The 56675-nt window shown below is 73.9% G+C and carries 56 protein-coding genes (1 of these 56 only partly in view); 38 read left to right on the forward strand and 18 right to left on the reverse strand.

The features are described from left to right. The 6 genes in view from O7618_RS27710 to O7618_RS27735 are tightly spaced (at most 49 nt apart) and all read right to left on the reverse strand, a layout consistent with a single transcriptional unit that may run on beyond the window. A protein-coding gene (locus O7618_RS27710) for a M23 family metallopeptidase (RefSeq protein ID WP_278109084.1) crosses the window boundary here: on the reverse strand, positions 1-227 show its 5' end (the start). 949 nt of this gene lie to the left of the window's left edge; only the first 227 of its 1176 coding nucleotides appear in the window; the start codon lies at positions 225-227; the stop codon falls past the left edge of the window. Next, positions 224-784 carry a hypothetical protein gene (locus O7618_RS27715; RefSeq protein ID WP_278109085.1) on the reverse strand — a complete coding sequence of 187 codons (561 nt, stop codon included), beginning with the start codon at positions 782-784 and terminating at the stop codon, positions 224-226. Before O7618_RS27715 ends, O7618_RS27710 begins: the two co-directional genes overlap by 4 nt. After that, on the reverse strand, positions 781-2721 hold the full coding sequence (locus tag O7618_RS27720) for an MFS transporter (RefSeq protein ID WP_278109086.1): 1941 nt from the start codon (positions 2719-2721) through the stop codon (positions 781-783). The genes O7618_RS27715 and O7618_RS27720 overlap by 4 nt, the downstream gene beginning before the upstream one ends. 1 nt (position 2722) lies before the next feature. Continuing rightward, positions 2723-6106 (reverse strand): ATP-binding protein, encoded by a 3384-nt coding sequence (locus tag O7618_RS27725; protein ID WP_278109087.1) that lies wholly within the window; start codon positions 6104-6106, stop codon positions 2723-2725. 49 nt (positions 6107-6155) lie between these two features. Beyond that, positions 6156-6518: a hypothetical protein gene (locus tag O7618_RS27730; RefSeq protein ID WP_089157613.1), complete on the reverse strand. Its 363-nt coding sequence runs from the start codon at positions 6516-6518 to the stop codon at positions 6156-6158. Positions 6519-6532: 14 nt separating this feature from the next. Next, positions 6533-6847: a hypothetical protein gene (locus O7618_RS27735; protein WP_091070155.1), complete on the reverse strand. Its 315-nt coding sequence runs from the start codon at positions 6845-6847 to the stop codon at positions 6533-6535. Between the two features lie 360 nt (positions 6848-7207). Here O7618_RS27735 and folP point away from each other — a divergent pair, with 360 nt between their 5' ends. From folP to O7618_RS27770, 7 genes are all read left to right on the forward strand, one after another. Then, on the forward strand, positions 7208-8083 hold the full coding sequence (gene folP / locus O7618_RS27740) for a dihydropteroate synthase (RefSeq protein WP_278109088.1): 876 nt from the start codon (positions 7208-7210) through the stop codon (positions 8081-8083). Beyond that, positions 8080-8439: a dihydroneopterin aldolase gene (gene folB, locus O7618_RS27745; protein WP_278109089.1), complete on the forward strand. Its 360-nt coding sequence runs from the start codon at positions 8080-8082 to the stop codon at positions 8437-8439. The genes folP and folB overlap by 4 nt, the downstream gene beginning before the upstream one ends. Then, the gene (gene folK, locus O7618_RS27750; RefSeq protein WP_278109090.1) at positions 8436-8963 is read left to right on the forward strand and encodes a 2-amino-4-hydroxy-6-hydroxymethyldihydropteridine diphosphokinase; all 528 of its coding nucleotides are present in this window, start codon (positions 8436-8438) and stop codon (positions 8961-8963) included. The genes folB and folK overlap by 4 nt, the downstream gene beginning before the upstream one ends. Before the next feature lie 38 nt (positions 8964-9001). Then, on the forward strand, positions 9002-9490 hold the full coding sequence (locus O7618_RS27755) for a DUF3180 domain-containing protein (protein ID WP_278110175.1): 489 nt from the start codon (positions 9002-9004) through the stop codon (positions 9488-9490). 118 nt (positions 9491-9608) lie between these two features. After that, on the forward strand, positions 9609-10844 hold the full coding sequence (locus O7618_RS27760; RefSeq protein WP_278109091.1) for an ABC transporter permease: 1236 nt from the start codon (positions 9609-9611) through the stop codon (positions 10842-10844). 61 nt (positions 10845-10905) lie between these two features. Further along, positions 10906-11208, forward strand: a complete 303-nt coding sequence (locus tag O7618_RS27765) for a hypothetical protein (RefSeq protein WP_091425717.1) — start codon at positions 10906-10908, stop codon at positions 11206-11208. Between the two features lie 82 nt (positions 11209-11290). Next, positions 11291-11782 carry a hypothetical protein gene (locus tag O7618_RS27770; RefSeq protein WP_278109092.1) on the forward strand — a complete coding sequence of 164 codons (492 nt, stop codon included), beginning with the start codon at positions 11291-11293 and terminating at the stop codon, positions 11780-11782. Positions 11783-11824: 42 nt separating this feature from the next. On the opposite strand, the gene O7618_RS27775 is transcribed toward O7618_RS27770, so the two are convergent. Further along, the gene (locus O7618_RS27775; RefSeq protein WP_278109093.1) at positions 11825-12817 is read right to left on the reverse strand and encodes an ABC transporter ATP-binding protein; all 993 of its coding nucleotides are present in this window, start codon (positions 12815-12817) and stop codon (positions 11825-11827) included. 2 nt (positions 12818-12819) lie between these two features. On the opposite strand from O7618_RS27775, the gene O7618_RS27780 reads away from it, so the two are divergent. From O7618_RS27780 to O7618_RS27795, 4 genes are all read left to right on the forward strand, one after another. Next, complete coding sequence (locus O7618_RS27780) at positions 12820-13509, forward strand: ABC transporter permease (protein ID WP_278109094.1); 690 nt, start codon at positions 12820-12822, stop codon at positions 13507-13509. 173 nt (positions 13510-13682) lie between these two features. Further along, entirely contained in the window at positions 13683-14405 is a 723-nt protein-coding gene (locus O7618_RS27785) for an ABC transporter permease subunit (protein ID WP_278109095.1), read from the forward strand. A gap of 198 nt (positions 14406-14603) precedes the next feature. Beyond that, positions 14604-15608 carry a glycine betaine ABC transporter substrate-binding protein gene (locus O7618_RS27790; protein ID WP_278109096.1) on the forward strand — a complete coding sequence of 335 codons (1005 nt, stop codon included), beginning with the start codon at positions 14604-14606 and terminating at the stop codon, positions 15606-15608. A 132-nt stretch (positions 15609-15740) separates the two neighbouring features. Further along, complete coding sequence (locus O7618_RS27795; RefSeq protein ID WP_278109097.1) at positions 15741-17732, forward strand: hypothetical protein; 1992 nt, start codon at positions 15741-15743, stop codon at positions 17730-17732. Positions 17733-17811: 79 nt separating this feature from the next. Here O7618_RS27795 and O7618_RS27800 read toward each other — a convergent pair whose 3' ends face one another. Next, positions 17812-18981, reverse strand: a complete 1170-nt coding sequence (locus O7618_RS27800; protein ID WP_278109098.1) for an NADH-quinone oxidoreductase subunit D — start codon at positions 18979-18981, stop codon at positions 17812-17814. Next, a complete protein-coding gene (locus O7618_RS27805) occupies positions 18978-20072 on the reverse strand; it encodes an SAM-dependent methyltransferase (protein WP_278109099.1) in 1095 nt (364 codons plus the stop codon). Before O7618_RS27805 ends, O7618_RS27800 begins: the two co-directional genes overlap by 4 nt. 179 nt (positions 20073-20251) lie before the next feature. Between O7618_RS27805 and O7618_RS27810 the strand changes: the two genes are divergently transcribed. From O7618_RS27810 to O7618_RS27845, 8 genes are all read left to right on the forward strand, one after another. Beyond that, positions 20252-21187 carry a Rossmann-like and DUF2520 domain-containing protein gene (locus O7618_RS27810; RefSeq protein WP_278109100.1) on the forward strand — a complete coding sequence of 312 codons (936 nt, stop codon included), beginning with the start codon at positions 20252-20254 and terminating at the stop codon, positions 21185-21187. Further along, positions 21181-22023 (forward strand): pantoate--beta-alanine ligase, encoded by an 843-nt coding sequence (panC, locus tag O7618_RS27815; protein WP_278109101.1) that lies wholly within the window; start codon positions 21181-21183, stop codon positions 22021-22023. Before O7618_RS27810 ends, panC begins: the two co-directional genes overlap by 7 nt. Positions 22024-22052: 29 nt before the next feature. After that, positions 22053-22481 (forward strand): aspartate 1-decarboxylase, encoded by a 429-nt coding sequence (gene panD, locus O7618_RS27820; RefSeq protein WP_278109102.1) that lies wholly within the window; start codon positions 22053-22055, stop codon positions 22479-22481. Between the two features lie 187 nt (positions 22482-22668). Next, on the forward strand, positions 22669-23562 hold the full coding sequence (locus tag O7618_RS27825) for a septum formation family protein (protein WP_278109103.1): 894 nt from the start codon (positions 22669-22671) through the stop codon (positions 23560-23562). A 61-nt stretch (positions 23563-23623) separates the two neighbouring features. After that, positions 23624-25372: an L-aspartate oxidase gene (locus O7618_RS27830; protein ID WP_278109104.1), complete on the forward strand. Its 1749-nt coding sequence runs from the start codon at positions 23624-23626 to the stop codon at positions 25370-25372. Then, on the forward strand, positions 25369-26265 hold the full coding sequence (gene nadC / locus O7618_RS27835) for a carboxylating nicotinate-nucleotide diphosphorylase (RefSeq protein ID WP_278109105.1): 897 nt from the start codon (positions 25369-25371) through the stop codon (positions 26263-26265). The genes O7618_RS27830 and nadC overlap by 4 nt, the downstream gene beginning before the upstream one ends. Positions 26266-26432: 167 nt before the next feature. Continuing rightward, positions 26433-27665, forward strand: coding sequence for an IS701 family transposase (locus tag O7618_RS27840; RefSeq protein ID WP_278104781.1), 1233 nt, complete (start codon positions 26433-26435; stop codon positions 27663-27665). A gap of 23 nt (positions 27666-27688) precedes the next feature. Then, complete coding sequence (locus tag O7618_RS27845; protein WP_269689605.1) at positions 27689-28447, forward strand: type III pantothenate kinase; 759 nt, start codon at positions 27689-27691, stop codon at positions 28445-28447. Position 28448: 1 nt separating this feature from the next. Here O7618_RS27845 and O7618_RS27850 read toward each other — a convergent pair whose 3' ends face one another. Next, on the reverse strand, positions 28449-29189 hold the full coding sequence (locus tag O7618_RS27850; protein WP_278109106.1) for a class I SAM-dependent methyltransferase: 741 nt from the start codon (positions 29187-29189) through the stop codon (positions 28449-28451). 93 nt (positions 29190-29282) lie between these two features. Here O7618_RS27850 and lysS point away from each other — a divergent pair, with 93 nt between their 5' ends. The 3 genes from lysS (at position 29283) to O7618_RS27865 (ending at position 34302) form a co-directional block, all read left to right on the forward strand. Next, on the forward strand, positions 29283-30791 hold the full coding sequence (lysS, locus tag O7618_RS27855; protein WP_278109107.1) for a lysine--tRNA ligase: 1509 nt from the start codon (positions 29283-29285) through the stop codon (positions 30789-30791). A 115-nt stretch (positions 30792-30906) separates the two neighbouring features. Further along, positions 30907-31257, forward strand: coding sequence for an Lsr2 family protein (locus O7618_RS27860; RefSeq protein ID WP_091070408.1), 351 nt, complete (start codon positions 30907-30909; stop codon positions 31255-31257). A gap of 507 nt (positions 31258-31764) precedes the next feature. Next, positions 31765-34302 (forward strand): ATP-dependent Clp protease ATP-binding subunit, encoded by a 2538-nt coding sequence (locus O7618_RS27865; protein ID WP_181570717.1) that lies wholly within the window; start codon positions 31765-31767, stop codon positions 34300-34302. A 161-nt stretch (positions 34303-34463) separates the two neighbouring features. On the opposite strand, the gene O7618_RS27870 is transcribed toward O7618_RS27865, so the two are convergent. Further along, positions 34464-35363, reverse strand: a complete 900-nt coding sequence (locus tag O7618_RS27870; protein ID WP_278109108.1) for an A/G-specific adenine glycosylase — start codon at positions 35361-35363, stop codon at positions 34464-34466. 96 nt (positions 35364-35459) lie between these two features. Here O7618_RS27870 and O7618_RS27875 point away from each other — a divergent pair, with 96 nt between their 5' ends. The 3 genes from O7618_RS27875 to O7618_RS27885 all read left to right on the forward strand — a co-directional run bounded on the left by O7618_RS27875 (position 35460) and on the right by O7618_RS27885 (position 37411). Next, positions 35460-35972 (forward strand): ACT domain-containing protein, encoded by a 513-nt coding sequence (locus O7618_RS27875; protein ID WP_278109109.1) that lies wholly within the window; start codon positions 35460-35462, stop codon positions 35970-35972. Then, positions 35969-36532: a peptide deformylase gene (locus O7618_RS27880; protein ID WP_278109110.1), complete on the forward strand. Its 564-nt coding sequence runs from the start codon at positions 35969-35971 to the stop codon at positions 36530-36532. The genes O7618_RS27875 and O7618_RS27880 overlap by 4 nt, the downstream gene beginning before the upstream one ends. 105 nt (positions 36533-36637) lie before the next feature. Further along, entirely contained in the window at positions 36638-37411 is a 774-nt protein-coding gene (locus tag O7618_RS27885) for a hypothetical protein (RefSeq protein WP_278109111.1), read from the forward strand. Positions 37412-37417: 6 nt separating this feature from the next. Here the strand turns inward: O7618_RS27885 and disA are convergent, their stop codons facing one another. The 4 genes from disA to O7618_RS27905 all read right to left on the reverse strand — a co-directional run bounded on the left by disA (position 37418) and on the right by O7618_RS27905 (position 42056). Continuing rightward, on the reverse strand, positions 37418-38605 hold the full coding sequence (disA, locus tag O7618_RS27890) for a DNA integrity scanning diadenylate cyclase DisA (protein WP_278109112.1): 1188 nt from the start codon (positions 38603-38605) through the stop codon (positions 37418-37420). Between the two features lie 141 nt (positions 38606-38746). Further along, entirely contained in the window at positions 38747-40195 is a 1449-nt protein-coding gene (gene radA / locus O7618_RS27895) for a DNA repair protein RadA (protein WP_278109113.1), read from the reverse strand. A 106-nt stretch (positions 40196-40301) separates the two neighbouring features. Then, complete coding sequence (locus O7618_RS27900) at positions 40302-41075, reverse strand: hypothetical protein (protein WP_278109114.1); 774 nt, start codon at positions 41073-41075, stop codon at positions 40302-40304. A 141-nt stretch (positions 41076-41216) separates the two neighbouring features. Next, complete coding sequence (locus O7618_RS27905; protein WP_278109115.1) at positions 41217-42056, reverse strand: UbiA family prenyltransferase; 840 nt, start codon at positions 42054-42056, stop codon at positions 41217-41219. A 45-nt stretch (positions 42057-42101) separates the two neighbouring features. Here O7618_RS27905 and O7618_RS27910 point away from each other — a divergent pair, with 45 nt between their 5' ends. From O7618_RS27910 to O7618_RS27925, 4 genes are all read left to right on the forward strand, one after another. Beyond that, complete coding sequence (locus tag O7618_RS27910; RefSeq protein WP_278109116.1) at positions 42102-42857, forward strand: methyltransferase domain-containing protein; 756 nt, start codon at positions 42102-42104, stop codon at positions 42855-42857. 41 nt (positions 42858-42898) lie between these two features. Then, entirely contained in the window at positions 42899-44065 is a 1167-nt protein-coding gene (locus O7618_RS27915) for an acyl-CoA dehydrogenase family protein (protein WP_278109117.1), read from the forward strand. A gap of 72 nt (positions 44066-44137) precedes the next feature. Then, positions 44138-45187, forward strand: coding sequence for a type III polyketide synthase (locus O7618_RS27920; RefSeq protein ID WP_278109118.1), 1050 nt, complete (start codon positions 44138-44140; stop codon positions 45185-45187). A gap of 33 nt (positions 45188-45220) precedes the next feature. Further along, positions 45221-45814, forward strand: a complete 594-nt coding sequence (locus O7618_RS27925) for a hypothetical protein (RefSeq protein WP_278109119.1) — start codon at positions 45221-45223, stop codon at positions 45812-45814. Positions 45815-45818: 4 nt separating this feature from the next. On the opposite strand, the gene O7618_RS27930 is transcribed toward O7618_RS27925, so the two are convergent. Further along, the gene (locus O7618_RS27930) at positions 45819-46517 is read right to left on the reverse strand and encodes a hypothetical protein (protein ID WP_278109120.1); all 699 of its coding nucleotides are present in this window, start codon (positions 46515-46517) and stop codon (positions 45819-45821) included. Positions 46518-46845: 328 nt separating this feature from the next. On the opposite strand from O7618_RS27930, the gene O7618_RS27935 reads away from it, so the two are divergent. From O7618_RS27935 to ispF, 3 genes are read left to right on the forward strand one after another with little or no spacing between them, the layout of a single operon-like run. After that, on the forward strand, positions 46846-47331 hold the full coding sequence (locus O7618_RS27935; RefSeq protein WP_013288937.1) for a CarD family transcriptional regulator: 486 nt from the start codon (positions 46846-46848) through the stop codon (positions 47329-47331). Between the two features lie 53 nt (positions 47332-47384). After that, on the forward strand, positions 47385-48080 hold the full coding sequence (ispD, locus tag O7618_RS27940) for a 2-C-methyl-D-erythritol 4-phosphate cytidylyltransferase (RefSeq protein ID WP_278109121.1): 696 nt from the start codon (positions 47385-47387) through the stop codon (positions 48078-48080). A gap of 26 nt (positions 48081-48106) precedes the next feature. Next, positions 48107-48589, forward strand: coding sequence for a 2-C-methyl-D-erythritol 2,4-cyclodiphosphate synthase (gene ispF, locus O7618_RS27945; protein WP_278109122.1), 483 nt, complete (start codon positions 48107-48109; stop codon positions 48587-48589). Between the two features lie 35 nt (positions 48590-48624). On the opposite strand, the gene O7618_RS27950 is transcribed toward ispF, so the two are convergent. Further along, positions 48625-49149 (reverse strand): hypothetical protein, encoded by a 525-nt coding sequence (locus tag O7618_RS27950; protein WP_278109123.1) that lies wholly within the window; start codon positions 49147-49149, stop codon positions 48625-48627. A gap of 188 nt (positions 49150-49337) precedes the next feature. On the opposite strand from O7618_RS27950, the gene O7618_RS27955 reads away from it, so the two are divergent. The 3 genes from O7618_RS27955 to O7618_RS27965 are packed head-to-tail and all read left to right on the forward strand — an operon-like array spanning position 49338 to position 52778. Beyond that, positions 49338-50690, forward strand: coding sequence for a BTAD domain-containing putative transcriptional regulator (locus O7618_RS27955; RefSeq protein ID WP_278109124.1), 1353 nt, complete (start codon positions 49338-49340; stop codon positions 50688-50690). Positions 50691-50730: 40 nt separating this feature from the next. After that, the gene (locus O7618_RS27960; RefSeq protein WP_278109125.1) at positions 50731-51729 is read left to right on the forward strand and encodes a tetratricopeptide repeat protein; all 999 of its coding nucleotides are present in this window, start codon (positions 50731-50733) and stop codon (positions 51727-51729) included. 8 nt (positions 51730-51737) lie between these two features. Continuing rightward, positions 51738-52778 carry an NAD(P)-dependent alcohol dehydrogenase gene (locus O7618_RS27965; RefSeq protein WP_278109126.1) on the forward strand — a complete coding sequence of 347 codons (1041 nt, stop codon included), beginning with the start codon at positions 51738-51740 and terminating at the stop codon, positions 52776-52778. Positions 52779-52826: 48 nt separating this feature from the next. Here the strand turns inward: O7618_RS27965 and O7618_RS27970 are convergent, their stop codons facing one another. Next, positions 52827-53993: a homogentisate 1,2-dioxygenase domain-containing protein gene (locus O7618_RS27970; RefSeq protein WP_278109127.1), complete on the reverse strand. Its 1167-nt coding sequence runs from the start codon at positions 53991-53993 to the stop codon at positions 52827-52829. 93 nt (positions 53994-54086) lie between these two features. Here O7618_RS27970 and O7618_RS27975 point away from each other — a divergent pair, with 93 nt between their 5' ends. The 3 genes from O7618_RS27975 to O7618_RS27985 all read left to right on the forward strand — a co-directional run bounded on the left by O7618_RS27975 (position 54087) and on the right by O7618_RS27985 (position 56655). Continuing rightward, positions 54087-54947: a hypothetical protein gene (locus tag O7618_RS27975; protein WP_278109128.1), complete on the forward strand. Its 861-nt coding sequence runs from the start codon at positions 54087-54089 to the stop codon at positions 54945-54947. A gap of 149 nt (positions 54948-55096) precedes the next feature. Continuing rightward, positions 55097-56296 carry a fumarylacetoacetase gene (fahA, locus tag O7618_RS27980; protein ID WP_278110177.1) on the forward strand — a complete coding sequence of 400 codons (1200 nt, stop codon included), beginning with the start codon at positions 55097-55099 and terminating at the stop codon, positions 56294-56296. A 149-nt stretch (positions 56297-56445) separates the two neighbouring features. Then, complete coding sequence (locus O7618_RS27985) at positions 56446-56655, forward strand: DUF397 domain-containing protein (RefSeq protein WP_278109129.1); 210 nt, start codon at positions 56446-56448, stop codon at positions 56653-56655. Positions 56656-56675: the final 20 nt, after the last annotated feature.

Raw genomic sequence — 56675 nt, forward strand, 5'->3', positions numbered from 1 at the left:
TCGGCGAAGCGCGGCATGTCCCCGGTCAGGTTCACCTGGTAGCTGGGGTCGCAGCTCAGGCCGGCGAGCTTCGGGTCCTCCGGGTCGCCACCCAGCTCGGTGAGGAGGAACGCGCCGGCCCCGCCGACGCAGCAGAGCAGCGTGAGCACGGCGGTGACCGCGGTGGCCAGCACGCCGACGCGCAGCTTACGGCGGACCCGGGCGGCGGCGGCCGGCCCGGAGCTCACGACCGCTCCCAGTCGACCGCGTCCACCAGCCACGGACCGTCCGGGGCGACCAGGTCGAGCCGCAGCGTGCCACTGTCCAGCGGGATCGACGCCTCGACGAAGGACTCGGTGCGGGGTCGCAGCGTCGGCGGGCCGGTGGTGCGCCGCGCGGGCACCGTCTCCGGGTCGGCGCCGGTCATCTTCTCCACCAGCGCGGGGGTGCTCAGCGGGCGCAGCTTGGCCTGCCAGGCATCGCCGGTGCTGCCCGGGCCGGTCAGCCACGCGGTGGTGAACCGGGCGGCGACCTGCTCCGGCGTGGGCTCGCCCGGGCGGATCCGCGGGGCGACCGCGGCCGGCGGGCTGGACAGCATCCCGTCCTCACCGGCTTCCGGATCCACCGTGCTGATCGGCTGGGTGGGGCGGACCGCCACGCCGGTGCCCGGATCGCCGGGCCCGGAGACGAGCCGGGCCGCGCCGATCACCCCGAAGACCAGGACGGCGATCACCAGCGCGACGCCGAGCCGGGACCGGAGGACCCGGGTGAAGAGGAATTCCAGCGCCCGTCGCACCGGTGTCACCTGGCCTCGGAGCGGATCCGCGGCGTCGGCCGGGCAGCCGGTGTGCCGCGGTCGGCCGAGTCCGGCCGGTAGACCGCATAGGAGGGCGACTCCTCGGGCACGTCCGGCTCGGTCCAGGTGGACGGTGCCCGGCGCGGCCGGGGCGCGGCGGTGGGACGGCCGCCCCGACGCTCGGGCGCGGGCGCCTCGTCCGGGCGTTCCCGCCCGTCCGGCCGCTCCCGCTCCACGGTGGTGGCGGCGTGTGCCGGGTCCTCGTGCCGGGCCTCCGGGCGGAGGCTGCGCTGGTCGGCCACGACACCACGCCGCCGGCCGAGCGCCGGCTCGTTGGTGCCGCCGGGCTCGGCCACGTCCAGCCGGGCGGCCACCCGCATGTCCCTGAAGAACCGGCGGTGCCAGGAGCCGGCCGAGCTGACCGCCTCGCTGCTGTCCTTGCCCCCGAGCTGGGTGATCCGGCGGTAGGGCCGCAGCAGCAGCCACCCGACCACGCCGCAGAGCCAGACCAGCACCACCTGGAGCCAGCCGGGCAGCGTCGCCGTGTTCATGATCAGATCGACCGCGAAGAGATAGATGGCCGCGCCGGTGCCGAAGATGGCGATGTTGAACACGGCCGCCACCACGGCGTTGGCGAGCCGGCGGAGCCCGGCGCTGGCCGGGCGCATGAGCCCCACCGTGCCGAGGATCGGCGCGGCGATCACCGCCCACCGGAAGATCAGGAAGCCGAGCAGCACCAGCACCGACGCGGTGAGGTCGAACATGGCGAAGAGCAGCGAGGCCAGGACCGCGATGAAACCGGCACCGATCCGGTCCATGTCCTTGGTGCCCTGGAGATACTCGTACGCCTCCGGGTCCTCCGACTTGATCTGCTCGGCGACCCGGGCCCACTGCTGCTGCTTGGCCTTGATGGTGGCTTCGCGGGTGGCCGGGTTCTGGCGAAGCTTTTCCGCCTCCTCCCAGGTCAGTGATTTGGCGTCGTAGAGGGCCGGACCGTACTTCTTCGCGGTCTCGCTGTCCGCCGAACCGAGCACGCCGCGCAGCCAGTTGCGGTAGAGCATCGTCTCGGTGGCGGTGTCACTTGCCCGCACGGCGGGTGGGCGCTTGTCGACGCAGGCGCTCGGGTTGGGCAGGACACACTTGTCCGGCGGGATGTCCTTGGTGGCGGGGCCGACCGCGTCGTGCACGACGCCGAGTGTGGTGATCAGCGTGTTGTCGGCGATGTTCGCGGACTTCACCGGCCAGGCAGCCAACGCGGTCACCGCCACCATCACCAGGATGGCCCAGCCGGCCGTGGTCATCGCGTTGCTCATGTCGGACTGGCGGGAGCGCCACAGCAGGTAGAGACCGACCACGCAGATGGTGATGATGCCGAAGACGCTGAACACCTTCTGGTAGACCGCCTTGGTGGCCTGCTCCACCAGCGGGTCCGCCCAGCGCCACATGGTCCGCGGGTCCCACGCGCGTTCGCGCAGCGCGTTCGAGGCGCCGATCACCGCGTTGGCGAACATGAACTCGCCGTTCGCCACCATCGTGGTGAAGCGGTAGTCCGGGTGGAGCACCGACGAGGCGCAGCCGCCGTCCACGTCGTACGTGGTGTAGCTGTATCCGGCGTACCCGTAGTCGCTGTAGAGGCCCTTGGGGCCGGGCTGTTTGGCCGAGTCGGGCCGGGACGCGAACCAGCCGGCCAGGCCGGAGTCCGGCGCGCCGGGGACCGGGGCGTTGCGGCACTCGACCTGGTCCTCGCTGACCGCCTTGAGGCGGTCGACGCAGGCCCGGAAGTTGGTCTGCCACTCCTTGGTGCTGCACAGCTCCGCCCGCGCCTGCGCGGTCGGCCCGGCGGCCTGCGCCGGTGTGGCGCCGATCAGCGGCCAGGAGATGGTGGCTCCGGCGAGTACGCCGAGAGCGATGAGGAGCGCCGCGATCCGTGCCCGGGCCCTCGCCATGTCACGCCTCCAGATCAGCCAGCACGGTCGGCAGTTGCCCGGCGGCCTGGGCGACCGCCGCGGGGGTGGTGTCCAGGTGCTTCAGCAGCCCGTCGACGTACGACACGTCGACCCGGACCTTCTGCACGCGACCGTCGACGTCGCGCATGACGAACTCCCGGAACCCGAGCCGGTTCGCCGAGCCGCTGTCGGCCTGGGAGAGCGAGGCGAGTGTCGCCTCGTAGCCGTCGTCGACCGGCACCCGCAGCAGCCGCAGCGCCTCGGAGGCGATCTCGCTGTCCTCCGCGATGCGGCCGACGAAGACGGTGGAGACGAGGTTCTGCACGTCGAGGCCGAGGATGTCCTTCGGGTTCTGCGACGCGACGAGCGCGGCCAGGTTCCACTTGCGGGAGTCGCGGGCGAGCCGGACCAGGAACGACCGGCCGGAGCGCCAGCCCTCCATGAAGTGCGCCTCGTCGAGACCGACGAGCTTGCGGGAGGACATGGAGCCGCCGTAGCAGCGGCGGACCGCGAGCCGGTGCGCGGTGTGCAACATCGGCAGGGCGAGCGCCTCCTCGGCCGACCAGTACTCCCGCTCGATCTTGAGATCGGGTAGCCGGAGGCCGGCCATGGTGATCACGGTGAGCGCGGCGTCGGCGCCGAGCAGCCCCTCCGGCGGTCGGCCGAAGAAGAGCATGGCCAGCGGCATCTCGGCGGTGTCGAGCAGCAGGTTGGCCAGCTCGCGCCCGGCGTCGTCGTCGAGTCCCTGGAGGCAGGTGACCACGTCGTCCAGGGTGGACGTCTCCTCGGCCGGCACCTGGCGGACCGCGTGCCGGAACAGCGTCGCGGTGGACGCCTCGCGGGCGACCTGCGGCGGCACCAGCATCATGCAGATGTCCTGCACCAGCATGCGGCGTTCGGCGCGGGCGTTGGAGACGGCGATCTCGAACTCCCGGTCGCCGGCCGGCCCGGTGGTGAACTCGCTGCGCAGCGGCGTGGGGATCAGCGCGTAGGGCGCCAGCGTGCCCTGCTCGGAGCCGGTCAGGTTGAGCACCCGTGAGTAGGGCGCCAGCTCGGGCATGGCACAGAGCCGGGCCAGCGGGCCGGAGGGGTCGAGCAGCGTCACCTGCGCGCCGCGCCGCGCGGCCAGGTAGCCGAGCGCGCCGAGCAGGGTCGACTTGCCGCCGCCCGGCTCGGCGACGAAGACGGCGAGGCCGGAGCGCTCGCGGACCTCCATCGGGAAGTGCAGGTCGAGGAAGACCGGCCGGCGGCAGGTGCCGGCGGTGCGGCCGATCAGGTCGCCGCGCCGGTCACCGACCGTGCTCGCGGCCTGCGGCAGCGCGGCGGCGAGCAGGTTGACCGGCATCCGCCGGACGTAGCCGGTGTTGGCGATCGGCTCGCCGGGGATGAACTCGCGGGCCAGCCAGTCCTGGTTCTTCGGGTGCTGGAGCGAGATCCGCAGCTCGCGGGAGTAGAGCTGGATGAGCCGGCGCGCCCGTTCCAGGCATTCCTCCCGGGTGCGGCCACCGACCGCGATCCGGTGCCAGCCGTGCGCGCGGGCCGAGTCGACCGGCAGCCCGGTGGTCATCTCGTCGCCGATCACCAGCGCCCGCTTGGCCAGCCGTTCCAGCTCGGGCGGCGCGTCGATGCCGTGCTCGGCGTAGTCGAGCTGCTGGGAGCGGATCATCCGGAGCCGGTGTTCGAGGTTCCGGAAGGAGTCGTTGGGGCCGAGGATGTCGACCCGGGTGGACAACTCCATCGGCCACGGCAGCCGCTCGTGGAAGTGCAGCCAGGGCTCGTGCCGCTCGGGGATCTCCAGCGGCTCCATCCGGCCGACCGCGAGCACCGCCACGTGCCGTTCCTCGCCGGTCATCCGGTTGACCAGTTTGACCGTGGAGCCGTAGGGCGTGCGGTAGCGCTCCACCTGCTCGGTGAGGGCCAGCAGGTCGCCGCGTTCCCACCGGCCGTTGGTGATCGGCGAGAGCACGCCGGGTGGCGCCATGCAGAGCGCCACCGAGCGGTAGAGCAGCCACTCCAGTTCGGGCGCGCTGACCCGCCGGCCGCGCATGCCGAACGCGCCGAGCACCTCGTCGAACTGCTCGACGGTGCGGCCCAGCCGGCGTCGCTCACCGTCGGCGGTGCCCCGACCGAACGTGCGCAGCAGCCGCTCGGTGAGCGAGTCGCCCAGCGACCGGCGGGCGAACGTGACGCCGAGGTAGGTCTGCCCCTCGGCGTGGTTGACCGACATCAGGTGCCGCTGGGCGGCGACCAGGTGGTCGGCCCAGCCGATGGTGCCGGGCACGTCGGGCAGCGGGGCGGCGGTGAGCCCGTCGATGGTGCGGGCCCACTCGTCGGCCGGGAAGGGCCGGGTGGTGCGGCGCAGGTGCAGGCGGAAACCGGCCAGGCCGGCGTACTGCTCGGAGATCGCCGAGAGCAGCGCCTCGCGCTCCGCGTCGGGGCGGAACGCCCAGCGCACCTCGGGCAACCAATACCACGCGGTGACCGTGTTGGGGGTGAAGGTCAGGTGGCCGGCGATCTCGGTGATGGCCAGTTCGACCGACGGGTCGCGGTCGCCGAACTTGATCTTCGGGGCGCGGACCCGGACCGGCTTGGCGGGCTTGTCGCGGCGGCCGGCGGAGCGCTGCCGGGGCGGCGTCACCTCCCGGTGCGCGGGCCGGCCGATCTCTCGGGAGGGCGCGGTCGGCACCGGGTACGCGTCCACCGGCTCGGGCGCCGGCTCGCGCCGCTCGGTGCGGTGGGCGGCGCCGGGTGTCTCGGCGGGCGCCGGGAGGCCGGCGACCGGCTCGGCGGCCGGCTCCGGCTCGGCGGTGGGCCGGAGTGCCGGCAGTCGGTCGCCGGCCTGGAGCGGCACCCGGCCGCGGGTGGTGGGCGGCGGGTCGAGCGCGGGCGGCGGCGGGGGCGCGGCGATCGCGGGCTCCGGCCTGGGGCGGCCCACCGCCCGTACGCCCGGGGTCTGTTCGCGGGCCGGGGGCTCGGGATCGGCCGGCGGCGCCGCCTCGACCGGCACGACGGGCTGGTGCGGGATCGGCAGCGGGTCGCGGCCCACCCCCCGGCGGGGCGGCGCCACCACCGGATCCACCGGCGTGACCGGCGGGGCTGCGGGGCGGCGGACCCGGGGTGACGCGCCGCCGAACAGGTCGAGGAAGGGCGAGTCGATGTCGCCGTCGGGGCGTACCGGCTCGCGCGGTTCCGCCCCGCGCGCGGCGAGGGGGCGAGGTGGCTGGAAGACGCCGACCCGACCGTGCCCGGGGCTGGTGACGAGCGCCGGGTCCAGAACGACCTCGTCCACCTCCTCGACGTCCGGGTAGTCGAACGATCGCGCACGGTGACCGACTGGCCCGCCCGGGCGCCCGGCCGGGGAACCCGGCGTGGAAGAGCGACTCATGCGACCGCCTCACCCGCGTCGTTCGTCTGCACCGTCGGTGTACGCCCGGTCATGCCAGTTCCTCCCGGATCCTGATCCGGCTCGCGACGAGGCGCGGGTCCCGCAGCTCGGCGGCCGGCTCCCGGGTGCGTCGCCAGTCGGTCAGCGCGGTCCGGATGACCATGCGCGCCGGCCGGTCCGGGTCGACGTACCGGAAGATGAACGAGGTCGTCACGATGGCGAGCGAGATCTCCCAGGCGGGAAAGAGCTCGACCTGGAGCGTGAACAACCAGTGGATGAACACGTAGAGGGGTACGAGCAGCATGAACAGGCCGTACTGGGCGTACGGCAGGTGGACGGGAAGGGTGTAGCCGGGCGGGCCCAGGTAGACCAGGCGTGCCCGGTAGATGTCGTCGTCGGTGCGCAGCCGCATCGTCGCCCAACGCCCTACTCGAAGATGAGGTTGATCAGGTAGTCGCCGACGAAGAAGAGTGTGGCCGCGCCGGCGATGAACGCGAGCCCGATGATGGCGATGGCCGAGCTGGTCAGCACCTTGGAGATCTCACCCCGGCTGGCCCGGCCGATGAAGATCACGCCGAGCACGGCGAGCAGGATCGGCGCGACCTTGCTGGCGAAGAAGGTGACGACGTTGTCGGTGTCGATGCCCTTCGGGGCCGGCTCGGCGAGTGGAGTCGACGCCAGGGTGTGGAGCGCGTGGTCGACGGCGGTCGACGCCGTTGCCATGAGCTCGATGGCGATCACTGGAAACCTCCCCAAAGGTCGCGGCCGGCGGTGCCGCGGTGGTGCAGTCAAGGCAAGCCTGGCGGGATGGTGCTCGTCAGGAACAGCGCATTCGACGCTGAGTCCGTCACTCGCCACGCAGGGTGGTGAGTCCTGGGCGGATTCGTCCCGCTTCGGCCCTCCCTCCAGGCTTCGCCATCTCGATGCTGGGCAATTCCAAAGCGTACGGGCCGGCCACCTTTGCGACAAGCCGCGAAGAGTGGACCCGGAACGACCCAGACGTCCGATCGTACACCTGTTCCAATTCGCACGTCAGGGCCGTCGGATCCGGGGCTCGCCCGGTGGCCGGAAGCCCGGCCGGCGAACGGTACTGTCGGGTCCGTGACCGATCTGGTACGAGCGGACGCTCCGGTGGTGATGGGCGTCCTCAACGTCACCCCCGACTCCTTCTCCGACGGCGGCAGATACGCCGATCTGGACGCCGCCGTCGGACACGGGGTGCGACTCCGCGACGCCGGCGCGGACCTCGTCGACGTCGGTGGCGAGTCCACCCGGCCCGGCGCCGACCGGATCGACGCGGCGACCGAGACCGCCCGGGTGCTGCCGGTGGTCCGCGAGCTGAGCGCCGCCGGCATCCCGGTCAGCATCGACACCAGCCGGGCCCGGGTCGCCGAGGCGGTGCTCGCCGCCGGCGCGGTCGTGGTGAACGACGTGTCCGGCGGGCTCGCCGACCCCGACATGGCGCGGGTGGTCCGCGACGCCGGCTGCCCCTGGGTGCTCATGCACTGGCGCGGGCCCTCCCGGCGGATGCGCGACCTGGCCACCTACACCGACGTGGTGACCGACGTCCGGGCCGAGCTGGGGCAGCGGGTCGACGCGGCGCTCGCCGCCGGGGTCGCCGCCGACCGGATCATCGTCGACCCGGGGCTGGGCTTCGCCAAGACCGCGGCGCACAACTGGGAGCTCAGCGCCCGCCTGCCCGAGCTGGTCCACCTCGGCTTCCCGGTGCTGTTCGGCGCCAGCCGCAAGTCCTACCTGGGCCGGTTGCTCGCCGACCCGGCCGGCGAGCCCCGCCCCGCCGCCGGGCGGGAGGCCGCGACCGTCGCGACGAGCGTGCTGGCCGTGGCGGCCGGCGCCTGGGGGCTACGCGTGCACGACGTCCGCGCCACCGCCGACGCGCTCGCCGTCTGGCGGGCCACCGGCAGCCCGCGGGTGGCCGGCACGACGCGGGCCGCCCGCAGCGGAGGGGACCGATGACCGACCGGATCGAACTGACCGGCCTGCGCGCGCACGGCCGGCACGGCGTCTACGACTTCGAGCGGGCCCAGGGGCAGGAGTTCGTGGTCGACGCGGTGCTCGAACTCGACCTGGCCCCGGCCGCCCGCTCCGACGAGGTGACCGACACCGTGCACTACGGCGAGCTGGCCGAACGGCTGGTCGCGGTGGTCACCGGCGAGCCGGTGGACCTGATCGAGACGCTGGCCGACCGGCTGCTGGCGGTCTGCCTGGCCGAGCCGCGGGTCGCCGCCGCGACGGTGACCGTGCACAAGCCGGAGGCGCCGATCCCGCACGCGTTCCGGGACGTGGCCGTCACCATGCGGCGTACCCGGTGACCCGGGCCGTGCTGTCGATCGGCAGCAACCTCGGCGACCGCCTCGACCACCTGCGAACCGCGGTGGCCGCGCTCGGCGACCACGTGCTGCTGGTCTCCGGCGTCTACGAGACTCCGCCGTGGGGGGACGCGGAGCAGCCCGCGTACCTGAACGCGGCGGTGATGGTCGCGGACCCGGCGGCCGGGCCGGACGACTGGCTGGCCCGGGCCCGGGCCGCCGAGGCGGCGGCCGGGCGCACCCGCGACCCGGCCCGCCGGTACGGGCCGCGCACGCTGGACGTGGACGTGATCGCGGTCTGGGACGAGGCCGGGCAACCGGTGCTCGCCGACGACCCGGAGCTGACCCTGCCGCACCCGCGGGCCCACCTGCGCGCCTTCGTGCTGCGGCCCTGGATCGACATCGAGCCGCACGGCCGGCTGCCCGGGCACGGCTGGCTGACCGACCTGCTCAACGCCGAGCCGCTGGCCGGCGACGCCCTGGAACTGAGCCCGCGACCCGATCTGACGCTAGAGTCGGACGCATGAGTACGGCCCGGAACCCGCAGGACCCCGACCGCTTCCGGATGGGTCCGACCCGGGTCTCCACGCTCGTGGTGGCCGGTCTGGCCGCCGCGGCGGTGGCCTGGCTGCTGATCAGCGGCTTCTACTACGACTTCGCGCCGGACCTGCCCTGGCTGCCGGTGATCACGCTGGCCGGGCTGGCCGTGCTGGAGGGCTACGCGGCGGCGAACACCCGCGGCCGGATCGAGCGGCGGCCGGGCCGGGAGCCGGTGAACCCGCTGCTGGTCGCCCGTTTCGTGGTGCTCGCCAAGGCGTCCGCGCTGGCCGGGGCCATCTTCACCGGTTTCTACGCCGGGCTCACCGGCTGGTTGTTCGTGGAGCGGACCAACGCCGCCGTCGGCGACCGCCCGGCCGCGGTGGCCGGGCTGGTCGCCTCGCTGGCCCTGACCGTGGCCGCGCTCTGGTTGGAGCGCTCGTGCCGGGTGCCCGAGCAGGAGGACGACGAGGACCGGGAGCCGGGCGACCGGGAGACGCCGCGCGGGCGCCGCTGATCCGAGGGTTCCCCCACCCCCCGCCCGCAGGTACCGTCCCTGGCGACCGGAGAGCGACGGCCGCCGCCGGTCCGCCCGAGGAGTGGGTCGGACGCGGCCACCTGGGAGGCGCGGGCCAATGGGGTACGACCAGTCGGGCCGGACGGTCCCGTCGGAGACCACGTCCGGCGTGCCCGCCGCGGTGCTGGAGAACGTCTTCGACGACCCGTCGCACGGCGAGCCCGGCCGGGACCGGATCGCGGTGCACGTGGTCTGGGAGTTCGTGCTGCTCGCCGGCCTGGCGACGGTGACCTGGCTGCTCTGGCGGGAAGACTCGGACGCGTTGCGCGGCGGGGCGCTGAAGACGCTGCTGGTCGACGTGGCCGGGCTCGGTTTGCTCACCCTGGCCGCCGGCCTGAGCCTACGGGCGGCCGCGGTGAACCTGGCCATCGGCCCGGTCGCGCTGGCCGCCGCGCTGCACTACGCCGAGCAGGGTGACCGGGGCGCCCGGGAGGTGCTGCTCCCGGCGCTCGCGGTGGCGGCGGTCGCCGGGTTGGCGCTCGCCCTGGCCGTGGTGGTGCTGCACGTGCCCGGCTGGGCGGCGAGCCTGGCCGGCGCGGCCGGCGTGATCGTCTGGCTGGAGCGGCGGACCGCCCCGGTCACCGTCCAGGGCGACTACGACCCCCGGCGCGCCGCGCTCTACCTCTTCGTCGGCTTCGCCGCGGTGGCCGTCCTCGGTGGCCTCTTCGGCGCGATCAAACCGGTGCGCCGGCTGCTCGGCCGGTTCCGTCCGGTCGCCGACCCGGCCCGCCGGCGGGGCGCGGCGGCCGCCACGGTGACCGCGCTGGCGCTCGTCGGCTCCACGGTGCTGGCCATGTTCGGCGGGATGCTGATCGCCGCGAACGGCGACGGCACGGTCACGCCGGGCACCGGCCTGGACTGGTCGGTGCTGGCGGTCGGCGCGGTGCTGCTCGGCGGCACCAGCGCGTACGGCAGGCGTGGCGGCGTCTTCGGCGCCCTGCTCTCGGTCTGCCTGGTGGTGGTGTTCCTGGCCTGGTCCGTGGCGTACGACTGGACGGTCAGCAGGTGGGCGGTGGGTGGGGCGGCCGTCGGCGTCGGGCTGCTGGTCACCCGCCTGGTGGAGACGTTCGGGCGGCCCCGTCCGGTGTCGCCCGGCCCGGCCGGCTCCGGGCCGCTGCGGCCGGCCGGCGACGGCACGCTCAGCAGCGGCTGGGCGATGACGCCCGCGCCCGAGCCGACCGCCACCTGGCCGTCGGTGCTGCCGACCCGCACCGACACCGACACGCCGGTCGAGGCGTGGGAGGCGCCGGGCTGGGAGAGCGAGCCGCGCCGCTGGGACTCCGACGACCGTTGACCCGGCCGGGGGCGTCGCGTCGGGCGGGCCGGAGCTGATCTCGCCGGTTAGGCTCGGCGGCATGACGGACACTCCTGCCCCCGGCGGCCGTACCTTCGACGAGCTCGACAAGCTCTCCACCGAGGAGCTGCGCGAGCAGGCGTTCCACCTGGCCCGGGAGCGTCGCGACGTGGGGTTCTTCTGGTCGGTGCTGCGGCACCTGCCGAACGCCGACGAGGCCGCCGCCCTGGACGGGGCGCCGAACTCGGTCGGGCCGACCATCGACGAGGCCAACGCGCTGTGGCGCGAGCTGACCGGGCACGGCTACGAGGAGTCCGCGCCGCTGCTGCGCGCCGCGTTCATCGACTACCTGATGAAGCACTGATCCGGTGGCCGTCCGCCGGCCGGCGGCGGCCGCGCGGTGGGGCAGGTTTGCCCGGCGCGGCGGCCCGGGAACTGACCGCTCCATGGCCCTCACCAACCGCCCCCGCACCGTCTCCCGGTACGGCACGGCCGCCGGCACCGGGACGCTCGCCGCGTTCCTGCTGGTCGCGGTCGGCGGCAGCCCGATGTACGTGGGCTGGGCGCAGGGCCACACCGACCCCACCGGCGCCGGTGGTTGGTTCCTGCGGCTGCTGGCCTGGCCGGCGTGGCGGTGGCACGCGGACGAGGGGCTGCTCACCGCCAACCTGCGGGCGATCCTGCTGATCGTGGCCGCCGCCGCGCTGCTCTACCTACTGCCCGGCCCGCAGGTGGACCGGGTGGCCGCCTCGGGCAGCCAGTTCCTCTCCGGCTGGGGCGCCTACGCCCTGGCGGCCGGGATCGCCGCGCTGCTCGCCACGCTCCTCGGGCCGGGCGGCACGCTCTACGCCGCCTTCCAGGCCGCGAGCGCCGGCGTCACGTACGGCTTCTTCGCCGGCTGGATCGTCGGCCTGGCCAGCCTGGGGGGCCGGGCCTGACCGGCCGGACCCGCCGGCCCGGCCAGGTCGGGCGGGTCGGTCTCAGTCCACCGCGCCCATGGCCAGCACCCGGGCACGGGTGAGCAGCCCGACCGGGCGGCCGTCCTCGGTCACCACCGCCCGCTCGGCGCCGGAGGTGAGCAGCGCGCCGAGCGCGTCGTAGGCCGAGCTGCCCAGCGCCACGGTGGGCAGGCCGGACCCGTCGCCGGCCGGGAGCGGATCGAGCGCCGCGGGGGTGAGTGGGGTGACCGCCAGGCGCCGGATGCCCCGGTCGGCGCCGACGAACTCGCGGACAAACGCCGAGGCGGGCGAGCCGAGCAGCGCGGCGGGGGTGTCGTACTGCTCCAGGGCGCCGCCCTCGGACAGCACCGCGATCCGGTCACCGAGCCGCACCGCCTCATCGAGGTCGTGGGTGACCAGCACGATGGTCTTGCGGACCTCGGCCTGCAACCGGAGGAACTCCTCCTGCAACCGGGTGCGGACGATCGGGTCGACGGCCGAGAACGGCTCGTCCATCAGCAGCACCACCGGGTCGGCGGCGAGCGCCCGGGCGACCCCGACCCGCTGCCGCTGCCCGCCGGACAGCTCGTGCGGGTAACGCCCGCCGAACTGCGCCGGGTCGAGGCCGACCAGTTCGAGCAGCTCACCGACCCGGGCGCGGGTCCGGTCCCGGGGCCAGCCGAGCAGCCCGGGCACGGTCGCCACGTTGGCGGCCACGGTCTGGTGCGGGAACAGACCGACGTTCTGGATCACGTAGCCGATCCGGCGGCGGAGCGTCACCGGGTCGACCCTCGTGACGTCGTCGTCGCCGAGCAGGATCCGTCCGTCGGTCGGCTCGATCAGTCGGTTGATCATCCGCAGCACGGTGGACTTGCCGCAGCCGGACGGCCCGATCAGCACCACCAGCTCGCCGGCCTTGACCTCCAGGCTCAGCTCGCGGACCGCTTCGGTGCCGTCCGGGTAGCGCTTGCGGATGCGCTCCAGCGTGATCGAGGCGGCGCCGTGACCGGGGTCGGTCGCCGGGGTAACGTCCACGTGTGTTCCTCCACCTGAGCTACCGGGCCGCCCCGGGTAATCCGTGGTTCTCCTGGCAGTACGTGCGGGACAACTCTGACAGCATCCTCGCCGCGTTGCGCGAGCACACCTGGCTGACCGCCCGGGCCGTGGTGATCGCCGCGCTGGTGGCGCTGCCGCTCGCGGTGGCAGCGTACTGGTTCCGGTCGCTGGCCGCGTCCATCCTGGCGTTGACCGGGGTGCTCTACACGATCCCGTCGCTGGCGCTGTTCGCCTTCCTCGCGCCCTACCTCGGGATCGGCGCGGCGACCGTGTTGACCGTGGTGGCGCTCTACGCGTTGCTGGTCATCGTGCGCAACACGCTCGCCGGCCTGAACCAGGTGCCACCCGAGGTGCGGGAGGCCGCCGAGGGCATGGGTTACGGCCGGTGGGGTCGGCTGTTCCGGATCGAGCTGCCGCTGGCGCTGCCCGGCATCCTCACCGGCGTACGGCTGGCGACCGTGTCCACCGTCGCGCTGGTCACGGTGGGGGTGGTGGTCGGTCGGGGCGGCCTCGGGCAGCTCATCTTCGCCGGCTTCCAGAACAACTTCTACAAGGCCCAGATCATGACCGGTACCGTGCTCTGCGTGCTGCTGGCGCTGGTGCTCGACCTGGCCCTGGCCGGGTTGGGTCGGCTGCTCACCCCCTGGCTGCGCGGAAGGACCGCTCGGTGAGCGCGAGGAGTGCAGCGCAGCGGAGCCCCGCAGTCGCGAACGGAAGGACCGCTCGGTGAGCGCGAGGAGTGCAGCGCAGCGGAGCCCCGCAGTCGCGAACGGAAGGACCGCTCGGTGAGCGCGAGGAGTGCAGCGCAGCGGAGCCCCGCAGTCGCGAACGGAAGGACCGCTCGGTGAACCCGGTGCAGGCGGCGGTGACCTGGCTGAACGACCCGCTGAACTGGACCAATCCCGGCGGTGTGCTGGACCGCCTCGGCGAGCACCTGAGCATGTCCGCCCTGGCGGTGCTGCTCGGCTGCCTGGTGGCCTGGCCGGTCGGCCTCTGGCTCGGGCACACCGGCCGGGGCGGCGGGCTGGTGCTGCTGGTCTCCAACGTCACCCTGGCGATCCCGACCCTGGCTCTGCTCACCATCCTGCCGCTGACCTTCCTCGGCTTCGGCCGCGCGTCAGTGGTGGTGGCGCTCGCGGTGTTCGCGGTGCCGCCGCTGCTGGCGAACGCGTACACCGGGGTTCGCCAGGCCGACCCGGAGGCCCGGGACGCCGCGCGCGGGATGGGCCTGTCCGGCGGGCAGGTGCTGCGCCGGGTGGAGCTGCCGCTCGCGGTGCCCTACCTGGCGGCCGGTTTCCGGACCGCGGCCGTGCAGGTGGTGGCCACCGCCGCGCTGGCGTCGTTCGTCAACGGCGGCGGGCTGGGCCAGATCATCCGGGCCGGCTTCGGTCTCGACATCGCGGCCGGCGGGGGCCAGATCATCGCCGGGGGCGTCCTGGTGGCCGGGCTGGCGATGCTCGTCGAAGCCGTGCTCGCGGTGGTGGAGCGGATGGTCACGCCGCGTCCGCTGCGCCGGGTGCGGCGGCGGGCGAACCGGCGCGCCGCCGCGGCCACGGCCGGCGGCTGACGCGCCCGTCCCGGCGGACGCTGAGACGGCGGTCACGGTCGCCGGCCCGCCCGGTGACGATCGGATGACAAAAACCGCTCCGAATTTGTCGGTCGGGTCCGGAGGATGTTGGGTGAAGTCGCGGGCGGCGCTCGGATCGCCCGTCGGACACGCGGCCGGCCCGGGGGGTCGCGCCGGGACACGGAAGGCGGGCACCTGATGCGCGCACGTTCACGGCTGGCCGCGGGGGCCTTCGGCGCCCTCGTCGCGGCGAGCCTCCTCACCGGCTGCGGCGACGCCGGCTCGTCCGGCACCGACGCTCCCGAGGCGGGCGCCTCGGGGGCCGGTTGCGCCCCGGTGGCGGGTGACCAGCTGGTCGTCCTCACCGACGACAAGAAGCTCCAGAACACCGACAACGTCCTGCCCGCGATCAACGCGAAGGCGGCCACCCCGCAGTTGGTCGCCGCGCTGGACAAGGTCTCCGCGAAGCTCGACACGCCCAAGCTGATCCAGCTCAACCGGGCCGTCGACGTCGACCGCAAGACACCCCAGGTGGCGGCGCAGGAATTCGCCGACGCCAACGGCCTGACCGACGGGATCGAGAAGGGCCCGGGCGGCCAGGTGACGGTCGGCGCGGGCAACTTCAGCGAGAGCCAGACCGTCGCCGAGCTCTACAAGATCGCGCTCACCGCGGCCGGCTACCAGGTCAAGGTGCAGACCATCGGCAACCGCGAGCTCTACGAGCCGGCCCTGGAGAAGGGCCAGATCCAGGTCGTCCCGGAGTACGCCGCGACGATGGCCGAGTTCCTCAACACCAAGGCCAACGGCAAGGACGCGCAGCCGGTCTCCTCGCCCGAGCTGGAAAAGACCGTCTCGGCGCTCAAGACCGAGGGCGACAAGGCCGGTCTGGTGTTCGGCCAGCCGTCCCAGGCGCAGGACCAGAACGCCTTCGCGGTCACCAAGGCGTTCGCCGACAAGTACGGCGTGTCCACCCTCTCCGACCTGGCCGCGAAGTGCTCCGGTCAGGCGACCGTGCTGGCCGGTCCGCCGGAGTGCCCGCAGCGGCCGAAGTGCCAGGCCGGTCTCGTCGAGGTCTACGACTTCAAGGCCGGCTCGTTCAGCTCGCTCGACGCGGGCGGCCCGCAGACCAAGAACGCGCTCAAGACCGGTTCCGCGAGCGTCGGCCTGGTGTTCTCCTCCGACGCCGCGCTCGCCACGAGCTGATCCACCGCCGCCGGCCGGGCGCACCGGTCGGCCGGCGGCGTCCCAGCCGGGCGGCGGCACGCTCGGCGGTCCGTGCACCGCAGCGCGCCGACCCGTTCCCCTCCGGTGCAACTCTCGGTACTCTGCACTCCCATGCCAGCCTCGGTCGTATCCGCCGACAAGCGCACCCCAACGCCGCTGACCGTCCTGTTCTGGATCGGTGTGGGGCTGGCGCCCCTGGCGGCGCTCATCCTGCTGGTCGCCGACGGCACCGGCACGCTCCGGTTCGGTGCGGTGCTCGCGATCCTCGCCGTGGTGCTGATCGGCCTCTCCGTCGCGCTGCGGGCCGACCACGGCGGCGTCGGCGCCGAGGAGCTGCGCGAGGAGATGGAACAGCTCCGCCGCGAGCTGCGGGCCGAGATCGTGGCCGCCGCGCAGCGCGGCAACCAGGCCCTCGACCAGGCGCGCCGCGCGGAGGAGGCGGCCGGCGCGGTACGCCACCGGCTCGACGCGGCGGCGGCGGGTCTGGCCGCCGCCCCCGCCGAGGAACGGCCGGGCGGCCGAGCCCGGGTGCCGGTCGCCGGGGCGTACGAGGCGGGTCGGTCGCATCCGGCCGGCCGCGACGAGGAGGAAACCGCCGGCCGCTACGGCCCCGACCAGCGGGCCGAGTCGGCGCGGGCGCGTCACGACGTGGAACGACCTGGATCCGACGGCTACCCCGTCGAGGGCCGGGCGCGGCCCGAGCCCTCCGGTGTCGGGCGTGACCGGCCGGCCGGCGGCCACGACGAGGAGCGCACCGGCTTCGGCGGTCGTGGCGCCGAGCCGGCCCGTCCCGGTCCGCGGCGTGCGGAGTTCGACGGCTACGGCGCGGAGCCCGTCCGGCCCGCCGGGCGTGCCTCGGCCGGCGCCTACGGGGCGGCCCGGGTGTCCGAGCCGGCGTCCCGACCGGAGTCCCGCCCGGTAGGCGTGGTCCACCACACCGAGACCGTGCACGTCACCACGCGGCACACCATCGTGGGTGGCGGCGGCGATCCGTCCGGTTCCCGGTACGGCGGGTTCTCGGGCCGGTGGTCGCCGTCGGCGGAGGACCGGCCGCGCGGCGCGGACCCGGAGGAGTACCGGGCTGCCGACCGGGGCGACGGGTCACGGTCCGGTGCCGACCCGGAAGCCTGGCCGGGGAGCCTGCGGGCCGGCGCGGAGCGGCAGTGGCCCGGTGCCCCGGACGACGACCCGCAGTCCGGCTACCGGTCGGGCGGGTCGGGCGACGGGTGGGCCGGCGACGATTCCGCCCGGCCCGGCGACGGCTCGGGGTGGGCCGGAAACGATTCCGGGCGGGCGGCCGGTGGCTCGGGGTGGGCCGGGGGCGGTTCCGGGTGGCCCGGCGACGGTCCGGGTCGGGCCGGTGGCGAGCATCCCTGGGCGAGCGTCGGCAGATCCGCCGCAGGTGGACGCGGCTGGTCGCCGCGGACCCCGGACGACGGCCGGCCCGCCGGCGACGACCGGGCGCGTCCGGTGGAGGAGCCGGCCTGGCCGCCGGCCGGACAGTACGGCCGGGCGACGACCTCCGATCGGTTCGGCCGGGCGGACCCGGTCGAGCGTTCCGGCCCGGTGACACCTGCCGAGCCGGACGGCGAGAACTGGTCCGAGCTGCGTGCCGGCAACCGGTGGGCGGCGGTCCGCGACGACGGTCAGGGCCGGGAGTTCCGGGTCGGCGAGCGGCGGGCCGCGGTGCACGCCGACGGTGGCGGCACCGAGTACCGGATCGAGGACCGATGGGCGGCGGTCCGCAATGCCCCCGGCGAGTACGGCGGCTCTTCGCGCCACGATCCTGAGCCGTCCTACGGCGGCGGCTCCCCCCACCACGATCCCGGCGGCTCGGGTGCGGCCTGGCCGGATCCGGAGCCGCCCTACGGCGACTCCGCCTGGGCCGGGGAGAGCCGACCGGCGCTGCCGGCGGGGGGTGTGCCGGTGCCGGGCGAGTGGCGCCCACCGACCCAGCGCAGCGGCCAGCCGGAATGGCGTCAGGCCGAGCCCGAGTGGCGGCAGCCGGAGCCGGAGTGGCGGCAGCCCGAGCCGCAGTGGCACCGGCCGGAGCCCGGCGGCCACGGACAGCCGCCGCGGGACGTTCCCGACCGCTGGCGTTGACCGTGCTCGTGGTCAGGGCCGGGTCGTCGCACGCGGACCCGCGCCGCCGGGCCGGGGCCGGGGCCACCCGGACGGCGTCTCACTTGTCGATGTCGCCGACCACGAAGAACATCGAGCCGAGGATGGCGATCAGGTCCGGCACCAGGCACCCGGGCAGCAGCGTCGACAGCGCCTGCACGTTCGCGTACGAGGCGGTGCGCAGCTTGAGCCGCCACGGTGTCTTCTCACCTCGGGAAACCAGGTAGTAGCCGTTGATGCCGAGCGGGTTCTCGGTCCAGGCGTACGTGTGCCCCTCGGGCGCCTTGACCACCTTGGGCAGTCGGGTGTTCACCGGTCCGGAGATCCGGTCCACCCGGTCCAGGCACTGCTCGGCGAGGTCGAGTGAGGCGTACACCTGGTCGAGCAGCACCTCGAACCGGGCGTGGCAGTCGCCGGCGGTCTTCGTCACCACCGGCACGTCGAGCTGGTCGTAGGCCAGGTAGGGCTCGTCGCGGCGCAGGTCGAGGTCGAGGCCGGAGGCCCGGCCGACCGGCCCGGACGCGCCGAACGCGGCGGCGTCGGCCGCCGAGAGCACGCCGACGCCGACGGTGCGGGCCAGGAAGATCTCGTTGCGCCGGATCAGATGGTCCAGGTCCGGCATGCGCCGGCGGACCTCGCCGATGGCGGCCCGGGCGCGGCCGGTCCAGCCGGCCGGCACCTCCTCCTTGAGGCCGCCGACCCGGTTGAACATGTAGTGGATCCGGCCGCCGGAGACCTCCTCCATCACGGCCTGGATGGTCTCCCGTTCCCGGAACGCGTAGAACATCGGCGTGATCGCGCCGATCTCCAGCGGGTAGGAGCCGAGGAACATCAGGTGGTTGAGCACCCGGTTCAGCTCGGCCAGCGCCATCCGCAGCCAGGTGGCGCGCTCCGGCACCTCCATGCCCATCAGCCGTTCGACAGCGAGCACCACGCCCAGCTCGTTGGAGAACGCCGAGAGCCAGTCGTGCCGGTTGGCCAGCACGATGATCTGCCGGTAGTCGCGTACCTCGAAGAGCTTCTCCGCGCCCCGGTGCATGTAGCCGACGATCGGCTCGGCGGCGACCACCCGCTCCCCGTCGAGCACCAGGCGCAGCCGGAGCACGCCGTGCGTCGACGGGTGCTGCGGCCCGATGTTCAGCACCATGTCGGTGCCGAGCTGCTCACCGCCGGCCCCGGTGCCGACGGTCAGCTCGCGGAGGTCACCGGCGTCCGTGGTCATGCCCGTCATCGTGCCACGAGCGGGTCGAGGGGGACGCCGACCGGCTGCCACAGCCACAGGTGCCCGCCGAGGCCGGCCGGGTCGGTCAGCTCGGCCACCGCCGACGCGGCGGCCAGCGCCCGCAGGTAGCCGGCCGGGTCCCGGGCGGCCAGGCCCAACGGCGGTCGCCCACCGTCGGCCCCGAGCGCCCGCAGCGCCGCCCGCTGCGACACCAGGGTGTACGCGCACCGCGCGACCCGCTCACCGGCGGAGGCGACCGAGTCCATGGCGACGTGCGCGGTCACGTCGCACGACCCGTCGAGGGCGGGTGGCACCTGTCGCCCGTCCCGGTAGCCGGTGACCGTCCCGTCCACCGGCCGGGCGTCCCGCAGGTGTCCGTAGTCGACGGCCAGCGCGAGCCCGCGCTCGAGCCGCCCCACCGCCTCCGCCCACGCCTCGTCCCGGGCCCGGCCGATCTCCACCCGCGCCCCACCGCCCCCCGCCCCGCCGTCCTCGGCCGCGACGATCAGGGAGGCAACGTCCGGATCCGATCCGCCGGCCGACACGAACTCCCTGATCATCGGGGCGGCGGCGGGTGCGGGCGGCCACCAGCGGGTCAGCCAGGCGGTGTCGTCGGGGGGGAGTGCGGGCCCCCGGGCCTCCTCGCCGGTGTCGGGATCGACCAGGACCAGGCGCCAGCCCTGCGGGGTGTGCACGGCCACGTCGAGGGGGACGTTGTCCAGCCATTCGGTGGCCAGCAGCAGGCCGGTGATCCGTGCCGGGACCTCGGGCCGCCAGTCGATCTCCGGGGGCAGGTGGTTGGGGCGGGCGGCCCGTTCCACGGCGACCGGACGGAGCCGGGCGGCCAGCTCCGGGCCGGCCTGCGCCCGCAGCGCCCGCAGCAGTTCGCCCCGGCCCGCGCCCACGTCCACCACGTCCAGCCGGGCGGGCCGCCCCAGCGCCTCGTCCAGCGCGACGAGTTGCCGCAGCAGGCAGCCGGCGAGGACCGGCGAGGCGTGGACGCTGGTACGGAAGTGCGCGGCGGGGTTGGCGCCGGCGACGAAGAAGCCGTTCGGCCCGTAGAGCGCCCGTTCCATCGCGTCGCGCCAGCGCAGCATCACCCGTCGACGGTACGCGCCCGTCAGATCTCCACGTGGCCGTCCGGCACGCTGGCGTTCGGGGCGGGCGAAACCCGGGGGCTCCGCCTGGTGAACGATTTCACACATGCTTGTTTCGGTTCCGTGACCCCGGCGCATACTTGCCATCGACCGGTACCCCCTTCGAGGACTGGATCGCTGCCATGAGCGCACCGCTGCGCCCGCGGGCCCTTCGCGCCCCGCTCGCCTTTCCCCGTACCCTCACTGTCGGCGTGCTCGGCGCCGGCCGGGTCGGCGCCGTGCTCGGCGCGGCCCTCGCCGCCGCCGGCCACCAGGTGGTCGCCGCGTCCGGTTCGTCCGGCGCCTCGCGGGCCCGGCTGGCGCTGCTGCTGCCGCAGACCCCGCACCGTGCCGCGTCCGCCGTGGCGCGCGCCGCCACCGACCTGCTGATCGTCGCCGTCGGAGACGACGCTCTGGCCGGCGTGGTCGCCGACCTGGCCGCCTCCGGCGCGCTGCGTCCGGGCCAGGTGGTGGCGCACACCTCGGGCGCGCACGGGCTGGCGGTGCTGGCCCCGGCCGCCGCGGCCGGTGCCCGGCCGCTCGCGCTGCACCCGGCGATGACCTTCACCGGCACGCCCGACGACCTGTCCGGCCTGGCCGGCTGCTCCTACGGGGTGACCGCCCCGGCCGAGCTGCGCCCCTTCGCGGCCCGGCTGGTGGCCGACCTGGGCGGCGTGCCGGAGTGGGTGGGTGAGGCCGACCGGCCGCTCTACCACGCGGCCCTCGCGCACGGCGCCAACCACCTGGTGACCGTGGTCAACGACGCGGCCGACCGGCTGCGCGACGCCGGGGTGGACCGACCGGAGAAGGTGCTCGCCCCGCTGCTGCGGGCCGCCCTGGAGAACGCGCTGCGCCTCGGCGACGACGCGCTGACCGGCCCGGTGTCCCGGGGTGACGCGGGCACCGTACGCCGGCACCTGGAGCGGTTGGCCGCGACCGCGCCGGAATCGGTGCCGGCCTACCTGGCGTTGGCCAGAAGGACGGCGGACCGCGCGGTCGCCGCGGGCCGGCTGCGCCCGGTGGACGCGGCCCCGCTGCGCGCCGTGCTGGACGGGATGGAGGTGGCTTCCTCGTGGTGAGCGTCGTGCACACGCGCAAGGAGTTGGCGGCGGCCCGGGACGGGCTGACCGGCACGGTCGGCGTGGTGATGACCATGGGCGCGCTGCACGCGGGGCACGAGACGCTGCTGCGGGCGGCCCGGGAGCGGGCCGACCACGTGTTGGTGACCGTCTTCGTGAACCCGCTCCAGTTCGGCCCGAACGAGGACTTCGACCGTTACCCGCGCACGCTCGACGCCGATCTGGAGATCTGCCGTCGGGCCGGGGCGGACCTGGTCTTCGCGCCCCCGGTGAACGAGATGTACCCGCAGGGACAGCCGACGGTGCGGCTGAACCCGGGTCCGCTCGGCGAGGACCTGGAGGGCCTGAGCCGCCCCGGCTTCTTCCACGGCGTGCTCACCGTGGTCATGAAGCTGCTCCAGCTCACCCGCCCGGACCTGGCCTTCTTCGGCGAGAAGGACTACCAGCAGCTCACCCTGGTCCGCCGGATGGTCCGCGACCTGGACGTACCCACCGAGATCGTCGGCGTGCCGACGGTGCGTGAGCCGGACGGGCTGGCGCTGTCCAGCCGCAACCGGTATCTGTCCGCCGAGGAGCGGCCGGCCGCGCTGAGGCTCTCCGCCGCGCTGCGCGCCGGTGTCGCGGCGGCCGAGCGGGGCGACGACGCGGGGGCGGTACTGGCCGCCGCGCACCGGGCGTTCGACGCGCCGGGCGCCCGACTCGACTACCTGGTGCTCACCGACACCGACCTGGAGCCCGGGCCGGTCGCCGGCGCGGCCCGGCTGCTGGTCGCCGCCTGGGTCGGCGCCACCCGTCTGATCGACAACACGGCGATCCACCTCGCGCCGCGTCCCTGACCTCTCAACGAATGCGGAAAGGCACCCCGATGCTCCGGACCATGCTCAAGTCGAAGATCCACCGGGCCACGGTGACCCAGGCCGACCTGCACTACGTCGGCTCGGTGACCGTGGACGAGGATCTGCTCGACGCGGCGGACCTGCTCCCCGGTGAGCAGGTCGCGATCGTGGACATCACCAACGGCGCCCGCCTGGAGACGTACGTGATCCCGGGCCGGCGGGGCAGCGGCGTGATCGGCATCAACGGCGCTGCCGCGCACCTGGTGCACCCCGGCGACCTGGTCATCCTCATCTCGTACGGGCAGATGGACGACGCCGAGGCGCGCGCCTGGGAGCCCCGCGTGGTGCACGTGGACGCCGACAACCGCATCGTCGACCTCACCGCCGACCCCACCACCGCCGCACCCGGCACCGCCGGAAACCCCACCCCCAACCCCCTGGCCGCCACCCTCTCCTGACCCGCCCCGCCCTCCCCCTCGGCGATCGTGCAGTTGGTGCCCCTCGTTCGTCTTGTCCGTTCCTTTCGTCGGGGCGGAAAGTGCAAGATCGGTGGGGCGGGGGAGCGCGGTCTGTTACCGGAAGGTCATTTTCGGCTACCCTGGGCGCACCGTCGGAATCGACGGTCGTCGGGCTGGGGGAGGCGCGATGGGCCGTGTGATGCGAAGCCTCGTCGCCACCGTGGTCACGGGCGTGCTGCTGGCCGGGTGCGCCTCGTCCGGCGGCCTCGACGGGGACCTCGGGGACGACTGGGCGGCGATGCCACCGGCCGGCCCGTTCTCCCCGGCGGCCGGCGTCTGCCAGGTCGCCGACTTCACCCCGACCGTGGGCCTGCCGGCGTACGCGCCGGTCGGCTGCGACCTGCCGCACCGGGTGGAGACGGTGCACGTCGGCGCGTTCACCGTCGACCGGCCCACCCCGCCGGCGCTCGCCTCGCCGGAGATGCGGGGCGCGTTCTCCGAGTGCGACACCCGGGCCCGGGGCTACGTCGGCGACGACTGGCGCGCCGGGCGGCTCCGGCTCGCCGTGGCCGTGCCCACCGACACCGGCTGGACGGCCGGCTCCCGCTGGTACCGGTGTGACCTGACCGAGCTGAACACCGTCGAGGCGGCGGCGGTCGTGGTGACCCGGACGGGCAGCCTGCGCGACGCGCTCAAGCCGCCGTCCCCGCTGCGCCTGGGCTGCCAGCGCACCGGGCAGGACCGCGGCCGGGTGCAGAGGCTCACGCCCGTCGACTGCGCCGTGGCGCACGACGCCGAGTTCGCCGGCGTCTGGGTGGCGCCGGACCACCCGTACCCGAAGAAGCCCGCGGACTGGGCGCCGCTCTACGCCGGCTGCTTCGCCGCCGTCGCGCGCTTCTCCGGGGTGCCGGCCGACGGATCCCTGCGCTACCGCAGCGACGTGGTGGTCCGGCCGCCCGCTGCCGGTCGCTGGGGGGTGGGCGACCGGGGCGTCCGGTGCTACCTGTGGCTCAGCGACCGCACGGTGACCGGTTCGCTGAAGGCCTCCGGCCCGGCCCGCCTGCCGGTCCGGACGAGGTAGCCGAAACCACTCGTCCCGCCCCCGTCCCCCGGGACGAGGACGCTTCGGGTTGACTGTGCCCATGGACCTACCCACCGTCGACCTGCCCGCGCTGCCCCGGCTGCTCGCCGCGCCCGCGCCCGGCTGGGTGGAGACCACCGACGTGATCGTCGTCGGTTCCGGGGTCGCCGGGCTGACCGCCGCGCTGCACCTGCGCGAGGCGGGCCTGCACGTCACGGTCGTCACCAAGGTCGACATGGACGAGGGCTCCACCCGCTGGGCGCAGGGCGGCATCGCGGCGGTGCTCGACCCGGCGGACAGCCCGGGCGCGCACGCGTTCGACACCGAGGTGGCGGGCGTCGGCCTCTGTGACCCGGCGGCGGTCCGGGTGCTGGTCGAGGAGGGCCCGCTCCGGCTGCGCGAGCTGATGCGGATCGGGGCGGAGTTCGACCGCAACCCGGACGGGTCGCTGATGCTCGGCCGGGAGGGCGGCCACCGGGCCGACCGGATCGTGCACGCCGGCGGCGACGCCACCGGCGCCGAGGTGCAGCGGGCGTTGCACGCGGCGGTGCGCCGCGACCCGTGGATCCGGCTCGTCGAGCACGCCCTGGTGTTGGATCTGCTGCGCGCGTCGGGTGACGGTCCGGAAGGGCTCGGTCCGGCCTGCGGGATCACGCTGCACGTGCTCGGTGAGGGCAGCGAGGACGGCGTCGGCGCGATCCTCGGCCGTGCGGTGGTGCTGGCCACCGGTGGGATGGGGCAGGTCTTCGCGGCCACCACCAACCCGGCGGTCTCCACCGGCGACGGGGTCGCCCTGGCGCTGCGCGCCGGCGCGGCCGTCACCGACCTGGAGTTCGTCCAGTTCCACCCGACCGCGTTGATCGTGCCGGCCGGTGGACCCGGCGCCGGCCTGGCGCAGCAGCCGTTGGTCTCGGAGGCGCTGCGGGGCGAGGGCGCCCACCTGGTCGACGGCGACGGCAAGCGCTTCATGGTGGGCCAGCACGAGTTGGCCGAGCTGGCGCCCCGGGACGTGGTGGCCAAGGGCATCCACCGGGTGTTGCTGGCCACGGGCGCCGACCACGTCTTCCTGGACGCGCGGCACCTGGGCGGCGACTTCCTGGCCCGGCGCTTCCCCACCATCGTGGCGTCCTGCCTGGCCATCGGCGTGGACCCGGCGACCGACCTGATCCCGGTCGCGCCGGCCGCGCACTACGCCTCCGGCGGCGTCCGCACGGACCTGCACGGCCGCACCTCGATCCCGGGCCTGTACGCCTGCGGCGAGGTGGCCTGCACCGGCGTGCACGGCGCGAACCGGCTGGCCAGCAACTCGCTGCTGGAGGGGCTGGTCTTCTCCCGCCGGATCGCCGCGGACATCGCCGCCGGGCTGCCCGAGCAGGCCCGGCCGGCGGAGACCGGTGCCTGGGTGGGCGGCGCGGGCCGGCTGGTGCCGTCGGCGGGCACGCCGGAGCTGCAACGGGCGATGACCCGGGGCGCGGGCGTGCTCCGCTCGGCGGAGACGCTGACCGCCGCCGCCGGGGCCCTGACCGCCCTGGGCGAGGGGCGGGGCGTGCCGCGTACCGCCGACTGGGAGGCGACGAACCTGCTCACCGTGGCGTCGACGCTCGTCGCCGCCGCGTACGCCCGGGCGGAGACGCGGGGCTGTCACTGGCGGGAGGACTTCCCGGCGGCCGACGACCGGTGGCAGGGTCACCTGGTGGCCGAGGTGGGCACGGGCGGGCTGCTGGTCGAGAGTTGGGTGAGCGCGCGGAGCGAGCCGGTTCTGCGAGCCCCGCGGTCGCTGACGTCAGGAACAGAGGAGCGGAACTCATGATCGAGTCGACGGTGCGGGCGCTGCGGGACGGGGGCCTGGATCCGGACCGGGTCCGGCAGGTCGTGGTCGACGCGCTGGGCGAGGACCTGGGCCCGGACTTCCTCGACGTCACGAGCGTGGCCACCGTTCCCGACGATCAGCGGGACACCGCCGACGTGGTGGCGCGCGAGGACGGGGTGGTGGCCGGGCTGCCGGTGGCCGCCGCCGTGTTCGAGCTGGTGGGCGAGGTGACCGGCAGCGGGCGTACGGTCGCGGTGTCGCTGGTGGCCCACGACGGCCGGCGGGTGGCGCGCGGCGACGTGCTGGCCACCGTGACCGGGCCGACCCGGCTGCTGCTCACCGCCGAGCGGACGGCGCTCAACCTGCTCTCCCGGATGTCCGGGGTGGCGACCCACACCAGGGCCTGGGCGGACGCGCTGGCCGGCACGAAGGCGATGGTGCTGGACACCCGGAAGACCACGCCGGGGCTGCGCGCGCTGGAGAAGTACGCGGTCCGGGCCGGCGGCGGCACCAACAAGCGGATGGGCCTGCACGACGTCGCCATGATCAAGGACAACCACAAGCTGGCCGCCGGTGGGATCGCACCGGCGTTCCGGCGGGTCCGGGCGGCGTTCCCGGACGTGCCGGTGCAGGTCGAGGTGGACACGCTCGCCGAGGCGGTGGAGGCGGTCGAGGCCGGAGCGGGTTTCCTGCTGCTGGACAACATGACCCCGGCGCAGCTGCGTGAGGTGGTGGCCGTGGTGGGCGACCGGGCGGAACTGGAGGCGACCGGTGGGCTGACCCTGCCGGTGGCTGCCGAGTACGGGGCCACCGGCGTGGACTTCCTCTCGGTCGGCGCGCTCACCCACTCCTCGCCCATCCTCGACATCGCCCTCGACCTGCGCGACAACTGACCGTCTAGTACTCCAACGTCACTTGGCTTTGGCGTTGGGCGTGGCGCGGGCATGAAGACGGCCACCGCGTTGATCATCGATGGTTTGTGAGGACAATCGAAGATCGTGCGGTGGCCGCGTGCCACAGCGTAGACCCCGCCGGGTGGCGGGTCGTCCTGGACGAGGCGGTGGCGCGTGTCGCTGGCCGGTTCGTGCGGGCGGAGCCCCGTCGGACCGCCGGGCAGTTCGTGGAAGGGCTGTTGTCGGGCGTGGAACGCAAGACCTGCTGGTCGCTTGCGGAACGGGCGGGTCACGAGGATCCACAGGCGATGCAGCGGCTGCTTCGCACGGCGGTGTGGGACGCCGATGGCGTCCGCGACGACGTTCGGGCCTGGCTGATCGAGCAGCTCGGGCACCCCGACGCGGTGCTGGCCTGCGACGAGACCGGGTTCCTGAAGAAGGGTCTGTGCTCGGTCGGGGTCCAGCGGCAGTACACCGGCACCGCCGGACGTGTCGAGAACAGCCAGGTCGGGGTGTTCCTGGCCTACGTCTCGCCCGAGGGGCGGGCGATGATCGACCGTCGGCTCTACCTGCCCGAGACGACCTGGTGTCAGCAGCCCGACCGCCTCGCCGCCGCCGGCGTCCCCGACCAGGTCGGGTTCGCCACGAAGCCTGCCCTCGCCCGGCAGATGATCGCCGCCGCGCTGGATGCCGGAGTCCCGTTCGGGTGGGTGACCGGCGACGAGGTCTACGGCGCCGATCCCGGCCTACGCGCTGACCTCGAACACCGCGGGATCGGCTACGTTCTGGCCGTCGGCTGCGACCGACGCGTGCACATCAACGACGGTCGCACCCTGATCCGCGTCGACGACCTCGCCGACCGGATCCCCACCGCCGAGTGGCAACTGCATAGTTGCGGGCCGGGAGCGAAAGGTCCCCGCGACTACCTGTGGGCCTGGATCACCACCGCCACCAGCCCCGTCGAGCACCGGTGGCTGCTGATCCGCCGCAACCGCACCACCGGTGAGTTGGCCTTCTACCTGTGCTGGTCACCCCGCCCCGTCCCGCTGCACACCCTCGTCACCATGGCCGGCTCCCGCTGGAGCATCGAAGAGCTGTTCCAGACCGGCAAAGGCCAAGTCGGCCTCGACCACTACCAGGTCCGCGGCTGGGCCGGGTGGCACCGATTCATCACCCTGGCCATGCTCGCCCTGGCCGTCCTGACCATCATCGCCGCCCAGCAGCCCGACACCGACCCGGAGATCATCGCGCTGACCGTCGCCGAGATCCGCCGACTCCTCAACGCCTTCGTTCTCGCCGTGACGCTCCCACCCGCGCACACCCTGCACTGGTCGATCTGGCGACGAACATCCCAAGCCCGAGCCCGACGGGCCCACTACCAGCGCAGACAGGCGAAGTGACGTTGGAGTACTAGGCTGCCGCTGTGCTGCTCTGCATCGACATCGGAAACACCAACACCGTGCTGGCGACCTTCGACGGCGACAAGCTGGTGCACTCCTGGCGGATCAAGACCGATGCCCGTTCCACCGCGGACGAGCTGGGCCTGATGTTCCGCGGGCTGCTGGCCGGTGACGCCGTGGAGATCACCGGGGTGGCCGCCTGCTCGACCGTGCCGGCCGCACTGCGCTCGCTGCGCACCATGCTGGGTCGCTACTACGCCGACCTGCCGAGCGTGATCGTCGAGCCGGGCGTCCGCACCGGGGTGCAGCTCGCCATCGACAACCCGAAGGAGGTGGGCGCGGACCGGGTGGTGAACACGCTCGCCGCGTACACGCTCTACGGCGGGCCGTCGATCGTGGTGGACTTCGGCACCACCACGAACTTCGACGTGATCAGCGACCGGGGCGAGTTCCTCGGCGGGGCGTTCGCGCCGGGCATCGAGATCTCGTTCGACGCGCTGGCCGCCCGCGCCGCGCAGTTGCGCAAGGTGGAGGCCACCCGGCCGCGCTCGGTGATCGGCAAGAACACCGTCGAGTGCCTCCAGTCCGGCCTCTACTTCGGCTTCGCCGGCCAGGTGGACCGGATCGTCGAGCGGATGTCCGACGAGTTGGGCGAGGTCAAGGCGGTGATCGCCACCGGCGGCCTGGCCTCGCTGGTGTTGGGCGAGTGCCGCACGATCACCCACCACGAGCCGATGATCACCCTGATCGGCCTGCGGATGGTCTACGACCGGAACACCTGAGTCAGTACCGGCGCGCCCGCAGCACGACGGTGCGGTAGGGCAGCTCGACGGCGTCCCGGCCGGCCAACTCCGGGTGGGTGGCGAGCAGGTCGGCCAGCCCACCGTCGACCCGGGCCCGCTCGGCCGGGGTGGCGGTGAGCCAGTAGGAGCGGGTGTGCAGCATCGCCACCAGCTCGTCCGGCGTGAGCGTGGTGGCGTGGTCGAACTCGCCCACCTGGACCGGGATGAAGGCGGGACCGAAGTCGGCGTACCTGTCGATCACGTCACCGGCGTTGTGGTCGAGGTGGGCGATCCGGGTCAGCTCCGCCACCCAGCCGACCCGTTCGTCGCGGACGTTCCACACCGGCGCGAACGTCCCGCCGGGGCGCAGCACCCGGGCCACCTCCGCGTGTGCCCGCTCCCGGTCGAACCAGTGGTAGGCCTGACCGGCCAGCACCGCGTCCGCGCCGCCGTCCGGCAGCGGCACCGACTCCGCGCTGCCGGCGAGCGCCGTCGTGCCCGGCGTGGCGGCGGCCAGCTGCGCCCGCATTCCCGGATCCGGCTCGACGGGTACGACGTGGTGCCCGAGCGCGGTCAGGTCGCGGGTGAGGATGCCGGTGCCGGCGCCGAGGTCCACCACCCGGGCCGGGGCGGGCAGCCCGTCCAGTGCCCAGCGCAGCGCCGCCTCGGGATAGCGGGGCCGGAACCGGTCGTACTCGGCGGCGGCGGCGCCGAACGAGAGCGCCGCAGTGGGGTCGGTCATGGCGGGCAGGTTATCCCGTAACGGTCGGCACGACGCTTGAGTACGCTCATGGGCTGACCCCGCCGATGTTCCCCAGGCCTGAGGAAGCGTGCCGTGACCGAGCAGAACGCCCTGCCCACCGACCCCGCCGACGACCTTCCCGAGCAGATGAAGGTCCGCCGGGAGAAGCGGGACCGAATGCTCGCCGAGGGCGTCGAGCCGTACCCGGTCGGCTTTCCGCGGACCACCACGCTCGCGAAGCTCCGCGAGCGCTACGCCGACCTGCCCACCGACACCGCCACCGGCGACCGGGCCTCGGTCACCGGTCGGGTGATCTTCATCCGCAACACCGGCAAGCTCTGCTTCGCGACCCTGCGCGACGGTGACGGCACCGAGTTGCAGGCGATGCTCTCGCTGGACCGGGTCGGGCCGGAGCGGCTGGCCGACTGGAAACGCCTGGTGGACCTCGGTGACCACGTCGGGGTGACCGGTGAGGTGATCACCAGCCGTCGCGGCGAGCTGTCGGTGCTGGCCGACGAGTGGGCGGTGACCGCCAAGGCGCTGCGCCCGCTGCCGGTGGCCCACAAGCCGCTGAGCGAGGAGTCCCGGGTCCGCCAGCGCTACGTGGACCTGGTGGTCCGCCCGCAGGCCCGGCAGATGGTCCGCACCCGGGCCGCCGCGGTGCGCAGCCTGCGCGACACCCTGCACTCCCGGGACTTCGTCGAGGTCGAGACGCCGATGTTGCAGTTGCTGCACGGCGGCGCGGCGGCCCGCCCATTCGTGACCCACAGCAATGCGCTCGACACCGATCTGTATCTGCGAATCGCGCCGGAACTGTTTCTCAAGCGGGCGGTCGTCGGTGGCGTGGACCGGGTCTTCGAGATCAACCGCAACTTCCGTAATGAGGGCATCGACTCCTCGCACTCGCCGGAGTTCGCGATGCTGGAGACCTACGAGGCGTACGGCGACTACGACACGATGGCCGAGCTGACCCGAAATCTCGTGCAGCGGGCCGCGATCGCGGTCGCCGGCTCGACGACCGTGACGCACGCCGACGGCCAGGAGTTCGACCTGGGCGGCGAGTGGCGTTCGGTGACGCTGTTCGGTGTTCTTTCCGAAGCGCTCGGTGAGGAGGTCACCGTCCGCACCGAAAGGTCACGCCTGGTGGAGTACGCGGACAAGGTCGGCCTCTCCGTCGACCCGAAGTGGGGGCCGGGCAAGCTGGCCGAGGAGTTGTTCGAGGAACTGGTGGTGCCGTCGTTGCAGGCGCCCACGTTCGTCCGCGACTACCCGGAGGAGACCAGCCCGTTGACCCGGGCGCACCGCGCCGAGCCGGGGCTGGCCGAGAAGTGGGATCTCTACGTGCTGGGATTCGAGCTGGGTACCGCGTACTCCGAGCTGGTGGACCCGGTGGTGCAGCGGGAGCGGCTGGTGGCCCAGGCGCAGCTCGCGGCGCGCGGCGACGACGAGGCGATGCGTCTCGACGAGGACTTTCTCCGGGCGATGGAGTATGGAATGCCGCCGGCCGGTGGGATGGGAATGGGAATCGACCGGCTGCTGATGGCGTTGACCGGCCTGGGAATTCGGGAAACCATCCTGTTCCCGTTGGTCCGCCCCGAGTAGGCGGGCAAAGCTTCGCCGCCTCGTTACGCCGTCCTATTGACGGGGCAAGCATCGGACAGGTTATTGTGCTCGGTGTATTGCAGGAGCACAGCCCTGCTCGAAAGGAATGTGGGACGTGGCCAAGCAGATCATTCACAAGCTGGTCGATGACCTGGACGGCGGGGACGCTGACGAGACTGTCAAGTTCGCGCTCGACGGCGTGCAGTACGAGATCGACCTGTCGGCCTCCAACGCCGAGAAATTGCGCGGCGAATTCGCGCAGTACATCGCGCACGGCACGAAGGTCGGTCGTGGTGGAGTGGTGGTGGGCGGCCGGGCCGCGCGTGGCCGGGGCGGCGCGACCGCGGACCGGGAGCAGAACCGGGCCATCCGCGAGTGGGCCAAGAAGGCCGGCAAGGACATCTCCGACCGGGGCCGGATCCCGCAGGAGATCGTGGACGAGTACCACGCGAAGGCGGGGCACTGACCCGACGGCGACGGCTGGACCTCGACGCCGGCCCGGAGGACGACTCCGGGCCGGCGTCCGCCGTTTCCGCCGGCCGGTGCGCTACCGAGCCGTTTCCGCCCACCCGTGCCGGATGTCCGGTCCGGCTTGAGGCCGGGCGGCCCGAGGCGTCCGGCGGGAAGAATCCGGCGTCCGGCCGAGTTGTCCACAGGCGGTGGAGATTCCGTCCACAGGCTGTGGACGACGGTGGCGGGCGCGTGGACGCCCGCTCAGAAGCCCTCGACCGGGCCTTCCACCGGCGGTCGAATTTCGCTCTGCGCGTACAGGCGGGGGTTCCGGAACACCTCCTGAGCGTGGACGGTTGGCAGAAACGACGTCGGAACGGTCATCCAGGGGGTCACACGACCTCAGCGGAGACGGTCCGCGGCGATAGAGTAAGGAGGCACGGACGCCCGTCCCGGACGTCCGCGCACCGGCCCCGCCGAGATCTGACCATCAAGGCGCACGGCATGTGAGGAGCACGAGGGCATGTTCGAGCGGTTCACCGACCGAGCGCGACGGGTTGTCGTCCTGGCCCAAGAAGAGGCCCGGATGCTCAACCACAACTACATCGGCACGGAGCACATCCTGCTGGGCCTGATCCATGAGGGTGAGGGCGTGGCGGCGAAGGCCCTGGAGAGCCTGGGCATCTCGCTGGAGGGTGTGCGCCAGCAGGTCGAGGAGATCATCGGCCAGGGCCAGCAGGCGCCGAGCGGGCACATCCCGTTCACGCCGCGGGCCAAGAAGGTGCTGGAGCTGTCGCTGCGTGAGGCGCTGCAGCTCGGCCACAACTACATCGGCACGGAGCACATCCTGCTGGGCCTGATCCGCGAGGGCGAGGGCGTGGCCGCCCAGGTGCTGGTCAAGCTCGGCGCCGACCTCAACCGGGTCCGCCAGCAGGTGATCCAGCTCCTCTCGGGTTATCAGGGCAAGGAGCCGGCCGCCGCCGGTGCCGCGCCCGGCGAGGCCGCGCCGTCGACCAGCCTGGTGCTGGACCAGTTCGGCCGGAACCTCACCCAGGCCGCCCGCGAGGGCAAGCTCGACCCGGTCATCGGGCGCGAGAAGGAGATCGAGCGGGTCATGCAGGTGCTGTCCCGCCGCACCAAGAACAACCCGGTGCTGATCGGTGAGCCCGGCGTGGGTAAGACCGCCGTGGTCGAGGGGCTGTCCCAGAAGATCATCAAGGGCGAGGTGCCCGAGACGCTGAAGGACAAGCAGCTCTACACGCTCGACCTCGGTGCTCTGGTCGCCGGGTCGCGTTACCGGGGCGACTTCGAGGAGCGCCTGAAGAAGGTGCTCAAGGAGATCCGCACCCGCGGCGACATCATCCTGTTCATCGACGAGATCCACACCCTGGTGGGTGCGGGCGCGGCCGAGGGCGCGATCGACGCCGCCAGCATCCTCAAGCCGATGCTGGCCCGTGGTGAGCTGCAGACCATCGGCGCCACCACGCTCGACGAATACCGCAAGCACCTGGAGAAGGACGCCGCGCTGGAGCGTCGTTTCCAGCCGATCCAGGTGGGTGAGCCGTCGCTGGCCCACACCATCGAGATCCTCAAGGGCCTGCGGGACCGTTACGAGGCGCACCACCGCGTCTCGATCACCGACGCCGCTCTCGTGGCCGCCGCAACTCTGGCCGACAGATACATCTCCGACCGCTTCCTGCCGGACAAGGCGATCGACCTGATCGACGAGGCCGGCGCCCGGATGCGGATCCGTCGGATGACCGCGCCGCCAGACCTGCGCGACTTCGACGAGCGCATCGCCCAGGTGCGCCGCGACAAGGAGTCCGCGATCGACGCGCAGGACTTCGAGCGGGCCGCCCAGCTCCGCGACAAGGAGAAGCAGCTCCTCGGTCAGAAGGCCCAGCGCGAGAAGGAGTGGAAGGCCGGTGACCTGGACGTCGTCAGCGAGGTCGACGACGAGCAGATCGCCGAGGTGCTCGGCAACTGGACCGGCATCCCGGTCTACAAGCTGACCGAGGAGGAGACCTCGCGCCTGCTGCGCATGGAGGACGAGCTGCACAAGCGCGTCATCGGGCAGGAGGACGCGGTCAAGGCGGTCTCGAAGGCGATCCGGCGGACCCGTGCGGGTCTGAAGGACCCGAAGCGCCCGTCCGGCTCGTTCATCTTCGCCGGCCCGTCCGGTGTCGGTAAGACCGAGCTGTCCAAGGCCCTCGCGGAGTTCCTGTTCGGCAGCGAGGACGCCCTGATCCAGCTCGACATGTCCGAGTTCCACGACCGCTACACGGTCTCCCGGCTGGTGGGTGCCCCTCCCGGTTACGTCGGCTACGACGAGGGCGGGCAGCTGACCGAGAAGGTGCGCAGGCGGCCGTTCTCGGTGGTCCTCTTCGACGAGATCGAGAAGGCCCACCCGGACGTGTTCAACACGCTCCTGCAGATCCTGGAGGACGGTCGTCTCACCGACGGTCAGGGCCGGATCGTGGACTTCAAGAACACGGTCATCATCCTGACCACCAACCTGGGCACCCGCGACGTGGCGAAGGCGGTGTCGCTGGGCTTCCAGCAGTCGGAGGACTCCGAGTCGAACTACGACCGGATGAAGCAGAAGGTCAACGACGAGCTCAAGCAGCACTTCCGGCCCGAGTTCCTCAACCGCATCGACGACACGATCGTGTTCCACCAGCTGCGGGAGAACGAGATCCTGCAGATCGTGGACATCATGATCCAGCGGATCGAGGGCCAGCTCCGCAACAAGGACATGGGTCTGGAGCTGACCGACAACGCCAAGAAGTACCTGGCGAAGAAGGGCTTCGACCCGGTGCTGGGCGCGCGGCCGCTGCGTCGCACGATCCAGCGCGACATCGAGGACAACCTGTCCGAGCGGATCCTGTTCAACGAACTGACCCCCGGTCAGATCGTCGTGGTCGACTGCGAGGGCGACCCCGAGAACATCGACAAGTCCAAGCTCGTCTTCCGGGGCGCGGACCGGCCGGACGCCGTGCCGGACGCGGTCCCCGCGGATCTCGGCGCCGCCGCCACCGGCGCGGACGACACCGCGGCCTGAGTCGGGCGAGACAAGGTTCCAGGGCGACGGCCCCGGTTGGCGAAGGCCACCGGGGCCGTCGCCTTTCCGCGCCCTTCCCGCCGCCCCGCCGATCGATCAAGGAGTTGGTGTCGCGAGGGGACGCGAACTCCTTGACCAACAAGCGGGCCAGGGGTGGGAGGTCAGGGGAGGGGGACGGGTGGGCCGTCGCCGGCGAGGCGGAAGGACTCCGGGCCCACCGGTTCCACCAGGCCGTCGGTGACCAGGCCGGCCAGGGCCCGGGCCCGCTGCACGTCGTCGTGCCAGACCTGGTCCAGTCGCTGGTGCGGCACCGGCCCGGTGGCATCCCGCAGCACACCGAGCAGCAGGCCGCGTACCTGCCGGTCGGTCCCGGCGTAGCGCTGCGGACGGCGGCTGGGGCCTTCCGGCGCGGTCTGACCGGACGCCCGCCACGCGCAGCTCGCCTCGACCGGGCACACCGCGCAGCGCGGGGCGCGCGCGGTGCACACGACCGCACCGAGTTCCATGAACGCCGCGCTCGCCAGGGCCGCCGCGGCCGGCTCGTCGGGCAGCAGCTCCTCGGTGGCGACCAGATCGGCCGGACGGGTGGTCGGCCCGGCGTCGGGCTCGCCGGCGACGGCGCGGCACACCACCCGCCGCACGTTGGTGTCGACAACCGGATGCCGCTGCCCGTACGCGAACGCCGCCACCGCCCGGGCCGTGTACGTGCCGACCCCGGGCAGCGCCAGCAACTGCTCCAGCCGATCGGGCACCACGCCGCCGTGCCGTTCGACGATCGCCACCGCGCACTCGCGCAGGCGTACCGCCCGGCGGGGGTAGCCGAGCCGGCCCCACATCCGGATCGCCTCGGCCGGGGTGTCCTCGGCCAGCGCGCGCGGCTCCGGCCAGCGGGCCAGCCACGCCTCCCACGCCGGCACCACCCGCACCACCGGCGTCTGCTGGAGCATGACCTCGCTGACCAGGATCGCCCACGCGCCGATGCCGGGGTGCCGCCACGGCAGGTCGCGGGCGTTGCGCTGGTACCACCGGCTGACCTGGGTGGCGAAGGTGGGTTCAGTCATGGCGGAGCCGATGATGTCACGGGTGGCTTTCCCGCAGGGTGGGCGGGCCGGGTGACCCGATGCGGTGGATCTTCGGCGGCGGGGCAGAATGTCCGAATGAACGAGCTCGCGATCACCGTCATCGGCCGGGACCGGCCGGGCATAGTGGCCGACGTCGCGGAGGTCCTCGCCGGGCTCGGCGCGAACCTCACCGACTCGACGATGACCCGGCTGCGGGGGCACTTCGCCATGACCCTGATCTGCGTGGGGCCGGCCGCCGCCGACGTCGAGGCCGCGTTCGCCCCGCTCGCCGCCGACGGGCACCTGCTGGCCACGGTGCGCGCCGTCACCCCGGACGGCGCCAGCGAGCCGGCCGGCGAGCCGTACGTGCTGGCGGTGCACGGCGCCGACCGGATGGGCATCGTGGCGGCGATGACCCGGGTGCTGGCCGACGCGGGTGGCAACGTGACCGACCTGAGCACCCGGCTGACCGGCTCGCTCTACGTGGTGGTCGCCGAGGTGGAGTTGCCGCCGGGCAGCTCGGACGAGGTGGCCGGCCGGCTCACCCGTGCCGCGGCGGACCTGGGCGTCGGCGTCAGCCTCCGCCCGGCGGACTCGGACCTGCTGTGACCGGCCCGGAATACGCGGGCCTGGGCGGCTGGACGCCGGAGAAGCTGGGCGTCCCGGGCGAGGTGCGCGCGGTGGTCGCCGCTCCGGAGCCGGTGCTGAGCCGGCCCGGTCCCGAGGTCGACCCGACCTCGGCCGAGGTGGTGCGCCTGGCCGCCGATCTGGTGGCCACCATGCGGGTCTCCCCAGGCTGTGTGGGCCTGGCGGCGCCGCAGGTCGGGGTGAGCGCACAGGTGTTCGCGGTGGACGTGACCGGGCACCCGAAGGCGGTCACCGTGCACGGCACATTCGTGCTCTGCAACGCCCGGGTGGTGGAGGCGAGCCGGTGGAAGGCAGGCCGGGAGGGCTGCATGTCGGTGCCGGACCTGACCGGTGACGTGAAGCGGGCCAGTCGCCTGGTGGTGGAGGGCGTGCTCCCGGGGAGCGGGGAGCCGGTCCGGCTGGTTACCGACGGTTTCGAGGCGCGCGCTCTCCAGCACGAGATCGATCATTGCGCCGGCCTGCTCTTCCTGGACCAGGTCGCCGGCGCGCACGCCGTCTACCAGCGCAAGGTCTACCTCTGACGGTGGTCCGACACCTCCACTGTGGAGACGGCGGCAGGCGTCGCACGCGGTTGCCGGCGCGTCGGACCGGCGCGCCGAGCGCCGCGCGACTACGGTAGGCGCATCATGCGTCTGACGGTCGGCCCCCTGCCCCCCGCTGTCTACTGGCGGCGTCGCGCCGTCGTGCTCGGCGCGGGGCTGCTCTTCCTGATTGTCCTGCTCTATTCCTGCACCGGCACGAACAAGAACACTGGTGCGCCGGGCGGTGACCCGTCGCCCGGTGGCTCCGCCGGGGCGGCGCCGGGCCCGTCCGGCTCGGTGCTGGCCCCGCAGTCGACCGCTCCGTCGCCGTCCCCGGGTGCGTCCGGTGACAGCGGCGGCGGCACGGGCACGGACGGCGGCACGAGCACCGGCGGTGGCACGGGCACGGACGGTGGCACGAGCACCGGCGGCGGGTCGGGCACGGATGACGGCGGCGCGTCCGGCGAGCCGGTCTCCGCCGACGGCGCGTGCACCGACTCGGAGATCCGGGTGACGCCGGTGGCGGTGCCGGCCAGCGCCCAACGGGGCACCGTGGTCACCCTGCGCCTCAAGATCCAGAACATCTCGAACCGTACGTGCAGCCGCGACGTCGGCGCCGACCTGCAGGAGCTCTACGTCAAGGCCGGCGCGGAGAAGGTCTGGTCGTCCGACACCTGCGGCACCGGCAAGGGCTCGAACGTGCAGTCGTTCGCGCCCGACTTCGAGCGCGCCTACGAACTGGGCTGGAACGGGCGGGACACCAGCCGCTGCGACGGCGGGCTGGCCGCCGGACCGTACGCCCCGATCGGCACCTACCAGGTGTTCGCCCGGGTCGGCACCAAGATCAGCGAGCCGGTGAAGCTGACCGTCACCGGCTGAGGCGGGTCAGACGTACCGCTCCAGGATGGACGCCTCGGCGAGCCGGGACAGGCCCTCGCGGACCCCGCGGGCGCGGGCGTCGCCCACCCCCTCGACGGCCTGAAGGTCCTCCACGGTGGCGCCGAGCAGCCGCTGGAGGCTGCCGAAGTGCACCACCAGCCGGTCGACCACGGCCACCGGCAGCCGGGGCACCTTGGCCAGCAGACGGAACCCGCGCGGGCTGACCGCCGCGTCGAGCGCGTCGGACGCGGACGGGTAGCCGATCGCCTTGGCCACCGCCACCAGGTCGATCAGCTCGGTGGCGCTGAGCAGGTCCAGCTCGACGAGCCCCTCGTCGAGCGTGCGTGACTTGCGGCCCACCGGCAGGTAGTCGCGGATGACCAGGGTGCGGTCGGCGTCCACGCCGGCCATCAGCTCGTCGAGCTGGAGCGCCAGCAGGCGGCCGTCGGTGCCCAGCTCCACCACGTAGCCGGCGATCTCGTCGGCGATCCGCCGGACCATCTCCAGCCGCTGCACCACCGCCACCGCGTCGCGGACGGTGACCAGGTCTTCGATCTCGAGCGCGGAGAGCGTGCCGGAGACCTCGTCCAGTCGCAGCTTGTAGCGTTCCAGCGTCGCCAGGGCCTGGTTGGCCCGGGACAGGATGGCCGCCGAGTCGTCGAGCACGTGCCGCTGGCCGTTGACGTAGAGGCTGATGATCCGCATCGACTGGCTGACCGAGATGACCGGGTAGCCGGTCTGCCGGGCCACCCGCTCGGCGGTGCGGTGCCGGGTGCCGGACTCCTCGGTGGGGATGGACGGGTCGGGCATCAGGTGCGCGCCGGCCTGGACGATCCGGGTGCCGTCGCTGGAGAGCACCACGGCGCCGTCCATCTTGCACAACTCGCGGACCCGGGTGGCGGAGAACTCCACGTCCATCGGGAAGCCGCCGGTGCAGATCTGCTCGACCACCTTGTCGTAGCCGAGCACGATCAGCGCGCCGGTGCGGCCGCGCAGGATCCGCTCCAGGCCGTCGCGGAGCGCGGTGCCGGGCGCCATGAGAGCGAGGTTGGCGCGCAGCGGGTCGGCGCCGGCCCCGCCGACGCTTCCGCCGACGCTCACGCTGATGGCGCGGGTGGGGTTGCCGCTCACGGCGCCGGTGCGGGCGTGCGGCGTCGCCGTTGCGGGCTTGGTGGCATCGCGGTCGATCGGCACGGGCACAGTCTACGGACTGCGGTGCGGTGGGTGCTCTCGTGGTTACTGTGATGTGTCACGATGCCGCGCTCGCCCGGCCCTCGGTGGACCGAGCGGCCAGTCCGGAATCGTCCGCCCGCGCCCCCGCGTGAGCACTCACGGTCACTCCGCGGACGCGCGAGCGGCTGCCTGGAGCGCGGCGCGGACGTCCGTGACCTCGATCACGCGCATGTTCTCCGGGGCGACGCCGCTGCTGCCGGGGCCGCAACCGGGCGGGACCAGGGCCAGCCGGAAGCCCAACCGGGCGGCCTCGGCCAGCCGGCGGGGCACCGCGCCGACCCGCCGCACCTCGCCGGTGAGCCCGACCTCGCCGATGGCGACCAGGTGCGGGTTGAGCGCCAGGTTGAGACCGCCGGAGGCCACCGCGAGCGCCACTGCGAGGTCGGCCGCCGGTTCGACCACCCGGATGCCGCCGACGGTGGCGGCGAAGACCTCCCGGTCGTGCAGCGTCAGCCGCTCGGTGCGGCGCTGGAGCACCGCGAGGACCATGGCCAGCCGGGCGCTGTCGAGGCCGGAGACCGTGCGTCGGGGTGAGCCGGCGACCGTCGCCCCGATCAGCGCCTGCACCTCGGTGACCAGCGCCCGCCGGCCCTCCATGGCCACTGTCACGCAGGTGCCCGGCACCGGCTCGGAGTAGCGGGTCAGGAACAGCCCGGACGGGTCGGCCAGGCTGCTGATGCCGCCCTCGTGCATCTCGAAGCAGCCGACCTCGTCGGCCGCGCCGAACCGGTTCTTCACGCCGCGCACCATGCGTAGCGAGGAGTGCTTGTCGCCCTCGAAGTGGAGCACCACGTCGACCAGGTGCTCCAGCACCCGCGGACCGGCCACCTGGCCGTCCTTGGTGACGTGCCCGACCAGCACGGTCGCGACGCCCCGCTCCTTGGCGACCGCGACCAGCGCGGCGGTGACCGCGCGCACCTGGGTCACACCGCCCGGCACACCCTCGGTGCCGGTGGTGGAGATGGTCTGCACCGAGTCGAGCACCAGCAGCCCCGGCTTGACCGCGTCGAGGTGACCGAGCACCGCCGCCAGGTCGCTCTCGGCGGCCAGGTAGAGCTGGTCGTGCAGGGTGCCCATCCGCTCGGCGCGCAGCCGGACCTGGCTGACCGACTCCTCGCCGCTGACCACCAGCGACGGGCTGCCCGCGCCGGCGGCCCACTGCTGGGCCACGTCGAGCAGCAGGGTCGACTTGCCGACGCCGGGCTCGCCGGCCAGCAGCACCACCGCGCCGGGGACCAGGCCGCCGCCGAGCACCCGGTCGAGCTCGCTCACGCCGGTCGGCCGGGCCCGGGCCGGCGCGGCGCTGATGGTGGCGATCGGCCGGGCCGGCTCGGCCGGCATCCGGGAGCTGACCACCCGGCCGGAGACCAGCGGGCCGGTGACCGTGGACTCGACCACCGAGCCCCACTCGCCGCACTCGGGGCACCGGCCCACCCACTTGGGTGGCTGGTGACCGCAGGCGTCGCACTCGTAGGCCGGGCGGGGCTCGCGGGCGGCGGCGCGGCCGCGACCGGCACCGGCACGGGAGGAGGTCGATCGGGGCGTGGTCACCACCGGACGCTAACCGGCCGGTACGACGAAAGCCCACCGGAGAAACGACGACACCGCCGGTGTGGCGCAGGCCACGGCGGCGGTGTCGACGGGAAACGGTGCGGCGTCAGCCGTGGCTGCCACCCTCGACGCCACCCTCTTCGGCGGAGTGCTCACGCGGGTTGACGACCGGCGACGGCGGCGCCTCCGGGGTCAGCGGGACGCCGACCGGCGCCGGCGTCTTGATGACGTTGCCGTTGCCGAAGTCGAAGGTCAGGTTGACCTGCTGGCCGACGAGCACCTTCTGGTTCAGGCCGACGAGCTGGAGGAACTGCGGGTTGCCGCTGTTCAGCTGGGCGTAGCCGAGCGCCGGGATCTCGATCCGGGCCGGCTGACCGGCGGGCGCGGCCTCGGTCTCCGACGGCGACGGGCTGGCCGAGGCGGAACCGCTCTCCGACGGCGAGGCGGTCACCTCCAGCGACTGGCTGGGCGAGGCGCTCGGGTCGGTGGCGGTGGGCGAGGCCGAGGCCGGCTCGGTCGGCGAGCCGGTCGGGGTGGCCGCGCCGCTCGACCCGGCGCCACCGGTGAGCACGATCTCGCGCGCGCTGTCGGTGGTGACGGTGACCGTCACCGGCGCCTTGCTGTCGTTGTAGATCACCACGTTGAGTGGCGCGTCCGCGCCCGCCTCGTAGCCCTTCGGACCGGGGAACTGCACGTAGAGGCCGCGCACCTGGAAGAGGTTGTCGGAGGTCTGGACGTTGACGCCCTGAACCGACGGGATCTTGTTGGCGGTCTCGGCGATCTGCCCGGCGCCACACCCGGACAGCAGCAGGCTCGCCGCCGCCGCCGTGCCGGCCAGCAGCAGGGCCGGCCCCCGGGAACCCCTGATCGAGCGCGTCACGTCGGTCCTCCTCGTCACGATCCCCGCCCGGTCGACCGCCGGGCACGGGGTGGCCATACCCGCGCAGACCGCGCTCCAGGGTAGTTGGAGCTGATCGAGGCCCGCACGCGGACCCGGCAATGCCACCTGGGCGGGGACTCCTCAGACCACGCGACCGTTCGCCACCAGGAGCACCACATCGATGAGCGCGACCACCAGCACGGCCCGGAAGGCGGCCACCGGCCGGCGGCCGGCCCGGGCGGTGGCGCGTCCGGCGTACCACCCGAGGGCCGGCACCGCGACGGCGGCGGCGACCGCCGAAAGGCCGGCCCACGACGGCGGCCCGGGCGGGCCGAACACCAGGGCGACGGTGGCCGCGAGGAGCAGCCCGGCGGCGGCCCACCGGCTGCCCGCCGGGCCCAACCGGTGCGGCAGTCCGCGCACCCCGGTGCGGGCGTCGTCGGCCAGGTCGGGCAGGACGTTGGCGAAGTGCGCCCCGGCGCCGAGCAGCGCGGCCGCGGCCACCAGCCAGGCCGGCGGCGCGGGCGAGCCGGGCAGGGCCAGCACCACGAACGCGGGCAGCGCGCCGAACGAGACCGCGTAGGGGAGCACCGAGACCGGAGTCGACTTCAGCGGCTTGTTGTAGAACAGGGCGGAGACGAGCCCCACTGTGGCGCAGGCCGCCGCAGGCGGACCGGCGGGCAGCGCCAGCAGCGGGGTGGCGACGGCGGCCACCGCAGTGGCCCGGGCCAGCGTCGACCGGGCGACCGCGCCGGTGGTCACCGGCTTGTCGGTACGCCCCACCGCGGCGTCCCGGTCGGCGTCGATCAGGTCGTTGCTCCAGCCGACGGCGAGTTGGCTGGCGAGCACGGTCAGCGCCACCGTCGCGATTCCGGCGGCGGCGTGCCCGACGCCGGCGGCGAGCAGCGCGGCGACCACGACGACCGCCGCCGCCGGCTCCGGATGGCTCGCCCTGACCAGCCCTAACACCCGCGTCGACATAAGGGAAGTCTGGTCGTTACCGCCCAGTCGTGCCACGCTCGGTCCATGCCAGAAGCGTCCCCGGTGGCCGGTCCGCGCCGGGTGCTGCCCCCGAACGACCCTCGGCAGTACGACGATCTGGCCGGCGAGTGGTGGCGGCCGGACGGTGCCTTCGCGATGCTGCACTGGCTGGCGCGCGCCCGCGCGGCCCTGGTTCCGCCGGCGTCCACCCGGGACGACCTGCTGGTCGACCTGGGCTGCGGCGCCGGGCTGCTGGCGCCGCACCTGGCCGGCAAGGGCTACCGGCACGTGGGGGTGGACCTGACCCGCTCCGCGCTCGACCAGGCCGCCGCGCACGGCGTGACAGTGCTCCAGGGCGATGCCACCGCGGTGCCGCTGGCCGACGGCTGTGCCGCCGTGGTCTCCGCCGGCGAACTGCTGGAGCACGTGCCGGACTGGCGGCGGGCGGTGGCCGAGGCGTGCCGGTTGCTGCGGCCGGGCGGCCTGCTGGTGCTGGACACCCTGAACGACACGCTGCTGGCCCGGCTGGTCGCCGTGGAGGTGGGGGAACGGCTGCCCACCGTGCCGCGTGGCATCCACGACCACCGACTGTTCGTTAACTCCCGGGCGCTGGTGACCGAGTGCGCCCGGCACGGCGTGGCGGTGCGCCTGCGCGGGGTCCGGCCGGAGCTGGGCGGCACGCTGGCCTGGTTGCTGCGTCGGTGGCGCGGCGGCGACCGTCCGGTGCGGACGGAGCCGCGCATCGTGCCGACCTGGTCGACCGCCGTCCTCTACCAGGGCAGTGGGCGTCGGGGCGGGTAGCCGGGGGCACCCGGGGTAAGGGACGTCGAGAAGGGGGCGACATGACTGTGCACGCGCTGGAGGCGGCCCGCAGGTTGGCGCCGCGACTGGCCGCCCGCGCGGCCGCGCACGACCGGGACGGCTCGTTCCCCGTCGACGACTTCGCCGACCTGCGGGCGGCCGGCCTGTTCGGGCTGATGGTCCCGAGCGAGCTGGGCGGGGCCGGAGCGACGTTCGCCGAGTACGCTGCCGTCGCGACCGAGCTGGCCCGGGGCAACGGCGCCACCGCGCTGGTGTTCAACATGCACGCCTCGGTGACCGGGGCGTTGGGCGCGGTCACCGAGGAGCTGGCCGAGGCGCTCGGCGTGCCGGAGGAGGCGCTGGCCGCGCGGGACCGGCTGCTGCGCGCGGCGGCCGACGGCGCCTGGTACGCGGTGGCGATGAGCGAGCGCGGCGCCGGGGCCCGGTTGTCCCAGCTCAGCACCGTCTACGAACCGGTCGACGGCGGCTGGCACGTCAAGGGCAGCAAGACGTTCTGCTCCGGCGCCGGCCACCCGGACGGCTACCTGGTGGCCGCACGCAGCGCCACCGACCAGTCGGTGGTCTCCCAGTTCCTGGTGCCGGCCGGTGCGGGGATCACGGTCGAGCCGACCTGGGACTCGCTCGGCATGCGGGCCACCTCCTCGCACGACCTGCACCTCGACGTGACCGTGCCGGCCGACCGGCTGCTCGGCGGCGTGGAGGGTCTGGCCCTGGTGGTCGCCCAGCTCATGCCGCACTGGCTGGTGGCCAGCTACGCCGCCGTCTACGTCGGGGTGGCCCGGGCCGCGATCGACGCGGCGGCCGAGCACCTGCACGCCCGGAACCTGACCGGGCTGCCGGCGGTCCGGGCGCGGCTGGGGCGGGCCGACGCGGCCACCGCCGCCGCCGAGCTGGTGGTCGCCGAGGCGGCCCGCCGGGTCGACGAGGAGCCCGGCTCCGCCGAGACGAACCGCTGGGTGTGGCGGGCCAAGCTGCTGGCCGGCACCACGGCCGCCGAGGTGGCGGCGTCCATGCTGGAGGCCGCCGGCACGTCGGCCACCCGCCGGGGTCATCCGCTGGAGCGGCTCTACCGGGACGCCCGGTGCGGCTCGCTGCACCCGGCCACCTCCGACGTGTGCGCCGACTGGTTGGGCATCGCCGCGCTCGGCGGCGACCCGGACCGGGACGGCGCGGTCCCTCGTTGGTGAGCGCGAGGAGTGAGCCGGGTTGAGCCGGAGTTCCTTGGACCGCAGGACTGAGCGAAGCTAGGGGTGGGGGACGTGGGCGTACCGGTGATCGCGGGTCTGGGCACGGCGCTACCGCCGGGCGCCGCGCAGGACGAGCTGTGGACGGGATTCTTCGAGAAGCACTTCTCGGGCACCACCCGGGCGCTGGCCGAGAAGATCTTCGCCAACTCCGGGGTGACCCGCCGGCAGGCGGCGGTGAATCCGCTGCTGGAGGACGTCTCGGAGTGGCCGACCGAGCGCCGGATGCGCCGCTACCAGGTGGAGGCGCTGCCGCTGGGCAAGGAGGCGGTCGGTCGCGCGCTCACCGCCGCCGGCCTGGACGCCGGCGACATCGGCCTGTTCGTGGTCTGCTCCTGCACCGGTTACGCCACCCCGGGCCTGGACATCCTGCTCGCCCGGGACCTCGGCATGGCCCCGGACACCCAGCGCGTTTTCGTCGGTCACATGGGCTGCTACGCGGCGCTGCCGGGGCTGGCCGTGGCGGGCGACTTCGTCACCGCCCGCGGGCGACCGGCGCTGTTGCTCTGTGCGGAGCTGACCAGCCTGCACATCCAGCCGCCGGGTGCCCGGGTGGACACCCAGCAGATCGTCTCGCACGCGCTCTTCTCGGACGCCGCGGTCGCCGCCGTGGTCGTGCCCGGTGGCTCGGGGTACGCGGTGCGCGAGGTCACCTCCGTCACCGACACCTCCACGGCCGACCACATGTCGTGGGAGGTCACCGACACCGGCTTCCGGATGGGACTGTCGCCGAAGGTGCCGAAGGTGCTCTCCCGGTTCGTCGGCGATCTGGTGGACGACCTGTTGGCCCGACACGGGTGCGACAGGTCCGGGGTGGACGGCTGGGCGGTGCACCCGGGCGGCCCGCGCATCCTCAACGTGGTGGAGCGTGAGCTGGCCCTGCCGCCGACCGCGCTGGCGGCGTCCCGGGAGACGCTGGCCGAGCACGGCAACTGCTCGTCACCGACGGTGCTGTTGATCCTGGACCGCCTGGCCCGTCGGCCGGCGCCGCCGCGGCGGGTGGTGATGCTCGCGTTCGGTCCGGGGCTGACGCTCTACGCGGCGCTGCTGGAGCGCGCGGGCTGACGGGCCCGGCCCCGCGTCGATACCCTGACGGGCGTGGTCTCGGAGGAGCGGATCCGGCTGGCGGCGCTGGTCGCCCTGACCGTGCTGGCGGTGACGCTCGGCGCGTGGTGGTGGCGGTCGACCGCGCCCTGGCTCGGCACGACCGGGGGCGCGACGACCGACGACCTCGTCCGGTCCCGGGTCGAGCGCGCGTTCGGGCAGGACCGGTCGACCGGCCGGGACCCGGCGGTGGTCGTCATCGACCCCGACACCGGCGAGGTGGGTCCGGGGCCGGACCGTTCGGTGGTGATCCACGTCGGCCCGGACGGGTCGGCGCGTCCGCTCGAGGTGTCGCACGTGGTGTGGCGGGAGACGTCCCGGCTGACACCCGGCGCGCCGGCGGTGGTCCGCCAGGCGAACCCCTCGTCGGGCGACACGTACCGGTTGTCGGTGCGGTGCTCCGGTGCGGGGGCGGCTGTCGCGCTGCGGGTCATCGGGACCGGTGCCGGCGACACGGAGCGGGTGCTGAGCTGCGGCGCCCGGCTGGACATTCCGGTGCTGGAGGGCACCGGCGCGCCGGTCTGGGTGCGGTTCGAGCCGCTGCGGGGTGAGGCCGAGTTGGACGCCCGCCTGGAGGCGCTCTACTGAGCCGTCAGCCGGCCAGGCGGACCAGGTCGTCCCGGTAGTCCGACGCGGGGCCGAGTTCCGGCACCACCCGCACCAGCGTGCCCTGCCGGTCCACCAGCAGTGCGACGGCGGTGCCCGGCTGGGCGGCGAGGTGCAGGTAGGAGCGCAGTCCGCCGGCCGGGTCGCCGAGCGGGCGTACGCCGGTGGCGGTCGCGGGCCCGGCGGTGCGGCCCTCGGTCACGGTGACCACGGTGACCCCGGCGGGCGCGGTCGTCGCCGCCGTGCCGACCTCGCCGGCGCAGGCGCAGGCGTCGACCAGGATGATCATGGCGGGCAGCAGGCTGCGCAGCGGCACCGGGGTGTCGTCGGCGCCGACCAGGTCCAGCGCGGGCAGCGGGCCGACCGCCGCCGGCGCGGCCGTGGTGGACCGGGGCAGCACGGTCGGGGCAGTGCCGGAGCGGTGGGGTCGCGGCCAGGTGACGGCGGCCAGCCCGGCGAGCGTGATCAGCATCGAGACCAGCAGCACCAGCACCGGAAGTCCGAGCCGGACCCGGGCCGGCCGGTGGTGGGTGTGCCGGTGATCGCGGCGCAGGTCGCGGCGCACCTGTCGCGCCTCGTCGGCGAGCGCCGAGGCGTCGTCGGGGACGACCACCCGGCCCCATTCCGGGGGCAGCCCACCGAGCCCGTCCGGCGGCCCCTGGCCGTCCGCGTCAGGCACGCCCATCGGGACCCCCAGAACGTGTCGGTGAGCGGACGTCACGTCCACCACAAGCGTCCCGCACCGGGGGCCGTACCGCCACACCTGGGCGCGGACGGAGTTGCGGAGCTACCATGGAAGGAGCGCATTGCCCTAGATCTGCAACGCTCCGGCCGCCCGCATCCGGTTGTCATGTGTTAGTCACGGAGCGTGTCCAAACCATCGACTTGACCTCCTGTCAAGCCGAAGAAATACCTCTCACAGGGCCCCTGAGCTGCGCCAACGGTCAGGACAGCGGTGAGACATCGGTGCCTGAGCGTGTTACCCTAGACACAGCGAAAGGGGTTTCGAACCTATGGTTTTCAGTGTCGGCGAGACCGTTGTTTACCCCCACCACGGGGCCGCACTCATCGAGGCAATCGAGACTCGGGTCATCAAGGGCGAGCCCAGGGAATACCTCGTCCTGAGGGTCGCGCAGGGTGACCTGACGGTCCGGGTGCCTGCCGAGAACGCCGAGATCGTGGGTGTGCGCGAGGTGGTCGGCGAAGAGGGCCTGGGCAAGGTCTTCGACGTGCTCCGTGCACCGCACACCGAGGAGCCGACCAACTGGTCGCGGCGTTACAAGGCAAATCTGGAGAAGCTGGCCTCCGGTAATCCGCTGAAGGTGGCCGAGGTCGTCCGCGACCTGTGGCGCCGGGAGCGGGAGCGGGGCCTGTCGGCGGGCGAGAAGCGCATGCTCGCCAAGGCCCGTGACATCCTCGTGGGCGAGGTCGCGCTGGCCGAGAAGAGCACCAAGGACGAGGCGGAGACGCTGCTCGACAAGGTGCTGACCGAGGCCTGATCCGCAACTCTGCCTCTACCCGCACCACAGCGAACGAAACCGAGGACCGCGACGTGACCGCGCAGCTCAATCCGCGCGGTGACGTCGCGGTCCTCGTTCCTGCGGCCGGCGCCGGGGTGCGCCTCGGCCCGGGCGCGCCCAAGGCACTCCGCCCGCTGGCCGGCGAGCCGCTGCTGGTGCACGCCGTGCGCCGGATCGCCGCCGCGCCCTCGGTGCACACGATCGTGGTGGCCGCGCCGGCCGCCGACGTCGAGTCGGTGCGAGCGCTGCTCGCGCCGGTGGCGCCGGTGACCGTGGTGCCCGGTGGGGCCGAACGCCAGGCGTCCGTGGCGGCGGCCCTCGCGGCCGTGCCCGCCGGGCCGGAGATCGTCCTGGTCCACGACGCCGCCCGGGCGCTCACCCCGCCGGAACTGGTCGAGTCGGTGGCCGCGGCGGTCCGGGGCGGGCACGACGCGGTGATCCCGGTCCTGCCGGTGGTCGACACGATCAAGGAGGTCGACGCCGTCGAGCGGGTGCTCGGCACTGTCGACCGGGCCGCGCTGCGCGTGGTGCAGACCCCCCAGGGCTTCCGCCGGGCGGTGCTGGCCGCCGCGCACCGGGCGGCGGGGGATCCGCTCACCGACGACGCCGGTCTGGTGGAGAAGCAGGGCGTCGCGGTGTTCTGCGTACCCGGGTCGGAGCTGGCCTTGAAGATCACCCGCCCGTTCGACCTGGCCCTGGCCGAACACCTCCTGACCACCGGCGCCTGAACGCGCGGCGCGCGTACCCTCTGGTCATGATCGTTCCTCGGGTGGCTGTCGGCACCGACGTGCACGCGTTCGCGGCCGGGCGGCCCTGCTGGGTCGCCGGCCTGCACTGGCCCGGCCAGGACGGCCTGGCCGGGCATTCGGACGCCGACGTGGTCGCGCACGCCGCCTGCAACGCGTTGCTCTCCGCCGCCGGCCTCGGTGACCTGGGCGCGAACTTCGGGGTGGACCAGCCGGAGTGGGCGGGCGCCTCCGGGGTGGCCCTGCTGACCGAGTCGGCCCGGCGGGTGCGGGTGGCCGGCTTCGCGATCGGCAACGTGTCCGTGCAGGTGGTCGGCGACCGGCCCAAGATCGGGCCGCGCCGGGACGAGGCGCAACGGGTGCTCTCCGAGGCGGTCGGCGCGCCGGTCACGGTCTCCGCGGCCACCACCGACGGGCTGGGCTTCCCGGGGCGCGGCGAGGGGCTGGCCGGCATCGCGGTGGCGCTGGTGTACGAGGCGCCGGCGAACTGACGCGGCGGCCGGGGACGCCGACCGCCGCGCCCTGGTCAGTCGACGTCGGTGCAGACGTTGTGCGTGGTGCCGTGCAGCATCGTGATGGTCTTGTCGTAGGTAGGGGTGAACGCCACCCGGAACTGGCCGTCGACGATCCACAGCCCCTTCGGCAGCGAACCGGCGTTCTCCCGGAAGCCGAGCAGCACCGGACCGGTGACGTACCAGGTCATCGACCCGTCGGGGCGGTAGACGACGAGTGAGGTGCCGCTCGCGTCGGCCGTGGCGGTGGCCCCCGTCTCCAGGTTGGTCACCCGGTCGACGAGCGCGCCGGTGAACAATTCCCGCTTCGGGGAGCCGTCCGGGTAGGTGTCCAACGTCAGTTTGCGTACCTCGTCGACGATCGGCTCCACCCGTACCGCGAACTCGCACCGGGCGCCGGCGGGCATCTCGAATGCCTCCTGGGGCGCCGGCACCCAGGCGCCGGGCGCGACGTCGGCGGCGGACGCCGCACCGGGAAGGGCCGCCACCAGGGCGGCCACCACCGACGCCGCCGCGACGCTCATCCTGCTGAACCGCATGTTCACTCCATCCGTTCCGCTGATCAAGGGCGGTCCCAGCGTCACCGGGGTGACTCACCACCGGCTCACCACCGGGGCGGCGGCGCCGGGCCGCCCGACCCGCGCCACCGACCCCCGGTCGGGCCCACCGACCACGCGCTCACCGCCGGACGACAACCGCCCGGACCGGCCGGCTCGTCCTGGTCGGTATGGACTTCCGACTGCTCGGACCGTTCGAGGCGCGCCACGAGGGCCGGACCGTCGAGGTCGGCAGCCGCCGGCAGGAGCGCTGCCTGCTCGGGCTGCTGCTGCTCGACCCGGGTCGGGTGGTGCCGACCGACCGCCTCGTCGACCTGCTCTGGAACGGCCGCCCGCCGGCCACGGCGCGCGGCACGGTGCAGACGTACATCGGGCGACTGCGGGCGGCGCTGCATCCGTACGGGGTGCGGATCGACACCGGCGGCGAGGGCTACCGCGTCGACGTCACCGGGCATCGCGTCGACGTCGACGAGTTCGGTGAGCTGGTTCGGGCGGCGGGCACGGTCGCCGACCCCGCCGAGCGGGTGCGGTTGCTCGATCGAGGGCTCGCCCTCTGGCGGGGGCCGCTGCTCGCCGACGCGGCGGACGGCGACCTGCGGGACCGGCTGCGCGGCACGGTCGAGGAGTTGCGGCTGGTGGCGGTGGAACTGCGTGCCGAGGCGCGGCTCGCGCTGGGCCAGCACGCCCCGGTGATCGCCGAGCTGATGCCGGCGGCGACCCGGCACCCCACCCGTGAGCAGCTCCTGGCCGTGCTGATGACCGCCCTGTACCGGGGTGGTCGGCGGGCCGACGCGCTGCGGCTCTACCGCACCACCCGGGAACTGCTGGCGGCGGACTTCGGCGTCGAGCCGGGGCCGCGGCTGCGCGAGGTGCACCGCCGGGTCGCGGCCGGCGACGACCGGCTCGACCGGGTCGGCCGACCGATATACGAGGTGCGGGTCGGCGACGAGAGCCTGCCGTGGAGCGTCGGCGGCCATCCCGCGCTGGACTTCTGCAACACGCTCGCCGGGTGGGGCCTCGCGTCGCCGCTGCCCGGCGCCGAGTGGCTGCGCGGCTATCGGACCCTGGCCGTCTGGGCGGGACACGTCGGGTTGACCGACGAGGTGGCGGTGAACCGGCTGCTCCACCTCGCGCGCCGCGACCCGGACACGTCGGAGCGGGTGCTCGCCGAGGCCCGTACGCTTCGGGCCGCCCTCCGCGCCTGCCTGGTCGATCCGGCGGACCGTCGGGCCTTCGACGCGGTCGCCCGGTTCGCCGAGGTGGCCGCCCGGGCGCTGGTGTTCCGGCGCGAGGGGGACGGGCGCGGGCGCTGGTGGATCGATCTCGCCGCCGGGCTGCGACTGCCCCTGCACGCCGCCGCGTTCAGCGGCGCCCAACTGCTCACCGATCCGACCCGGCTCACGGTCCGGGCCTGTCCCGACGAGCGCTGCGGGTGGCTGTTCCTCGACGAGAGCGGCCTGCGGCGGTGGTGCAGCCTGGGCACCTGCGGGGGGCGGGCCGGCACGCCGTGCCGCGGCGCCTGACCGTGGTCGGGTGGCGAGCCGGTCGGCTACGCTCACCGGGATGCCGAGTGACGCCGCCGAGGACCAGTCCGCCGCCGACGGTTTCCTGCAGCGCGCCCACCTCCTCGCCGAGCTGGGCCGCTACGACGAGGGGATCGGCGAGCTGACCGCGTTGATCGCCAGTGAGCCCGCGCACGTCGAGGCGTGGGGAATGCTGGCCCGGATGCAGCTCGCCGCCGGCCGCCCCGCCGAGGCGCTCACGGTGGCCGAGGCGGCCTTGGCGGCCGACCCGGGCGCCGTGCCGCCGCTCGTGACACGCGGGCTCGCGCTGGTGGACCTGGAGCGCTGGAAGGGCGCCGCGAGCACCGCCGAGGAGATCCTGGCGCTCGGCCCCGACGACGCGTACGCGCAGCGCAGCGCCGCCGCGATCCTTTCCGCCGCGCGCAACGGGCAGCCGGCGCTGAACGCGGCCTGGCGCGGGGTCGAGCTGACCCCGGACGAGCCGGAGGCGCACCTGGTGCTCGGCCTGGTCTCGGTGCGGCTGGCGCTGTTCGACCTGGCCGAGCGGGCCTACCGCGAGGCGTTGCGGCTGGACCCGGCGCTGGCCGAGGCGGGGCGGGACCCGGGCGTGGCGCGGCTGGAGCGACGCCGCTACGCGGAGGCGCTGGAGCGCCTGACCGAGGCCGCCGACATTTCCCCGGCCCGCCCGGACCCGGCCCGGACCGCCGACACCGGCCTGCGCCGGCTGGTGCTGTCCGCGGCCGGCTGGTCGCTGCTGCTCACCGTGCTGGTCGCCGCGCTGGCCCCGGCCGCACCGGGCGCGTCCCGGCTGCTCGCCGTGCTCGCGGCGGTCGGGGTCGGGTTGCTGGCGGGTCTGCCGGCCGCCCGGTTGCCCGGCGCGCGGGACGCGATGTCGCGCGGTCTGTCCACGGCCGTCTACGCGGTGGCCGCCGCGCCGCTGCTGCTGGCGGTGTATGCCCTGGTCGGCGGGGTGTGGCCGCTGGTGGGTGCGATCACTGCCACGGTGGTCGCCGGGTTCGCCGTGTTCCGCCGGGGGTAGAAAGTCGGATGTTGACCGTCAACGCCTACGCGGCGACGTCCGCGTCCGACCCGCTCACGCCGACCACTGTCGAGCGGCGGGACCTCGGACCGGACGATGTCCTCATCGACATCAAGTTCGCCGGCATCTGCCACTCCGACATCCACACCGCGCGCAGCGAGTGGGGCCCGACCACCTACCCGATCGTCGTCGGTCACGAGATCGCCGGCGTGGTGCGCGAGGTCGGCTCCGCGGTGACGAAGTTCGCCCCCGGCGACCGGGTCGGCGTCGGCTGCATGGTCGACTCCTGCCGGGAGTGCGACAACTGCCGCAAGGGCCTGGAGCAGTACTGCCTCAAGGGCAACATCGGCACCTACGGGGCGGTCGGCCGGGACGGCGAGCCGACCCAGGGCGGCTACTCCGAGGCGATCGTGGTCACCGAGGGCTTCGTGCTGCGGATCCCGGACGGCATCGAGCTGGACGCCGCCGCGCCGCTGCTCTGCGCCGGCATCACCACCTACTCACCGCTGCGGCACTGGAACGCCGGGCCGGGCCGGAAGGTGGCCGTGGTCGGCATGGGCGGTCTCGGCCACATGGCCGTGAAGCTGGCCCACGCCATGGGCGCCGAGGTGACCGTGCTGTCCCAGTCGCTGAAGAAGCGGGAGGACGGGCTGCGGCTCGGCGCCGACCACTACTTCGCCACCTCGGACGAGTCCACGTTCACGGACCTGGCCGGCTCGTTCGACCTGATCGTCAACACGGTGAGCGCGTCCATCGACCTGGACGCCTACCTGGGGCTGCTGGCCGTGGACGGGACGCTGGTGAACGTGGGCGCGCCGGAGGACCCGCTGTCGGTGCGCGCCTTCTCGCTGATCCCGGCCCGGCGGTCGTTCGCCGGCTCGATGATCGGCGGCATCGCCGAGACGCAGGAGATGCTCGACTTCTGCGCCGAGCACGGGCTGGGCGCCGAGATCGAGGTGATCGCGGCCGACAAGATCAACGAGGCGTACGAGCGGGTGCTCGCCTCGGACGTGCGCTACCGCTTCGTCATCGACGCCTCGACGTTCTGACGGGCGACACCCGGGAGGGCCGCGTCCGCGCGGCCCTCCCGGGGTACGTCAGGGCTTGCGCGCCCAGGTCCAGGCGTAGCCGTCGTCCTCGCAGGCGGTGCCCGCGTCGCAGAGGTCCAGCGGGCGGAACGTGTCCACCATGACCGCCAGCTCGTCGAAGAAGTCCGCCCCGATGGACCGCTCGGCGGCGCCCGGCTGGGGGCCGTGGGTGAAGCCGGACGGGTGCAGCGAGATCGAGCCCTGCTCGATCCCGGAGCCGCGCCGGGCCTCGTAGTTGCCGCCGGTGTAGAAGAGCATCTCGTCGGAGTCGACGTTGTGGTGGTTGTACGGCACCGGGATGGCGGCCGGGTGGTAGTCCACCTTGCGCGGCACGAACGAGCAGATCACGAAGTTCGGGCCCTGGAACGTCTGGTGCACCGGCGGCGGCTGGTGGATCCGCCCGGTGATCGGCTCGAAGTCGTGGATGGAGAACGCCCACGGGTACATGTGCCCGTCCCAGCCGACCACGTCGAACGGGTGGTTCGCGTAGACGTACCTCGTCCAACCGCGCCGGTGCTTCACCAGCACCTCGACCTCCTCGCCGTCGACCAGCAGCGGGGTGTCCGGCCCCCGGACGTCGCGCTCGCAGTAGGGCGAGTGCTCCAGGAACTGCCCGCGCACGGAGAGGTAGCGCTTGGGCGGGCCGATGTGGCCGGCCGCCTCCACGGCGAGCAGCCGGGTCGGCTCGTCGCCGGTCGGCACCAGGCGGTGGATGGTCGAGGTGGGGATGACGACGTAGTCGCCGGCGACCGCGTCGAGCACGCCGAACGGCGACTCCACCCGCATCGAGCCGGATTCCAGGTAGAGGCAGTGGTCGCCGGTGGCGTCGCGGAACAGCGGCGAGGGCCGGTCGGCCAGCACGTACGCGATCCGGACGTCGTCGTTGGCGAGCAGGTACCGCCGGCCGAGCACCGGGTCCGCGCCGGGGCCGTCGAGCTTGTGGGTGCGCAGGTGGCGCGGCTTGAGTGGCAGGTTCGGCACCCGGGTGACGGCGGGCGGGGCGAACTCCTCGGCGGCGAGGATCGCGGTCGGCGCGTGGCGGTGGTAGAGCAGCGACGAGTCGGAGGAGAAGCCCTCCTGGCCGACCAGCTCCTCCGCGTAGAGCGTGCCGTCGGGCTGCCGGAACTGGGTGTGGCGTTTCCGGGGCACCTCGCCCACGCTGCGGTAGTAGGGCATCTCGCCTCCCGTTATGTCCCGTCTCCGGCCGATGGCGTCCGATAATCGGACGCAGTTGTCCGTTACTCGTAGCGTCCCGTACATTCTTGTCTCGTGTCAACGCAGGTGCCCCGCCTCCTCGCCGGCCTGGTGGACGACGCCGCGGTCTTCCCCCCGGGCAACGCCGCGCTGCCCGACGCGGTGACCGCGCACCGCGAGCACCGCACGGCCTGGTACGCCGACCTGGTCGGCCCGCTGCTGCTGCCCGCCTCGGAGATCGTCCGCGGCGCGTTGCACGGCGTGGTGGACCCGGGCCTCGTCATCGGGCTGATCGGTGACACCGGCCTCGACCAACTGCCCGCCGCGCTGTCGGCCCTGACGCCCGACGGGGTCACCGCCCGGCAGGTCGAGGCGCCGGTCGCCAAGCGCGGCGAGGACCCGCAGCCCGGCCTGGCCGAGTTGGTCGCGCTCGCCGGCCGGCTCGACGGCACCGCCGTCTACGCGGAGATCCCGCTGACCTTCGGGCTGATGGGCGCGCTGGACTCGCTCGCGCGGGCCCGCGCCGGCGGGTTGCCGGTGGCGGCCAAGTTCCGTACCGGCGGGCTGGCCGCCGAGCTGTTCCCGACCCCGGTCGAGCTGGCCGCGGTGATTCGCGCCTGCCACGAGCGGGACCTGCCGTTCAAGCTCACCGCCGGGCTGCACCACGCGATCCGGCACCGCGACCCGGAGACCGGCTTCACCCACCACGGCTTCGTCAACGTGCTTGCCGCCACGCTCGCCGCCGTCGACGGCGCCGAGGTGGACGGGGTGGCCGAGCTGCTGGCCGCCACCGACCCGCTGCGCGTGGTCGAGTCGGCCCGCGCCCGGCGTGCGGCTCCGCGTCCGCTCTGGGCCGGGTACGGCTCGTGCAGCATCTCCGAACCACTGACCGATCTGATCCGGCTGGGGCTGGTGAACGGAGGCTTCGAAGCATGACCGAACGCACCGAGTGGAGCGAGGGCCGTGAGGGCATGCCCGGCCAGCTCGGCATGACCGAACGCACCGAGTGGAGCGAGGGCCGTGAGGGCATGCCCGGCCAGCTCGGCATGACCGAACGCACCGAGCGGAGCGAGGGCCGTGAGGGCATGACGTGGGTTCCAGGAGCGGCGGGGTCGCCGTACGGGGTGACGAACCTGCCGTACGGCGTGTTCCGGCACGGCGACCGCGAGCCGCGGATCGGGGTCCGGATCGGCGACCTCGTGTTCGACCTGGCCGGCGCGGAGGCGGCCGGCCTGGTGCTGGCCGCCGGGGCGCTGGGCCGGCACACGCTCAACGCCTTCCTGGCGCTCGGCCGGCCGCAGTGGACGGCCGTCCGGGAGCGGGTCACCGAGCTGCTCACCGACCCGGCGCACCGGCCGGCGGTGGAGCCGCTGCTGGTGCCGGTCGCCGAGGTCGAGATGCTGCTCCCGTTCGAGGTGGCCGACTACGTCGACTTCTACTCCTCCGAGCACCACGCCGGGAACGTCGGGCAGATCTTCCGGCCCGGCCAGCCGCCACTGCTGCCCAACTGGAAGCACGTGCCGATCGGCTACCACGGCCGGGCCGGGACGGTGGTCGTCTCCGGAACCCCGGTGGTCCGACCGACCGGGCAGCGGGCCAGCGCGCAGGGCCCGACCACCGGCGCCTCGGTACGCCTCGACATCGAGGCCGAGGTCGGCTTCGTGGTCGGCGTGCCGAGTCGGCTCGGCGACCGGGTGCCGGCCGCCGAGTTCGCCGACCACGTCTTCGGCGTGGTGCTCGTCAACGACTGGTCGGCCCGGGACATCCAGGCATGGGAATATCAGCCGCTCGGCCCGTTCCTCGGCAAGTCGTTCGCCACCTCCGTCTCCGGCTGGGTCACGCCGCTGGAGGCGCTCGCCGACGCGTTCGTGCCCGCGCCCGACCAGGACCCACCGGTGCAGGACTACCTCCGGGACACCCCGCACCTCGGGCTGGACCTCACGCTGGGCGTGGAGTGGAACGGCGAACGGGTGGCCGAGCCGCCGTTCGCCACCATGTACTGGACCCCGGCCCAGCAACTCGCCCACCTCACCGTCAACGGGGCGTCGCTGCGCACCGGCGACCTCTACGCCTCGGGCACCGTCTCCGGACCGGCACGCGACCAGGTCGGCTCGTTCCTGGAACTCACCTGGGGCGGGGCCGAGCCGGTGAAGTTCGCCGACGGCAGCCAGCGGACCTTCCTGCAGGACGGCGACACGGTGACGATCACCGCCACCGCGCCCGGGCCGGACGGCACCACGATCGCGCTCGGCGAGGTCACCGGGACGGTCCTTCCGGCCCGCTGACATCCACCTTCCGCGTCGACGGCCCCGGATCGCACCCACTGTGCGACCGGGGTCGTCGCGTTGCGCGTTGATCGACGCGGGTCGCGCGCGCGCCCGGGCGGTGCCGGTCCGGAGGCGCACGCGAGGAGTGCACACAGGAAGGACCGAGCATGACCGAGTTGACCGGCGCCGTCTGGCGCACCAGCAGCCGATCGAACGATCAGGGCCTCTGCGTCGAGGTGGCCACCAACGTGGTCACCGCGCACGGCGTGGTGGGCGTACGCGACTCGAAGGACCAGGACGGTCCGACGCTCGCGGTGAGCCCGCCGGGCTGGACCGCTTTCGTCACGGCGTTGCGCGGCGACGCCCTTCGCGGCTGACCGATCCCGCCGGACCCCGG

Origin of the sequence: Micromonospora sp. WMMD980 (assembly GCF_029626035.1) — a bacterium.
Taxonomy (GTDB): Bacteria; Actinomycetota; Actinomycetes; order Mycobacteriales; family Micromonosporaceae; genus Micromonospora.

Bases quoted from the DNA above. Each gene is read 5' to 3' on its own strand.
- O7618_RS27865 (WP_181570717.1), top strand. From the start codon at position 31,765: ATGTTCGAGCGGTTCACCGACCGAGCGCGACGGGTTGTCGTCCTGGCC.
- O7618_RS27795 (WP_278109097.1), top strand. From the start codon at position 15,741: ATGCCAGCCTCGGTCGTATCCGCCGACAAGCGCACCCCAACGCCGCTG.
- O7618_RS27850 (WP_278109106.1), bottom strand. From the start codon at position 29,189: ATGACCGACCCCACTGCGGCGCTCTCGTTCGGCGCCGCCGCCGCCGAG.
- nadC (WP_278109105.1), top strand. From the start codon at position 25,369: ATGATCGAGTCGACGGTGCGGGCGCTGCGGGACGGGGGCCTGGATCCG.
- O7618_RS27915 (WP_278109117.1), top strand. From the start codon at position 42,899: ATGACTGTGCACGCGCTGGAGGCGGCCCGCAGGTTGGCGCCGCGACTG.
- O7618_RS27770 (WP_278109092.1), top strand. From the start codon at position 11,291: ATGGCCCTCACCAACCGCCCCCGCACCGTCTCCCGGTACGGCACGGCC.
- O7618_RS27930 (WP_278109120.1), bottom strand. From the start codon at position 46,517: ATGGGCGTGCCTGACGCGGACGGCCAGGGGCCGCCGGACGGGCTCGGT.
- O7618_RS27720 (WP_278109086.1), bottom strand. From the start codon at position 2,721: ATGGCGAGGGCCCGGGCACGGATCGCGGCGCTCCTCATCGCTCTCGGC.
- O7618_RS27965 (WP_278109126.1), top strand. From the start codon at position 51,738: ATGTTGACCGTCAACGCCTACGCGGCGACGTCCGCGTCCGACCCGCTC.
- O7618_RS27765 (WP_091425717.1), top strand. From the start codon at position 10,906: ATGACGGACACTCCTGCCCCCGGCGGCCGTACCTTCGACGAGCTCGAC.
- O7618_RS27905 (WP_278109115.1), bottom strand. From the start codon at position 42,056: ATGTCGACGCGGGTGTTAGGGCTGGTCAGGGCGAGCCATCCGGAGCCG.
- folB (WP_278109089.1), top strand. From the start codon at position 8,080: ATGACCGACCGGATCGAACTGACCGGCCTGCGCGCGCACGGCCGGCAC.
- O7618_RS27910 (WP_278109116.1), top strand. From the start codon at position 42,102: ATGCCAGAAGCGTCCCCGGTGGCCGGTCCGCGCCGGGTGCTGCCCCCG.
- O7618_RS27725 (WP_278109087.1), bottom strand. From the start codon at position 6,106: ATGAGTCGCTCTTCCACGCCGGGTTCCCCGGCCGGGCGCCCGGGCGGG.
- O7618_RS27985 (WP_278109129.1), top strand. From the start codon at position 56,446: ATGACCGAGTTGACCGGCGCCGTCTGGCGCACCAGCAGCCGATCGAAC.
- O7618_RS27870 (WP_278109108.1), bottom strand. From the start codon at position 35,363: ATGACTGAACCCACCTTCGCCACCCAGGTCAGCCGGTGGTACCAGCGC.
- O7618_RS27760 (WP_278109091.1), top strand. From the start codon at position 9,609: ATGGGGTACGACCAGTCGGGCCGGACGGTCCCGTCGGAGACCACGTCC.
- O7618_RS27875 (WP_278109109.1), top strand. From the start codon at position 35,460: ATGAACGAGCTCGCGATCACCGTCATCGGCCGGGACCGGCCGGGCATA.
- O7618_RS27730 (WP_089157613.1), bottom strand. From the start codon at position 6,518: ATGCGGCTGCGCACCGACGACGACATCTACCGGGCACGCCTGGTCTAC.
- O7618_RS27825 (WP_278109103.1), top strand. From the start codon at position 22,669: ATGGGCCGTGTGATGCGAAGCCTCGTCGCCACCGTGGTCACGGGCGTG.
- O7618_RS27970 (WP_278109127.1), bottom strand. From the start codon at position 53,993: ATGCCCTACTACCGCAGCGTGGGCGAGGTGCCCCGGAAACGCCACACC.
- O7618_RS27755 (WP_278110175.1), top strand. From the start codon at position 9,002: ATGGGTCCGACCCGGGTCTCCACGCTCGTGGTGGCCGGTCTGGCCGCC.
- O7618_RS27955 (WP_278109124.1), top strand. From the start codon at position 49,338: ATGGACTTCCGACTGCTCGGACCGTTCGAGGCGCGCCACGAGGGCCGG.
- O7618_RS27885 (WP_278109111.1), top strand. From the start codon at position 36,638: ATGCGTCTGACGGTCGGCCCCCTGCCCCCCGCTGTCTACTGGCGGCGT.
- ispF (WP_278109122.1), top strand. From the start codon at position 48,107: ATGATCGTTCCTCGGGTGGCTGTCGGCACCGACGTGCACGCGTTCGCG.
- O7618_RS27790 (WP_278109096.1), top strand. From the start codon at position 14,604: ATGCGCGCACGTTCACGGCTGGCCGCGGGGGCCTTCGGCGCCCTCGTC.
- panD (WP_278109102.1), top strand. From the start codon at position 22,053: ATGCTCCGGACCATGCTCAAGTCGAAGATCCACCGGGCCACGGTGACC.
- O7618_RS27935 (WP_013288937.1), top strand. From the start codon at position 46,846: ATGGTTTTCAGTGTCGGCGAGACCGTTGTTTACCCCCACCACGGGGCC.
- fahA (WP_278110177.1), top strand. From the start codon at position 55,097: ATGACGTGGGTTCCAGGAGCGGCGGGGTCGCCGTACGGGGTGACGAAC.
- O7618_RS27830 (WP_278109104.1), top strand. From the start codon at position 23,624: ATGGACCTACCCACCGTCGACCTGCCCGCGCTGCCCCGGCTGCTCGCC.
- O7618_RS27800 (WP_278109098.1), bottom strand. From the start codon at position 18,981: ATGACGGGCATGACCACGGACGCCGGTGACCTCCGCGAGCTGACCGTC.
- O7618_RS27950 (WP_278109123.1), bottom strand. From the start codon at position 49,149: ATGCGGTTCAGCAGGATGAGCGTCGCGGCGGCGTCGGTGGTGGCCGCC.
- O7618_RS27810 (WP_278109100.1), top strand. From the start codon at position 20,252: ATGAGCGCACCGCTGCGCCCGCGGGCCCTTCGCGCCCCGCTCGCCTTT.
- O7618_RS27960 (WP_278109125.1), top strand. From the start codon at position 50,731: ATGCCGAGTGACGCCGCCGAGGACCAGTCCGCCGCCGACGGTTTCCTG.